General features: G+C 70.4%; 49 protein-coding genes and 2 pseudogenes (1 of these 51 only partly in view). 25 read left to right on the top strand and 26 right to left on the bottom strand.

Annotated elements, in window-relative coordinates:
* On the top strand, nucleotides 1-487 hold the 3' portion of the coding sequence (locus ACWD4G_RS38865; protein ID WP_451302191.1) for a helix-turn-helix domain-containing protein. 368 nt of this gene lie to the left of the window's left edge; the window shows 487 of its 855 coding nt (coding positions 369-855); the start codon falls outside the window, past its left edge; it ends in the stop codon at nucleotides 485-487.
* Between the two features lie 270 nt (nucleotides 488-757).
* On the opposite strand, the gene ACWD4G_RS38860 is transcribed toward ACWD4G_RS38865, so the two are convergent.
* From ACWD4G_RS38860 to ACWD4G_RS38840, 5 genes are all read right to left on the bottom strand, one after another.
* The gene (locus ACWD4G_RS38860) at nucleotides 758-1,801 is read right to left on the bottom strand and encodes a formylglycine-generating enzyme family protein (RefSeq protein ID WP_451302189.1); all 1,044 of its coding nucleotides are present in this window, start codon (nucleotides 1,799-1,801) and stop codon (nucleotides 758-760) included.
* Nucleotides 1,798-2,523: a GTP cyclohydrolase II RibA gene (ribA, locus tag ACWD4G_RS38855; RefSeq protein WP_451302187.1), complete on the bottom strand. Its 726-nt coding sequence runs from the start codon at nucleotides 2,521-2,523 to the stop codon at nucleotides 1,798-1,800. Before ribA ends, ACWD4G_RS38860 begins: the two co-directional genes overlap by 4 nt.
* Nucleotides 2,520-4,397 (bottom strand): WD40 repeat domain-containing protein, encoded by a 1,878-nt coding sequence (locus ACWD4G_RS38850; protein ID WP_451302185.1) that lies wholly within the window; start codon nucleotides 4,395-4,397, stop codon nucleotides 2,520-2,522. Before ACWD4G_RS38850 ends, ribA begins: the two co-directional genes overlap by 4 nt.
* A gap of 126 nt (nucleotides 4,398-4,523) precedes the next feature.
* A complete protein-coding gene (locus ACWD4G_RS38845) occupies nucleotides 4,524-5,795 on the bottom strand; it encodes an MFS transporter (RefSeq protein WP_451302183.1) in 1,272 nt (423 codons plus the stop codon).
* A 12-nt stretch (nucleotides 5,796-5,807) separates the two neighbouring features.
* Nucleotides 5,808-7,685, bottom strand: a complete 1,878-nt coding sequence (locus ACWD4G_RS38840) for a WD40 repeat domain-containing protein (RefSeq protein WP_451302181.1) — start codon at nucleotides 7,683-7,685, stop codon at nucleotides 5,808-5,810.
* Nucleotides 7,686-8,164: 479 nt separating this feature from the next.
* Between ACWD4G_RS38840 and ACWD4G_RS38835 the strand changes: the two genes are divergently transcribed.
* Both ACWD4G_RS38835 and ACWD4G_RS38830 read left to right on the top strand, forming a co-directional pair.
* Nucleotides 8,165-8,953, top strand: coding sequence for a flavin reductase family protein (locus ACWD4G_RS38835; RefSeq protein WP_451302179.1), 789 nt, complete (start codon nucleotides 8,165-8,167; stop codon nucleotides 8,951-8,953).
* A pseudogene (locus ACWD4G_RS38830) lies at nucleotides 8,950-9,720 on the top strand (carbon-nitrogen hydrolase family protein); the annotation flags it as partial. The gene ACWD4G_RS38835 and the pseudogene ACWD4G_RS38830, both read left to right, overlap by 4 nt.
* Here ACWD4G_RS38830 and ACWD4G_RS38825 read toward each other — a convergent pair.
* Nucleotides 9,615-11,057 (bottom strand): RNA-guided endonuclease InsQ/TnpB family protein, encoded by a 1,443-nt coding sequence (locus ACWD4G_RS38825; protein WP_451302177.1) that lies wholly within the window; start codon nucleotides 11,055-11,057, stop codon nucleotides 9,615-9,617. The pseudogene ACWD4G_RS38830 and the gene ACWD4G_RS38825 sit on opposite strands and share 106 nt — an antisense overlap.
* Nucleotides 11,058-11,232: 175 nt before the next feature.
* Nucleotides 11,233-11,889 carry a CGNR zinc finger domain-containing protein gene (locus ACWD4G_RS38820; RefSeq protein ID WP_451302175.1) on the bottom strand — a complete coding sequence of 219 codons (657 nt, stop codon included), beginning with the start codon at nucleotides 11,887-11,889 and terminating at the stop codon, nucleotides 11,233-11,235.
* A 66-nt stretch (nucleotides 11,890-11,955) separates the two neighbouring features.
* Here ACWD4G_RS38820 and ACWD4G_RS38815 point away from each other — a divergent pair, with 66 nt between their 5' ends.
* Nucleotides 11,956-12,414, top strand: a complete 459-nt coding sequence (locus tag ACWD4G_RS38815; protein ID WP_451302173.1) for a VOC family protein — start codon at nucleotides 11,956-11,958, stop codon at nucleotides 12,412-12,414.
* A gap of 14 nt (nucleotides 12,415-12,428) precedes the next feature.
* Here ACWD4G_RS38815 and ACWD4G_RS38810 read toward each other — a convergent pair whose 3' ends face one another.
* Both ACWD4G_RS38810 and ACWD4G_RS38805 read right to left on the bottom strand, forming a co-directional pair.
* Nucleotides 12,429-13,049 (bottom strand): TetR family transcriptional regulator, encoded by a 621-nt coding sequence (locus ACWD4G_RS38810; RefSeq protein WP_451302171.1) that lies wholly within the window; start codon nucleotides 13,047-13,049, stop codon nucleotides 12,429-12,431.
* A gap of 26 nt (nucleotides 13,050-13,075) precedes the next feature.
* Nucleotides 13,076-14,098 carry an aldo/keto reductase gene (locus ACWD4G_RS38805; protein WP_451302169.1) on the bottom strand — a complete coding sequence of 341 codons (1,023 nt, stop codon included), beginning with the start codon at nucleotides 14,096-14,098 and terminating at the stop codon, nucleotides 13,076-13,078.
* Nucleotides 14,099-14,210: 112 nt separating this feature from the next.
* On the opposite strand from ACWD4G_RS38805, the gene ACWD4G_RS38800 reads away from it, so the two are divergent.
* On the top strand, nucleotides 14,211-14,912 hold the full coding sequence (locus ACWD4G_RS38800; RefSeq protein ID WP_451302167.1) for a hypothetical protein: 702 nt from the start codon (nucleotides 14,211-14,213) through the stop codon (nucleotides 14,910-14,912).
* A gap of 74 nt (nucleotides 14,913-14,986) precedes the next feature.
* A complete protein-coding gene (locus tag ACWD4G_RS38795; protein ID WP_451302165.1) occupies nucleotides 14,987-15,301 on the top strand; it encodes a DUF6087 family protein in 315 nt (104 codons plus the stop codon).
* A 45-nt stretch (nucleotides 15,302-15,346) separates the two neighbouring features.
* On the opposite strand, the gene ACWD4G_RS38790 is transcribed toward ACWD4G_RS38795, so the two are convergent.
* On the bottom strand, nucleotides 15,347-16,300 hold the full coding sequence (locus tag ACWD4G_RS38790; RefSeq protein WP_451302163.1) for a DUF4394 domain-containing protein: 954 nt from the start codon (nucleotides 16,298-16,300) through the stop codon (nucleotides 15,347-15,349).
* Nucleotides 16,301-16,528: 228 nt separating this feature from the next.
* Between ACWD4G_RS38790 and ACWD4G_RS38785 the strand changes: the two genes are divergently transcribed.
* The gene (locus ACWD4G_RS38785) at nucleotides 16,529-17,638 is read left to right on the top strand and encodes an endonuclease/exonuclease/phosphatase family protein (RefSeq protein WP_451302161.1); all 1,110 of its coding nucleotides are present in this window, start codon (nucleotides 16,529-16,531) and stop codon (nucleotides 17,636-17,638) included.
* Nucleotides 17,639-17,760: 122 nt separating this feature from the next.
* Here the strand turns inward: ACWD4G_RS38785 and ACWD4G_RS38780 are convergent, their stop codons facing one another.
* Nucleotides 17,761-19,143 (bottom strand): glycine--tRNA ligase, encoded by a 1,383-nt coding sequence (locus ACWD4G_RS38780; protein ID WP_451302159.1) that lies wholly within the window; start codon nucleotides 19,141-19,143, stop codon nucleotides 17,761-17,763.
* Nucleotides 19,144-19,358: 215 nt separating this feature from the next.
* Between ACWD4G_RS38780 and ACWD4G_RS38775 the strand changes: the two genes are divergently transcribed.
* From ACWD4G_RS38775 to ACWD4G_RS38760, 4 genes are read left to right on the top strand one after another with little or no spacing between them, the layout of a single operon-like run.
* The gene (locus ACWD4G_RS38775) at nucleotides 19,359-20,321 is read left to right on the top strand and encodes a metal ABC transporter substrate-binding protein (RefSeq protein WP_451302157.1); all 963 of its coding nucleotides are present in this window, start codon (nucleotides 19,359-19,361) and stop codon (nucleotides 20,319-20,321) included.
* Between the two features lie 37 nt (nucleotides 20,322-20,358).
* A complete protein-coding gene (locus tag ACWD4G_RS38770; protein ID WP_451302155.1) occupies nucleotides 20,359-21,126 on the top strand; it encodes a metal ABC transporter ATP-binding protein in 768 nt (255 codons plus the stop codon).
* A 20-nt stretch (nucleotides 21,127-21,146) separates the two neighbouring features.
* Nucleotides 21,147-22,079: a metal ABC transporter permease gene (locus ACWD4G_RS38765; RefSeq protein WP_451302153.1), complete on the top strand. Its 933-nt coding sequence runs from the start codon at nucleotides 21,147-21,149 to the stop codon at nucleotides 22,077-22,079.
* Between the two features lie 59 nt (nucleotides 22,080-22,138).
* Complete coding sequence (locus ACWD4G_RS38760; protein WP_451302151.1) at nucleotides 22,139-22,549, top strand: Fur family transcriptional regulator; 411 nt, start codon at nucleotides 22,139-22,141, stop codon at nucleotides 22,547-22,549.
* Between the two features lie 89 nt (nucleotides 22,550-22,638).
* On the opposite strand, the gene ACWD4G_RS38755 is transcribed toward ACWD4G_RS38760, so the two are convergent.
* The 4 genes from ACWD4G_RS38755 to ACWD4G_RS38740 all read right to left on the bottom strand — a co-directional run bounded on the left by ACWD4G_RS38755 (nucleotide 22,639) and on the right by ACWD4G_RS38740 (nucleotide 25,486).
* On the bottom strand, nucleotides 22,639-23,460 hold the full coding sequence (locus ACWD4G_RS38755) for a glycosyltransferase family 2 protein (protein WP_451302150.1): 822 nt from the start codon (nucleotides 23,458-23,460) through the stop codon (nucleotides 22,639-22,641).
* A 92-nt stretch (nucleotides 23,461-23,552) separates the two neighbouring features.
* Nucleotides 23,553-24,404, bottom strand: coding sequence for an isoprenyl transferase (locus ACWD4G_RS38750; RefSeq protein WP_451302148.1), 852 nt, complete (start codon nucleotides 24,402-24,404; stop codon nucleotides 23,553-23,555).
* Nucleotides 24,405-24,438: 34 nt separating this feature from the next.
* Complete coding sequence (gene recO / locus ACWD4G_RS38745) at nucleotides 24,439-25,188, bottom strand: DNA repair protein RecO (protein WP_451302146.1); 750 nt, start codon at nucleotides 25,186-25,188, stop codon at nucleotides 24,439-24,441.
* A gap of 61 nt (nucleotides 25,189-25,249) precedes the next feature.
* Nucleotides 25,250-25,486, bottom strand: a complete 237-nt coding sequence (locus ACWD4G_RS38740) for a hypothetical protein (RefSeq protein ID WP_451302144.1) — start codon at nucleotides 25,484-25,486, stop codon at nucleotides 25,250-25,252.
* Nucleotides 25,487-26,145: 659 nt separating this feature from the next.
* Between ACWD4G_RS38740 and ACWD4G_RS38735 the strand changes: the two genes are divergently transcribed.
* Nucleotides 26,146-29,325: an AfsR/SARP family transcriptional regulator gene (locus ACWD4G_RS38735; RefSeq protein ID WP_451302142.1), complete on the top strand. Its 3,180-nt coding sequence runs from the start codon at nucleotides 26,146-26,148 to the stop codon at nucleotides 29,323-29,325.
* Here the strand turns inward: ACWD4G_RS38735 and ACWD4G_RS38730 are convergent.
* Complete coding sequence (locus tag ACWD4G_RS38730) at nucleotides 29,276-29,641, bottom strand: hypothetical protein (RefSeq protein WP_451302222.1); 366 nt, start codon at nucleotides 29,639-29,641, stop codon at nucleotides 29,276-29,278. The two genes, ACWD4G_RS38735 and ACWD4G_RS38730, sit on opposite strands and share 50 nt — an antisense overlap.
* Before the next feature lie 760 nt (nucleotides 29,642-30,401).
* Between ACWD4G_RS38730 and ACWD4G_RS38725 the strand changes: the two genes are divergently transcribed.
* Nucleotides 30,402-31,058: a M15 family metallopeptidase gene (locus tag ACWD4G_RS38725; RefSeq protein WP_451302140.1), complete on the top strand. Its 657-nt coding sequence runs from the start codon at nucleotides 30,402-30,404 to the stop codon at nucleotides 31,056-31,058.
* Nucleotides 31,059-31,263: 205 nt separating this feature from the next.
* On the opposite strand, the gene ACWD4G_RS38720 is transcribed toward ACWD4G_RS38725, so the two are convergent.
* Together ACWD4G_RS38720 and ACWD4G_RS38715 are read right to left on the bottom strand one after the other, a co-directional pair.
* Nucleotides 31,264-32,157, bottom strand: coding sequence for a hypothetical protein (locus ACWD4G_RS38720; protein ID WP_451302138.1), 894 nt, complete (start codon nucleotides 32,155-32,157; stop codon nucleotides 31,264-31,266).
* A gap of 66 nt (nucleotides 32,158-32,223) precedes the next feature.
* A complete protein-coding gene (locus tag ACWD4G_RS38715) occupies nucleotides 32,224-33,090 on the bottom strand; it encodes a helix-turn-helix domain-containing protein (RefSeq protein ID WP_451302136.1) in 867 nt (288 codons plus the stop codon).
* A 56-nt stretch (nucleotides 33,091-33,146) separates the two neighbouring features.
* Here ACWD4G_RS38715 and ACWD4G_RS38710 point away from each other — a divergent pair, with 56 nt between their 5' ends.
* A complete protein-coding gene (locus ACWD4G_RS38710) occupies nucleotides 33,147-33,719 on the top strand; it encodes a class I SAM-dependent methyltransferase (protein ID WP_451302134.1) in 573 nt (190 codons plus the stop codon).
* A gap of 26 nt (nucleotides 33,720-33,745) precedes the next feature.
* Here ACWD4G_RS38710 and ACWD4G_RS38705 read toward each other — a convergent pair whose 3' ends face one another.
* Entirely contained in the window at nucleotides 33,746-34,195 is a 450-nt protein-coding gene (locus ACWD4G_RS38705) for a protein-tyrosine phosphatase family protein (protein WP_451302132.1), read from the bottom strand.
* Nucleotides 34,196-34,242: 47 nt separating this feature from the next.
* A complete protein-coding gene (locus tag ACWD4G_RS38700) occupies nucleotides 34,243-34,983 on the bottom strand; it encodes a FadR/GntR family transcriptional regulator (protein ID WP_451302220.1) in 741 nt (246 codons plus the stop codon).
* A gap of 327 nt (nucleotides 34,984-35,310) precedes the next feature.
* Between ACWD4G_RS38700 and ACWD4G_RS38695 the strand changes: the two genes are divergently transcribed.
* From ACWD4G_RS38695 to ACWD4G_RS38675, 5 genes are all read left to right on the top strand, one after another.
* A complete protein-coding gene (locus ACWD4G_RS38695; RefSeq protein ID WP_451302218.1) occupies nucleotides 35,311-36,912 on the top strand; it encodes an ABC transporter substrate-binding protein in 1,602 nt (533 codons plus the stop codon).
* Nucleotides 36,913-37,041: 129 nt separating this feature from the next.
* Nucleotides 37,042-38,001, top strand: a complete 960-nt coding sequence (locus ACWD4G_RS38690; RefSeq protein ID WP_451302130.1) for an ABC transporter permease — start codon at nucleotides 37,042-37,044, stop codon at nucleotides 37,999-38,001.
* A gap of 70 nt (nucleotides 38,002-38,071) precedes the next feature.
* Entirely contained in the window at nucleotides 38,072-40,132 is a 2,061-nt protein-coding gene (locus ACWD4G_RS38685) for a dipeptide/oligopeptide/nickel ABC transporter permease/ATP-binding protein (RefSeq protein WP_451302216.1), read from the top strand.
* The gene (locus tag ACWD4G_RS38680; RefSeq protein WP_451302128.1) at nucleotides 40,129-41,259 is read left to right on the top strand and encodes an oligopeptide/dipeptide ABC transporter ATP-binding protein; all 1,131 of its coding nucleotides are present in this window, start codon (nucleotides 40,129-40,131) and stop codon (nucleotides 41,257-41,259) included. Before ACWD4G_RS38685 ends, ACWD4G_RS38680 begins: the two co-directional genes overlap by 4 nt.
* Before the next feature lie 43 nt (nucleotides 41,260-41,302).
* Nucleotides 41,303-42,244: a dihydrodipicolinate synthase family protein gene (locus tag ACWD4G_RS38675; protein WP_451302126.1), complete on the top strand. Its 942-nt coding sequence runs from the start codon at nucleotides 41,303-41,305 to the stop codon at nucleotides 42,242-42,244.
* Between the two features lie 24 nt (nucleotides 42,245-42,268).
* Here the strand turns inward: ACWD4G_RS38675 and ACWD4G_RS38670 are convergent, their stop codons facing one another.
* From ACWD4G_RS38670 to leuA, 4 genes are all read right to left on the bottom strand, one after another.
* Nucleotides 42,269-43,402, bottom strand: coding sequence for a sialidase family protein (locus tag ACWD4G_RS38670; protein WP_451302214.1), 1,134 nt, complete (start codon nucleotides 43,400-43,402; stop codon nucleotides 42,269-42,271).
* A 308-nt stretch (nucleotides 43,403-43,710) separates the two neighbouring features.
* Nucleotides 43,711-45,162 carry a cytochrome P450 gene (locus ACWD4G_RS38665; RefSeq protein WP_451302124.1) on the bottom strand — a complete coding sequence of 484 codons (1,452 nt, stop codon included), beginning with the start codon at nucleotides 45,160-45,162 and terminating at the stop codon, nucleotides 43,711-43,713.
* Nucleotides 45,163-45,409: 247 nt separating this feature from the next.
* A complete protein-coding gene (locus ACWD4G_RS38660; protein WP_451302122.1) occupies nucleotides 45,410-46,186 on the bottom strand; it encodes a TerB family tellurite resistance protein in 777 nt (258 codons plus the stop codon).
* Nucleotides 46,187-46,381: 195 nt separating this feature from the next.
* Entirely contained in the window at nucleotides 46,382-48,103 is a 1,722-nt protein-coding gene (leuA, locus tag ACWD4G_RS38655; protein WP_451302120.1) for a 2-isopropylmalate synthase, read from the bottom strand.
* A 408-nt stretch (nucleotides 48,104-48,511) separates the two neighbouring features.
* Here leuA and ACWD4G_RS38650 point away from each other — a divergent pair, with 408 nt between their 5' ends.
* The 4 genes from ACWD4G_RS38650 (at nucleotide 48,512) to ACWD4G_RS38635 (ending at nucleotide 53,556) form a co-directional block, all read left to right on the top strand.
* Nucleotides 48,512-49,582, top strand: coding sequence for a M4 family metallopeptidase (locus ACWD4G_RS38650; protein WP_451302118.1), 1,071 nt, complete (start codon nucleotides 48,512-48,514; stop codon nucleotides 49,580-49,582).
* A 20-nt stretch (nucleotides 49,583-49,602) separates the two neighbouring features.
* Nucleotides 49,603-49,869 carry a protealysin inhibitor emfourin gene (locus ACWD4G_RS38645; RefSeq protein ID WP_451302116.1) on the top strand — a complete coding sequence of 89 codons (267 nt, stop codon included), beginning with the start codon at nucleotides 49,603-49,605 and terminating at the stop codon, nucleotides 49,867-49,869.
* 212 nt (nucleotides 49,870-50,081) lie between these two features.
* Nucleotides 50,082-51,401 carry a GH1 family beta-glucosidase gene (locus ACWD4G_RS38640; RefSeq protein WP_451302114.1) on the top strand — a complete coding sequence of 440 codons (1,320 nt, stop codon included), beginning with the start codon at nucleotides 50,082-50,084 and terminating at the stop codon, nucleotides 51,399-51,401.
* A 199-nt stretch (nucleotides 51,402-51,600) separates the two neighbouring features.
* Nucleotides 51,601-53,556 carry a protein-arginine deiminase domain-containing protein gene (locus tag ACWD4G_RS38635; RefSeq protein WP_451302112.1) on the top strand — a complete coding sequence of 652 codons (1,956 nt, stop codon included), beginning with the start codon at nucleotides 51,601-51,603 and terminating at the stop codon, nucleotides 53,554-53,556.
* A gap of 20 nt (nucleotides 53,557-53,576) precedes the next feature.
* Here ACWD4G_RS38635 and ACWD4G_RS38630 read toward each other — a convergent pair.
* Both ACWD4G_RS38630 and era read right to left on the bottom strand, forming a co-directional pair.
* Nucleotides 53,577-53,975, bottom strand: a pseudogene (locus ACWD4G_RS38630) (hypothetical protein); the annotation flags it as partial.
* Nucleotides 53,976-54,072: 97 nt separating this feature from the next.
* Nucleotides 54,073-55,068 carry a GTPase Era gene (gene era / locus ACWD4G_RS38625; RefSeq protein WP_451302110.1) on the bottom strand — a complete coding sequence of 332 codons (996 nt, stop codon included), beginning with the start codon at nucleotides 55,066-55,068 and terminating at the stop codon, nucleotides 54,073-54,075.
* 163 nt (nucleotides 55,069-55,231) lie between these two features.
* On the opposite strand from era, the gene ACWD4G_RS38620 reads away from it, so the two are divergent.
* Together ACWD4G_RS38620 and ACWD4G_RS38615 are read left to right on the top strand one after the other, a co-directional pair.
* The gene (locus ACWD4G_RS38620) at nucleotides 55,232-56,545 is read left to right on the top strand and encodes an ammonium transporter (protein WP_451302108.1); all 1,314 of its coding nucleotides are present in this window, start codon (nucleotides 55,232-55,234) and stop codon (nucleotides 56,543-56,545) included.
* A 3-nt stretch (nucleotides 56,546-56,548) separates the two neighbouring features.
* Entirely contained in the window at nucleotides 56,549-56,887 is a 339-nt protein-coding gene (locus ACWD4G_RS38615; protein ID WP_451302106.1) for a P-II family nitrogen regulator, read from the top strand.
* Nucleotides 56,888-56,978 lie beyond the last annotated feature (91 nt).

The following is a 56,978-nucleotide window of genomic DNA, read 5'->3' as shown; positions in this document are numbered from 1 at the left end:
CCCCGGCTACCTGCAGACGCCCGGCTACGCGACCGCCCTCATGGGGACCATCGCGGCGTTCCGCGGCACTCCCGACGACGTGGGCGACGCGGTCGAGGCCCGCATGCGCCGCTCACGCGTCGTCCACGAAGGAGACCACCGCTTCGCGACGCTCATCGAGGAGGACGTGCTCCGCCACAGGGTCGGGGATACGGATGTGATGGCCGGCCAACTGGGCAGCCTGCTCGCCTCCATGGCGCTCCCGTCTATTTCGCTGGGGATCATTCCCGCTGCGGCCTCTCGGGAACAGATCATGTGGCCCCTGGAACAGTTCACGGTCTTCGATGACGTGCGGGTCCACGTGGAACTGCTCGCCGCGAAGGTGACGGTCACGGCGCCTGGAGAACTGGACCTCTACCTGCGGGCGTTCACGCGGCTCAGAGAACTCGCGGTGCACGGCGCCGAGGCGCGGACCCTGATCCTGAAGGCTATTGAGGCGCTGCACTGACCCCTCCGGGCATGACGAAGCGCCCCAGCCACGGCAGTGATGACCGTGACTGGGGGCGTTGTGGTGACGTTGTGGTGACTCAGATCGTGGCGTCGGGTAGCCGGGGCTCCACCCATGTGATCCGCTGCTCGGGGTCGTCGAGGCAGCCGTCGTGCTCGCCGAGGCGGCCCATCCCACCGGGCCCGGCCCGGCCGGGACCCCGGGGCGGGCCTCGGCACCCGCCGGCCCGGACGGCAAGCTGCCCTTGGGCATATCAGTCCTACCGGAGACTCATGATCCGCCGCGCGCGGGCCCCGGTCGTTCGCCCGTGGCCAGTCGGAAGCCCACGGGGTACAGCGGGCCGGGGAAGGCGCCGTGGCGGCGGCGGGTGCGGGTGAGGTCGCCGAAGCGGCAGAAGCTGCCGCCGCGGGCGACCCGGTAGGTGCCCATGGTCTGCACGAGATGGTCGTCCACGAAAGGGCCGCCGGGGTAGGGCACATAGCTGTCGGAGACGTACTCCTCGACGTTGCCGCCCATGTCATGGGCGCCGAACGGGGACCGGCCCTTCGGGAAGGCGCCCACCGGTGTGGTGGTGTGGACGCCGCTCTCACGGGTGTTGGCCGCGTCGGCGTCGAACTCCTCGCCCCAGGGGAACGCCAGCCCTTCGGGCCCCTTGGCGGCGTACTCCCACTCGGCCTCGGTGGGCAGCCGCCAGGGATGGCCGGTCACGGAGGTCAGCCAGGCGGCGTACCGGTCGGCCTCCTCGGCCCGGACCCCGGCGACCGGATGGTTCGCGCGGTCCCAGGGGCAGGCCCCCAGGTACCAGGTGGTGGGCCGGTGGTCATGGCCCGTCTCCCGCAGGAAGCGCGCGTACTCGCCGTTGGTCACCGGATACACGGCGAGCCAGAAGTCGGCGAGTTCGACGGTGTGCGGCGGGGTCTCCTTGGCGATCCACTCCTCCTCGACGCCCACGTGCGCCCAGGCGCGGGTGACCGGTCCCACCTCGCTCTCGGGCAGGCCGATCGGGGCGGTGGACGCCGGGACGTGGACGGTGTGCGGTACGAGGCCGATGCGGGGGTCGCCGATCAGACCGAGCAGGCTCCCGGCGGCCAGCCGGTCGGGCAGGGGGACGTCCGGGTCCTCCACCGTGGCGACGAGGCCCGCCGGGTCGGCGCCGTACGGGTTCGGGTCGGTGCCGTACGGGTTCTGCGCGCCGGGGCCGGACCCGGGCACGCGTCCGAACCGGCCCTCGCCGAGCCCGGGCACGCGTCGGGGCTCGGCGAGGTCGGCGTGCTCCTTGAAGTGGGGCGAATGGGGGACGTCGGCGAGCCTCACGCCTGGGTCTCCTTCGGGTCGGAGGGGGTGTCGGTGAAGTCGGCCGTCCGGTCGGGCAGCCCGGTCAGCCGATGGCCCCCGAGGCGCGCCTTCGCCTGCAGATAGCGGAGGTTCTCGTGGGTGACGTGCACACCGGTGGGGACGACCTTCTCCACATCGATGCCCAGGGTCCGCAGTTGATCCACCTTGTCGGGGTTGTTGGTGAGCAGCCGGATACGGGAGAGGCCGAGGGCGAGGAGCATGGCCGCGGCGTCGGCGTAGTCACGTTCGTCGGCGCCGCGCCCCAGACGCCGGTTGGCCTCGAAGGTATCGATGTTCTGGTCCTGGAGGAGATACGCGTCCAGCTTGTTGTAGAGGCCTATGCCGCGGCCCTCCTGCCGCAGGTAGACCACGGCGCCTCCCTCGGCGGCGACGCGTTCGAGGGCCTCGTCGAGTTGGGGGCCGCAGTCGCACCGGGCCGAGCCGAAGACGTCCCCGGTCAGGCACTCGCTGTGCAGACGTACGAGGGGGGCGGGGGCGGGGGCCATGGCGCGGGACGTCGTCGCACCGGGAGGCGGCGGTACGAGGCACACCACGTGTTCGGCGCCGTCGGAGAGTCCGTCGAAGGTCACCAGCTCGGCACGGCGTCCGGCGGCCCGGCCCAGGACGATGTCCACCCTGGCGCGGAGGGCCGCCTTGTTCGTCGCAACGCCCGTGCCACCGGACGTCGTCACGCCCGTCATACGGCCACCGTCAGGATCTCGTGGAGGCGGATCGAGGCGAGCACACCCACCGCGTCCACCGACCCGGGGGTGCGGCCGACCAGGGCGATCCGGCCGTCCCAGGCGGCGGCCACGACGCGGTCGCGGTCCCAGGCGAGCATGCAGGACAGTCCCTGTCCGAACTCGTCGACGACCCGGCCGGAGGCGAGTGTGGCGGCGCTGTCCGACCAGTCGATCTCCCAGGCGTACAGGCCGAAGTCGTAGGAGCCGGCCAGCACCACGGGATGGTCGGGGGTGCCCAGCAGGCCGACGCATTTGACGGACTCGTCCGGGCCTAGCAGGGTCTGGACGGCGATCGCGCGGTCCTGGCAGAGGGGGGCGCTGAGGTCGCCCTGCTGTCCGGTGAGCAGTCGGCCCACCTTCACGGTGTGGTCGCGTGAAGCGCTGGCGGCCACGGCCCCGTCGAGTTGGGCGACGGCGTTGACCAGGTTGCCGTGTTCCCAGAGGGTGACCCGGTCGCCGTACGCGCCGGAGGCCACCGTGCGGTCGGTGGCCGCGGACAGAAAGCCGGGGCGTCCGAGGGAGGTGAGGGACTTGACCGATCCGCCGTGGGCGTCCTGGGTGTCGATGACGTCGAGGGTGTCGGGGTCGAGTGCGACCAGTTCGCCGTTGTAGGTGCCGGCCACGAGGACGCCGCCGTCCAGGCAGAGGGACGGCACCGGCGCGCCCAGTGGCTCGCCCACCGTGCGTACGCCGTCGTGGGGTCCGCCCGTCCAGGCGATGACTCGTCCGTCGTAGGTCCCGGCGTAGATGACGTCGCCGCGTACCGCCAGGGAGAGAACGGGTCCGTCGGCCATCCGGCGCGTCTGCGGGGGCGCCGAGGGGTCGTCGGGGTCGAGGGCCACGACCGCGCCGGAGTCGCAGCCGACGAGGAGGTGACGGCCCTTGCGGGCGAGGGCGTTGGGGCCGTGGGTGGGTGTCGTCGGCGCGTGCAGTTCGGTGCCGTCCTCCAGTGCGAACAGGTGGGGTTCGCCCCAGAAGCTGCCTGCGGCGACGACGCCGTGGGCCGTGGCGACCGATCGCGGCCAGATCCGGGGGTCGGCGACCTGGCGGAGCCGTGTCCCGGAGCGGTCGTAGAAGTGGAGGCCCCCTTCGTAGGCGCCGATGACGAGGGTCCGGTCGTCGGCGGACCACTCCACGCCGCGCGCCGCCGACCGGGAGACCTGGAGGGAGGCGAGGGTCTTCAGCTCGGTGGAGAGCAGTTCGACCGTGCCGTCGTCCCGGGCGATCGCGAGGACCGTGCCGTCGTGCGACCAGGAGCAGCCCTCGATGGACGAGGCGTAGCGGCGGGTGACGGGCTCGGTGTCGTCGTCGGGGGCCGTCACGGAGACGAGGCCGTCCTCGCCGACGGTGGCGACCAGTCCCCGGGCGCTCACCGACGCCATCATGCAGTGCGCGGTGTGCGAGCCGATCTCGTAGAGGAAGGCCCCGGTGGCCGTGTCCCACACGGTGGCGCGGCCGTCCTCCGACACACAGATGAGCCTGCGCCCGTCGGGCATCCAGGCGACCGAGTTGATGTCGTCGGTGTGCCGTGCCAGGACGGTGACGAGGGTGCTGTCCCCGTCCTCGGCCACCCGCCAGACGGCGGCGGTCTTGTCGGCGGAGGCGGTGGCGAGGAGGGCGGGGTCGACCGGGTTCCACGCGGAGGAGTTGACGAGGCGTCGATGTCTGAGCCTGGTCAGGAGGACGGGACGGCGGGGTGTGCTGGTGTCCCAGACGATCACAGTGCCGTCGTACGAGGCACTCGCCAGGCGTAAGCCATCGGCGCGGAACGCCACATGGGTGAGGGGGGCGGCATGCCCCGACGGGTTCTCCGGCAGGTCGATCGTGCGCATAGTCGATCCCTTGGCCTTGGGAGCTGGGTCACTGGCTGGTGGCCACCGGCCGACCGGTGGCAGGCAGGTGGCCGGCCGCTCGCCATCTACGGGTCGGCGGCCGGCTCTACGGGCTGGTGGCCGGCTCTACGGGTTGGCGGCTTCGTATGTCGAGGACGTGGTGGCCGCCGGCGCGGGGTGGTCGGTCCATCGGGGCCAGAAGCGGGCCAGGCAGACGAGGGAGAGCGCCGCGGCCGAGCCGAGCATGACCAGGACCGCGGTGCTGCCCCCCGCCCGCTGCACCACCGGGATGAGCAGGGGGGCCAGCAGGACGGCCGCGCCGCCGATGAGGTTGAACAGGCCCTCGGCCCGCCCCACGAACTCGGGCGGCAGATACTTCACGATGATCATCGCCGAGACGGCCGTCATCGCCGAGCGCACGGTGAAGAACGCGACCATGCACGCCATGAAGCTCCACGGTGAGGGCAGCGCCATGACGAAGAGGGCGGCGGTCATCACCGTGGCGGACGCGGCCAGGACCGCCCGGGGACGCGTCCGCGCACGGGCGGCGATATAGACGCTGCCCGCCAACGCCCCCAGGTTGGCCAGCGCCTGTGCGGTGCTGACGCCGCCGGCGGAGATCTCCCAGTGGTCGCGCAGGTACCAGACCATGAAGGACAGCACTCCGATACCGCTGACGAAGTGCAGGGGCAGGGAGGTCAGTTGGACGTACCACACGCGTTTCTCGGCCCTGACGACGCGCCAGCCCTCGGCGATCGAGCGGGCCAGGCCCGGCCGCCGCTCCCTGGGCGTGGGCGCCTTGGCCGGGGGGTGCACGCCGATCAGCCAGACCACGATGGGCGCGAGGAACGTGGCGGCGTTGAACCACAGCAGGCCCAGATAGCCGATGAGTCCGACCCCGGCGGCGACCAGCAGCGGCCCGACGATGTTGGACGTCACGAACAGACTGCTGAGCACGGCCCGGGAGCGGGCCGCGTTGTCGGGGAACATGCTGGGCACGCCCGTGATCCAGCCCATCCGGTACATCTCGCCGCCGAGTTGGATCACCGCGGTGAAGGCGAACAGCAGCCAGGTGGCGGCGTGGTCCGCCAGCACCGCCAGGTTCAGGGAGACCGCGCCGACGAGTTGCACGAGCAGACCGGGGACGACGAACACCCTCGGGCCCCAGCGGTCGACGGCCGCCCCCAGCCAGGGGCTGATCAGCAGCATGGCGGGGGTGAGCGCCGCGAGCAGGGACATCGTGGTGAGCGAGCCGGTCAACTCGTAGACGAACAGGGGGAGCCCGACCTTGTACGCGGCCTCACCCAGGTTGTTGAGGAAGTTCCCCGAAGCGAAGACGACGAAGCGGCGGTCTCGCCAGGGGGCGGCCTCCACGTCGGCCGGAGTCGATGAAGTCATGTGCCCAGTCGATCAGTTGACGCCGATGTCGTGGTGGACGAGGGTGTACGCGGCGCGCCTGCGGGGCAGCCAGGTGTCCTCCAGTTTCGCGAACGTGCCGTCCTCCGGCGGCTTGTCCAACCGGTAGAGGGCCAGCAGGCCGGTGCGGCACCCGATGAGGAGGAGGGGTCGCCCGGCACCGTCGCGGACGATCCTCAGCGCCTTCGGGTAGTCGGGCATGTCCTCCATGAAGCCCACGAAGTCGTTGTCCTCGTAGGTGTACGCGGCGACCTGCATCCCGTAGGAACTGACGCAGACCAGGCCCTCGTTGACGACCGCGTTCTCGGGGGTGTTGGACAGCAGGTCCCGCCAGGTGCGGGTGACGCCCCTGCCGATCTCGATCTCCTTGAGACCGCCCTCCCCGACGACGTACACGAAACCGTCCTGCGCCCACATGCGCTTGGGGTACTGGCCCTGGTCCAGGCGCCACTTGGGTTCGGTCCGCCCGGGTTCGAAGACGGCGATGACGCCGTTGCGGGTGCCGAGGACGAGGTCGCCGTCCGGCAGATAGGTGCCGGTCCACACGGGCAGGTCGTCGACTTTCCGGGTCGCCAGGATCTCGCCGGTGGCGGTGCTCAGTTCCGTGGCGCGGGCGTTGCTCGCCACCACGGCCCGCGTACCGTCCGGGGAGACCTTGACGGTGTGCAGCAGGGCCTCCGGCAGTGGCGTGCGCCAGAGCTGTTCGCCGTTCCGGTCGCGGCGGAAGACCTGGCGGTCCCTGCTGATGCCGATCCATCCGCCTTCGACGGGGGCGATCCGGCGGGTGAAGCCGTGGCCGGTCACATGGTCGTCGAGGAGGTGGAGGGTGGGTCCGGTCGCGGACTGATGGACCTGGACGACCGCGACTCCCGAGTCGGTGGCGCAGTAGAGAACGGACGGGTCCTCCAGCGAGGGCTGGATGTCCCAGACGGCCTGCCGACGGAATCCCATGCCCTTGACGAAGGAACCGTCGGCGGTCAGCTTGACGATCTCGCCGTCCTGGCACAGCACGAAGACATCGCCGGCGGGAGTCACCGTGATATCGGAGAGCTGATGGGAGAAGCCGGTCACCGTACGCTCGATCCGCAACTCCCGCGAGGAATTGTCGAAGATATGCAGCTCGCCGTCGAAGCCACCGGAATACGCCCTTCCGAAGTCCGGTGAGAAGGCGACGAACTCCACATCGTCCCGGGCGAAGAGAACCTCGCCCTCCTTGGCGCCGTCCGGGGTGACGACGACAACGCCGTTGGCGATGTCGGTGTTCTCGCCCTCGCCGAAGTCCTGGGTGCACCAGAAGCGGTCGTGCCGGGCGTCGTAACGGACCCGGTGGATATTTCCTTCGTCCAGCTTCACATGGTCCGGGAAATTCAGGTCGGTGAAATCGCCGAAGCGCAGGCTTCCCTCTTTGTCCGACACCGCGTGGAGCGTCGGATGCTCGGTGCAGGCCCACTCCATGGGGCTGTGCCCGAACAGACCGGGACGGACCTCCAGTACGTCGAAGGTCTCCAGGTCGATCACCAGCATCTGGTGGTGGTAGCCGGCCGTGACGAAGACCCGGCCGTCCCACACACCGATCCCCCGGGCGCTGACCGGGGACGGCTCCTCCCCCTCGATCAGCGTGGCGGGGTCGCACACGGTCGCCGGGTCGAGGCGGTTCACCAGGTCCAGGGTGTCGAGGGACCAGCGGAACACGGCCCCCATCCTGTCCCGCCCGATCACCCATCCATCAGCCACCGTCAGGCCGTACAGCGGTCGCCCCTGCCGGACGCGGGGGGAGGAGCGCACCACCCTCAGTTCCTCGTCGAGGAGGTGGACCCGGCCGAAGGAGTCCGACGCCACCAGGCCCTCTCCCTCGACCCAGACGATTCTCATGACGCGATCCGTCAGCTCCACGACCGCCCTCTCCGGATTTCTCGCACAAGGAATACGGGGAATTCATATGCGCCGGCCCGGCCCGGGCCCATTCGAGGACGGGCCCGGGCCGGACGGTCGACTACTTGAGGTCGCGCACGTTGCGGCGAATCGGCTTCTTCATTTCGAGACACCCCCTCCCGCTTCCGACGACACGATCGATGCGCAATGAATGCATGCGCAGCGCATCGATGTTTCGACGATTCACCGGCGAACACAACCCCATGTCACGTGATGCACATCACAGCCGAACACGTTTAATGAAGGTGCGGGCGCGCGCATCTGCGAAGTCGAGGAGTGCCCTGGAGCACCACCGGAAAAGACGGCCGAAACGCAGCGCAATGGCCGGTATTCGTCGGCCGGATCGCCGAAACAATGACAGCCGCATACGCGTTAGACTGACTGGCAATTCCTTCCCACCGCATGACGGAGGCGGCGCCGTGCCCCAGGACATTCCCGCGCAACTGTGGAAAATGGCCACGACGACGGTCGGACTCGTATCGGTCCGGCACGACAGCGAAGTGAATGTCATGTCGGCGGAATGGGCCTACTTCGTCAACAAGGACCCGCTGTACGCGGCCGTCGTGCTCAGCCCCCGCTCCGCCTCGCGCGGACTCATCGAGAGCATCGGGGAGTTCAGCGTCACCCTCTGCTCGGAGGACCAGCCGGAGATCGCGGACTTCGCGGGCAGCTTCTCGGTGGAGACGATCGACAAGACCGCCAGCGAGCTGATCACCTTCGGTGAACCGCGCGCCGTGAAGAGCCCCTGGGTCGAGGGCGGTGTGGTCGGCCTGGAGTGCGTCCTGCGGGAGACCGTCCCGTTCCCCGTGCACACCATGTACGTCGGCGAAGTGGTGGCCGTCCACCTCCCCGAGGAGAACCGTCGCCCCCTGGTGAAGCACGGCGGGATGCACGCCCTGGGCGAACCGCTGCGACGCACCGCCGTCGTGGCGACCGCCCAACTCGTCGAGGACGAGGTGCTCCGGGTCGCCGCGACCGGCCCGGCGGCCGACGGGGCCGACGAGGCCGACGAGTGGCGCATCAGCCTGCTGACGCCCGACGGCGAGACGGTCGACCTCGGCCGCCACCCCTCCGCCGAGTACGGGGACTTCCTCGTCGACCTCCCCCTCCCCGTGGACCCGGCACGGCTCACCGGCGGCAGGATCAAGGTCGAACGCCCCGGCGCCCGGCCCGGTTACGCCCGCCTCGGCACGACCCTCCGCCGATGACCGGCGATCTCCCCTCAGCCCCTCTCCGGGTGGCCGTCCTGCAGGCCAGGGCGAAAGCCGGCGACATCGAGGGCAACGCCCGTCGCGCGGCGAGCCTCCTCGACACCGTCACCACACCCGGGGTGCGCCTGGCCGTATTACCCGAACTCCACCTGTGCGCCTACGACTTGGACGCCCTGACCGCCGACCGGGACGGCGGCACGATCGCGGCGGACGACGCGAAGCGCGTGGCCGACATACGGCTGGACCCCCTGGTGGACGCCGCCGCGCGCCTGGGCGTGACCGTACTGACGGGCGCGGCCGTCCGCAGACCCGACGGGACGCTGACCAACTCCGCCGTGCTGATCGACCCGTCCGCCACGGTCTCGGTGGTCTACGACAAGGAACACCTGTGGCAGTCGGACGAGGCCGCGCTGTTCACCCCGGGCCGGGGCGGCGACAGCGAGGGCGAGAGCGGCGGTCACGGTCACGGTCACGGCATGGTGCGGGTCGACGACTGGCGGCTCGGGCTGGGCATCTGTTACGACATGTCCTTCCCGGAGCACGCCAGGCATACGGCGCTGTCGGGGGCCCACGCCTACCTCTGCCCGAGCGCCTTCGCCGCCGGCGCCGAGCACCGCGCCGCCGTCTACCTGGCCGCCCGGGCACTGGAGAACACGATCTACAGCGTCTTCGCCAACCCCGTCGGCGGCCCGCCCAACCGCCCCACCGTCGGCGCCAGCGCGGTCTTCGCACCGGACGGGACCCTCATCGCCCGGGCCCAGCCCTCCGACAGCGAGCAGTCGATCGTGGTCGAACTCGACCCCGGCCGCATCCAGCGGGTCCGCGGCTTCCTGCACATGCTCGCCGAGGAGAAGTCCCGCCGACAGCCGCCCACTGCCTGACGCGGTACCTTCGACGACAGGATCGACGGGCCCTGTCCTGCCGCGACGTTGATACTCGCATTGGTGTCCGCGTTGCAGGTGAAGCCGCAGGAGGAACAGACGAACCCGGCTTGGCTCTTGCGCGAGTTCTTGTCGATCCATCCACACGCGCTGCACCGCAGACTGGTGTAGGGGGCGGGAACGTCCTGGACCCGGCCGGGGGCCTTGTGCTCTGTACGCTGCCGCAGCAGGCCCCAGCCCTGGGCGAGGATCGCCCGGTTCAGGCCGGACTTCTGCGCCACGTTCCTGCCGGGCCGCTCCACGGTTCCCTTCGCGGAGCGAGTCATGTTCCTGATGTTCAGCTTCTCGAACCGGATCAGGCCGTAGGAGCGGGCGAGCATGGTGCTGGCCTTCTCACACCAGTCCTTGCGCCGGTTCACCTCCCGCGCCTTGAGCTTGGCGGCCTTCGCGTACTCGGCCGCCTTCTCGGGACTGCCCTTCTTCGCCCGTGCCGCACGCCGCTGATGCTTGCGGACCTGGGCGCGCTCCTTCACGGTGAGCTGCGGGCAGTTCAGAGTGCGGCCATCCGACAGAGCCGCCGTGATCGTCACGCCCCGGTCGATACCGATGACCTCGCCCGTGCCGGGCGCGGGGGTCGGCTCGGGGATGACGGCGAAGGCGATGTGCCACTGCCCGTTGCGGAAGGTGACCCGGAACGTCTTCGCCTCGGGCGGTAGCGCGCCCTTGCCCTTGACGCTGAGGCGGAAGCGGACCCAGCCGCAGCCGGGCACCCTGACCTGCGCCCATCTGCGGTTGAGCTTCTGCACGACGACGAAGCGGCCCATGACCTGCTTGCCGGTCTTCGCGTTCAGCCTCGGCGACCCGTCCGCGTCGTACTCGGGTACGCGGTCGGTGCCGATGACCCGGAAGCCCTCATGACGGAACTTCCTGCGCCAGGTCGGCTCACCGAAGCCCGAGGTGAAGCGGGCCTTCCTGGCCTTGGCGAAGTCCTTGAGGGCCTGCTGCTGCACGTCGGCGTTCCCCGAGCCGAGCCACTCGTTGTCGCGCCGGGCCTCGGTGAGCTGGCGGCACTGCTCGACGAAACCGGGAGCGGACTTGCGCCACCCGCGCCAGTGCGCATGCTGCTCGACGGCGAGATTCCAGACGTACCGGGCGTGCGCACAGTGCGTGAGCATCTGCTCTTCCCGCGCGGGCGTCGGGTACATCCGGAAACGAGACATACCGCGAACCTAGCCACCCCGTTCCCCACCCGCGCACCCCTTCGACCACCATCACCCGCACGAGTGACCCCGATCTCCCAGCCGGCGTCCTTGGTGAGTCCGGTGGTTCGCGTGGTCATGGGGATCACTCCTTGTCCGTTGTCGATCGGCTCCGCCGTCGCGCGAGTGGGGCGCTCTACGGCTCCCCCGCCCGGCGGGCGCGGTGGGCGCGGACCTTGTTGCGGTTGCCGCAGTGCTCCATCGAGCACCAGCGGCGGCGGCCGGGGCGGGAGGTGTCGACGTAGAGGAGGTAGCAGCGCTCACCGGCGCACATGCGGAGGCGTTCGGCGTACGGGCCGGTGAGCAGGTCGATGGCGTCGCGGGCGACGGTGGATATGAGCTGGGCGCCGGTCGCCGTGCCCGGTGCCCAGCCCCGGCTGCCGTCCTCGTGGAGCGCGGGGGCGAGCGGCGGTGAGGCGGCGGTCTCGTTGACGATCCGGAGGTCGGCGGGTCCCGCCGCCTCGATGCCCAGCTCGGGCAGCCCGGCGCCATGGACACGGGAGACGAAGGTACGGGTCAGCGCGTCGCGCAGCCGCCGGGCCCGGGTGACGTCGTCGTCCGTGAGGTCGAGTGCCGTCGGCGTGGGTGAGAGGCGGGACTTCCCGGCCCAGTCCAGCAGATCGGCGGGGGTGTGCAGCACCTCGTGGCGGGCCAGGGCGCCGGGGCCGCCGGTGACGATCAGCTCCAGACAGAGGGCGCCGGGGTCGAACCGGTAGACGTTGCCGGAGTGGGCCCGCAGCGGGATGCCCGGCGCGGTGTCCGGCGCTCCGGGCACCGCCGACGCTTCCGACACTCCCGGAACGCCTTCCGGGGCCGGGGTTCTGGACGACGAGACCATGTAACCAATATAACCGGTTACATGACTGCCGCACTGCAATGGACACTCGTCATCGACACCCGGGACGCCCAGCCACTCGCCGATTTCTGGGCCACCGCCCTGGGCTATGTGGTGGAGGACCCCAGCGAGCTGATCAACCGTCTGCTCGCCGACGGCGACCTCCCCGAGGCCGCCGCGGGCGAACACGACGGCCACCGCGTCTTCCGCGGCTACGCCGCCGTCCGCCACCCCGACGACCCGTACGACCCCTTCACCGGTATCGGCAAGGGCCGCCGCCTCCTCTTCCAGGACGTCCCGGAGCCCAAGACCGTCAAGGACCGCCTCCACATCGACATCCACTCCGGTCCCGGCGGCCGGGACGAGCTGGTCGCCCGCCTGGAATCGCTGGGCGCCACCCGCGTCGAGGAGTTCGACAAAGGCCCGGCCGGCCATTGGTGGCTCATGCGCGACCCGGAGGGCAACGAGTTCTGCGTGGCGTAGCCCCAGCCAAAGGACTACGTCGCCGGCCAGGGACGCGGAGCTTCCAGCCCTCGGATCACCAGGTCCACGACCGCCGTGAACTGGGCCTCGATGTCGGGGCGCCGCCACTCGGGGGCGTAGCGGGGGTCGTGGAAGCGGGCGGTGGCGTGGAAGACGGCGAGGGCGACATCGTCGACAGTGGCGAGGTCGATGGCGCGGAAGTCGCCCTCGCGGATGCCGCGTTCGAGGATGAAGACCAACTGGCCGACGAGGTCGGCGATATGCCCGTCGACGACCGTGCTGGCCTCGCCCAGGAGCACCTGGTAGGTGGCGAACAGCTCGGGGTCGTCACCCGCCTTGTGCCGCTTGGCGGTGAACAGGGCGCCCAGCCAGTGCCGCAGCATCGTCGGAGGGGTCTCCTCCCGCAGCGTGGTGATGTCGAGGAGCATGCCCGTCGTACGGTCCAGCCACCGCTTGGTCACCGCCTCCCGCAGCGCCGCCTTCGTACGGAAGTGGCGGTAGACACTGCCATGGCTGACGCCGAGCGCGCGGGCCACGTCGACCACGGTGGCCTTGGCCGGGCCGTGGCGACGCAGCACCTCCTCGGTCGCTACGAGGATGCGCTCGGCGGTCAGGGTCTCGGAGGTCGCTGCCATGGGGGGAACCGTACCGGGAGAAAGGATCAGCGCTCACTGTCGAGGTGTGCCATCTGTGCCGCCGGGTAGCGGTCGCCCGCCGCCGCGCCGGCCGGGACGGCCTCCTCGATGGCCGCCAGGTCGTCCGCGTCCAGCGTCACGTCCAGCGCGCCGAGTGCCTCCGCGAGCCGGTCGCGGCGGCGGGCACCGATGAGCGGCACGACGGCCGCGCCCTGGCGGGCCGCCTGCGCCAGCACCCAGGCGATGGCGATCTGCGCGACCGAGGCCCCCTTCTCCTCGGCGATCTTCCGCAGCCGCTCGACCAGATCCAGGTTGTGCTGAAGGTTGTCGCCCTGGAAACGGGGCGAGAAGGACCGGAAGTCACCCGCCCCCAACTCCCGATCACGGGTGAAATGCCCGGAGATCAGCCCGCGCGAGAGCACCCCGTACGCGGTGATCGCGATACCCAGCTCACGGACGGTCGGCAGGATCTCGTCCTCGATCCCGCGCGAGATGAGCGAATACTCGATCTGAAGATCCACGATGGGCGCGGTGGCGGCGGCCCGCCGAACCGTCTCCGCCCCCACCTCACTCAGCCCGATATGCCGTACGTAGCCCCGCTCCACCAACTCCGCGATCGCACCGACCGTCTCCTCGATCGGCACATCCGGGTCGACCCGAGCGATCCGATAGACATCGATGTGATCCGTACCGAGCCGCTGCAGCGAGTACGCCACGAAGTTCTTCACCGCCTCGGGGCGCCCGTCATACCCGAGCCACTGCCCGTCCGGGCTACGCAACGCCCCGAACTTGACGCTGACCAACGCCTGCTCCCGCCGCGCGACCGGCGCCGCCCGCAGCGCCTCACCGATCAGCAACTCGTTGTGCCCCATGCCATAGAAGTCACCGGTGTCGAGCAGAGTCACCCCGGCTTCGAGCGCCGCATGGATCGTCGCGACGGACTCCGCCCGATCGGCTTCGCCGTACAACGCGGACATACCCATACAGCCGAGACCGAGAGCGGAGACGTGGGGGCCGGTGGTGCCGAGGGGGAGGGTTTGGATGGTCATGGGTCCACGATGGCATGACAGCTGACAGATTTCAATATCTGTCAGCTGTCACCTGTTATCTGTCAGCTGTTATCTGTTATCTGAAATCCGTCACCGCTCGACGGCACGGGTGATGTCGCGTCCACCGAACCGGCCCGAGGTTGTGCGGAAGTTCGCCGCCGCCGTCCCCGGCCCGATCGTCTGCAAGCCCGTGGCGTCCCCGATTCTCATCAAGGACGGCCGGCTCAAAGCCGTCGACACCCGACGCCTCACCCCGGATGACCTCGCCGATCTGCGCGGTGTCGAGACCACCGCCCACCCGTTCCAGGCATGGGTCGACAAGAGCCACGAGGACCGGCGATCCGACTACGGCTCCCTCAGGCACCATGCTCACCCATGGGCGGCTGATCCTGACCGCCGACAAACAGGAGGACGGCGGCGCTCAACGACTTGTACAGAGGTCCGCGACGGCGACGGCGACGAGGTCACCGCATCCCCGTTCCCGGTGCTCGACGTCATGCGTGCCTGGGAGGTGTGGTCGACGCTCACCCTCACCGCACCCGGCATCGAGCACCGCACCGGCACGGACGACGACGGCGGCCGGTTGGCCTGGATACTCCACGCCGACGGCTCGTGGGCCCGCGCCACCACCAGCCCCGGCACCCGTACCACGACCGTCCACCAAGGCGGTCCGCGCCGCCTCTACGCCCTGCTCGACGAGATCCGGTGGCGGTGGATCGAGCACGGCGAACTGCCCGTTCACGGGGCCCGGGTGACCATCGCTCCGGACGGTACGACCAACCTGACCCGAGGCGGCTGGACCATCACCCTCTGACCGGCAACGGTTTCGTCGGCGGCACGGGCACGGGCAGACTGGCATCGGCAGACGACGCAGGGGAGGGACAGCCCGTGGACGACGAGCCGTTGAACGAGTGGGCCGCACGCCGTGAGGGCCGCCGGCCCGCCCCTGGGGACCGCAAGGCCGTTCCCCTCGGCGATGGCCCCGAGCGGGGCGGGCACGTCGCCCCGGACGCCCCCCGCGGAATGCTGGAGTGGGACGGCCACCAGTGGGTCCCGAGCGGTGTGGCCGACGACCACGCCACGGCCTCGGAGGACGTGGACTCCCGGGGTGCGGCGGAGCGTGTACCCCTCCCACGCTTCACCGCCCTGCCACCCGCCCCCGAGCGGCCGTGGCGACCTACCGAGGTGTTCCGCCGCCCCTGATCCGAGCGGGGAGGCGGCCCTTCCATGCGCCACCTCCCCGCCGCCTCACCCCTGCCGCAGCGGCAGCGCCAGGTCCACCACCTGGCGGCCCTTCTTGAAGGTCCCCGTGAGCGTCGCCTTGCCCGTCAGCAGGTCGAGGGCGAGTACCCGGGAGCCGGTGACCGCGTAGGCGGTGTTCGCGCCGGTCCTGGTGGAGGTGTAGATGTCGAGGCCGGAGTTCGAGGGGGCGTCGAGGCCGAGTTTGCCGGTAGGGGCGAGGTTGCCGGCGTTGGCCGGGGACTGGATCGAGGTCTGGTCCTGGGTCGTGTCGAGGTCGAAGAGGGTGGTGGCCGTGGTGGGGACGAGGTCGTTGTTGGTGTAGGCGGCGCCCGTGACGCCCTGGGCGGTGGCGCCGGTGGTGGCGGGCGGGACCGGAGGGTTGGTCAGGGTGCCGTCGACGGCTGTGGTGCCGGCGGCCGGGGCGTCGGCGGGGTCGTCGAGGTTGTGGCGGAGGTTCTGCCCGGTGTCGCTGATCACCCGGAGGCGGTTGGCCGCCGGGTTGAAGTCGACGCCGTACGAGGTGCCCTGGAGGGCGACCGTGAGTTGCGAGACCTTGGTGGCCTTGGCGCCCACTTCGCGCAGGGTGTAGATGCCGCCCTTGTCGCCGACACCGTAGAGCTTGTTGTTCTGGACGCGGTAGTCGATGCCGACCAGCCTGGTGTCGCCCTTGAGGCCGCTGACCTTGCCGAGCGGTGCGGCGGCGCCGGGCTTGTCGACGCGGAAGAGGACGAGCCGCTGGTCGGCGGTGAGACCGATGGCCTTGAGGTTGCCGGAGACCTGGGTTCCGCGCCCCAGAACGCCGCCCTTCGCCTCGATGCCGGTCCCGGCACCGGAGGAATCGGACCCGGCCCCCACCCCGGACGGCGCCGACGATCCGCCGAACGCCCCCGCACCGACCGCCCCGACCGTTCCGATCGCCACCGCCATCGTGATGACGCCGATCACTGCCTGCTTACGCATGGTGTACCCCCGTGAAAGACACACGGCCCGCCCCCTGCGGGCCGTCTGCCCTGTCCTTCGGAGCCACGGGATGGGCGGATTGGTGGGTCGTGGAAGAAATTTCCGGGAACGGCGGATGTTCCCTCGGCGCTCCGTTGGACACCCTTCATCCCCTCTCGGAGAATTCGAGTTGTCGGCGCACAGTCACGCACGCGCCCGGCAGCGGGCGCCCGGCCCTCAGGAGGGCTCATGACCCTACGGATCGCCACCTTCAACGCCGAGAACCTCTTCCGTCGACCGAGCGTGTTCCGGCTCGACGACTCCGAGAAGCGCGAGGAGATCCTTGACGACTTCAACGAACTGGTCGGCCTCCTCGACAAGGAGGGCTACGACGCGGACGACAAGGCCCGGATCGCCGAGTTGATCGTGAAGCACGACGCGCACGACGCGGAGTCGGACGACCGTCCCTTCTCCGTCAACCAGCCCCGCGGCGGCGCCAAGCTCTACACGCTGGGCTCAGCGGGCGGCCCCGCCATCAAGGTCGTCGCCAACGGGCGCTCCACGTGGGCGGGTTGGGCCGAGATGACCCGTGAGGACCTCGGCTGGGAGGCCGTGGCGAACACCGCCCGGGTGATCGCCGAGGTGAACGCGGACATCGTCCTCACCGTCGAGGTCGAGGACCGGCTCACCCTGGACCGCTTCAACACCCAGGTGCTGGGCGGGGCCATGGGCCGCGAGCCGTACCCGTACAACCTGCTCGTCGACGGCAACGACAACCGGGGCATAGACGTCGGCATCCTCAGCCGCTTCCCGGTCGCCTCGGTCCGGTCGCACATCTTCGATCCAGGCGAGTCGGGGACGCGGGTGTTCAGCCGGGACTGCCCCGAGTTCGAGATCGAGGTCGGCGGCGAGCCCCTGTGGATACTCGGCAACCACTTCAAGAGCAAGGGCTTCGGCAACGCCGCCGAGAACGACAAACGCCGCAAGGCCCAGGCCAAGCGGGTGGGGGAGATCTACGAGGCCGCCCGCCGGCGCTCGCCCCGCGTCATCGTCGCCGGTGACCTCAACGACACCCTCGCCAGTCCCCCCGTCAAGCTCCTCCTCGACACCGGCCTCCGCGAGGCCATGACCCACGACACCTACGACGGCACCCCGGGCACCCACGGCACCGGCAAACGGGACGAACAGAAGCTGGACTACCTCCTGTTCAGCCCCGAGCTGTGGGAGAGGGTCCAGGCAGTGGCCGTGGAACGCCGAGGCATATGGGCCCCGAGGACGTTCCCGTCGTTCGACACGGTCACATCAAAAACCAACCAGGCGTCGGACCACGCGGCCCTCTTCGCCGACGTGGACATATAGACGTGGACATATACGTGGACCTGTAAACGCCGAGTCCCCCGGCCCCGTAAGGGGCGCGGGGAACTGCGCGACCAGCCACGAACAAACCCGCAGCCGCTCAATCACACAAACCAGGCAGACGCTCAGGCGCCCACAAGCCGCCCAGCAAGGTACCCCTCGATCTGGTCCAGCGACACGCGTTCCTGCTTCATCGAGTCCCGCTCACGAACAGTAACCGCATTGTCGTCCAGCGTGTCGAAGTCCACCGTCACGCAGTACGGCGTACCGATCTCGTCCTGACGGCGGTAACGCCGCCCGATCGCCCCGGCGTCGTCGAACTCGATGTTCCAGTGCTGACGCAGCGCCGCGGCGAGCCCCTTCGCCTTCGGCGACAGCTCGGCGTTGCGCGACAGCGGAAGAACCGCGGCCTTCACCGGAGCGATCCGGTGGTCGAGCCGCAGCACCGTCCGCTTCTCCAGCTTGCCCTTGGCGTTGGGCGCCTCGTCCTCGGTGTAGGCGTCGAGGAGGAAGGCGAGCATGGTGCGGCCGACACCGGCGGCGGGCTCGATGACGTACGGGGTGTACTTCTCACCGGCCTCCTGGTCGAAGAAGACCAGGTCCTGGCCGGAGGCCTTGGAGTGCGCGGTGAGGTCGTAGTCGGTGCGGTTGGCGACGCCCTCCAGCTCGCCCCACTCGCTGCCGCCGAACTGGAAGCGGTACTCGATGTCGGCGGTGCGCTTGGAGTAGTGGGAGAGCTTCTCCTGCGGGTGCTCGTACCAGCGCATGTTCTCTTCGCGCAGGCCCAGGCCGGTGTACCAGTTCCACCGCTCCTGCATCCAGTACTCCTGCCACTTCTCGTCCTCGCCCGGCTTGACGAAGAACTCCATCTCCATCTGCTCGAACTCGCGGGTGCGGAAGATGAAGTTGCCGGGCGTGATCTCGTTGCGGAAGGACTTGCCCATCTGGGCGATGCCGAACGGGGGCTTCTTGCGCGAAGCGGTCTGCACCTGGGCGAAGTTGGTGAAGATGCCCTGGGCGGTCTCGGGGCGCAGATAGGCGATGGAGCCGGTGTCCTGGGTGGGGCCGAGGTGGGTGGACAGGAGGCCCGAGAACTGCTTGGGCTCGGTGAACTGGCCCTTGGTGCCGCAGTTGGGGCAGTTGATGTCCGCGAGGCCGTTCTCCGGGAGGCGGCCCTTCTTCGCCTCGTAGGCCTCCTCCAGGTGGTCCGCGCGGAACCGCTTGTGGCAGGAGGTGCACTCGGTGAGCGGGTCGGAGAAGGTGGCGACGTGGCCGGAGGCGACCCAGACCTCGGAGGCCAGGATGACGGACGAGTCGATACCGACCACGTCCTCGCGCGACGTCACCATGTAGCGCCACCACTGGCGCTTGAGGTTCTCCTTGAGCTCGACACCCAGCGGTCCGTAGTCCCAGGCGGCGCGCTGGCCGCCGTAGATCTCGCTGCAGGGGAATACGAAGCCACGGCGCTTGCTCAGGCTGACGATGGTGTCGATCTTGTCGGCGGCCACGGTGCTCTCTTCATTACGACGACGGGCGACGAAGCGGTGCGCTCTGGGGGAAGCGGATGCGCTTCAGAGCGAATGCTTCAGGTTACCGGCGCGGGCTCCCCTCCAATCAAATCGGTATGCGTACGGAGACCGGCCAGAGGCGGACAAACGCCTTACCCAGGGCTTACCAACAGGCTTGTTGACAATCGTTTCCAGAAAATATGAAAATGACTGTCATGAACGTAGTACGACGACGACTCCTGATACCCGCGGCGGCGACCGCGGCCACCGCACTCGCCCTCACCACCCTCTCGGCCTGCTCCAGCGACAGCGCCGCGGCGGGCAACACGGACAAGTTCGACGTCGTCGCGTCGTTCTACCCGATGGCCTTCCTCGCCGAGCAGATCGGCGGCAAGCACGTCAACGTCACCAGTCTCACCGAACCCGGCCAGGAGCCGCACGACCTGGAGATCAGCGCCAAGCAGACCGCGCAGCTCCAGGAGTCGGACGCGGTCCTCTACCTCAAGGGTCTCCAGCCCTCCGTCGACGACGCCGTCGACCAGTCCGAGATCAAGACGAAGATCGACGCCGCCACGCTGACCTCCCTGGAGGAGCACGGCAACGAGGTCGGCGGCCACGCCGAGGAGCACGACGACGAGCACGGCGAGGAAGAGGGCGGCAAGGACCCGCACATCTGGCTCGACCCCGTGAAGTACGCCGAGGTCGCCAAGGGTGTGGGCGCCGCCCTGGAGAAGGCCGACCCGGACCACGCCTCCACGTACAAGACGAACACCGAGGCGCTGGTGGAGAAGCTCGGCGCGCTGAACGACCAGTTTGTCAACGGGCTGAAGAACACCAAGACCAAGGTGTTCATCACCACACACGCCGCGTTCGGCTATCTCGCCGAGCGGTACGGCCTCACCGAGGAGGCCATCTCCGGTCTCGACCCCGAGTCCGAGCCGAGTGCCGCGCGGGTCAAGGAACTTGAGAAGATGGCCAGGGCCGACGGTGTGACCACGGTGTTCTACGAGACACTCGTCAGCGACAAGACCGCGAAGACCATCGCCGCCGACGCGGGCCTCAAGACCGATGTCCTCGACCCGATCGAGGGCATCACCGAGAAGTCCCGCGGCAAGGACTACTTCTCGGTCCAGGAAGCCAACCTCAAGGCGCTCCAGCAGGCCCTGGGAGCCACATGACCTTGCCGATGAACGTGTCCATCCGGAGGAAGCAGGCATGACCGAGCCCGTCATCTCGTTGCGCGGGGTCCGCGCCGAACTGGGCTCGCGCACCGTCCTGCGCGGCATCGACCTCACCGTGCGCCGCGGTGAGGTCGTCGCGCTGCTCGGCGCCAACGGCTCCGGCAAGTCCACGGCCGTCCGCACGGTGATCGGCCAGGTGCCGGTGAGCGCCGGGGAGATCGAACTGTTCGGCACCGAGCGGCGCCGTTTCCGCGACTGGCGGCGCGTGGGCTACGTACCGCAGCGGACGACGGCCGCGGGCGGTGTGCCCGCGACGGTCACCGAGGTCGTCGCCTCCGGCCGGCTCTCCCGGACCCGGCTCGGCATCCTGCGCAAGGCCGACCACGAGGCGATCCGCCGGGCCATCGCCCTCGTCGGTCTGACCGATCGCGCCAAGGACTCGGTGAACGCCCTCTCCGGCGGCCAGCACCAGCGCGTCCTCATCGCCCGCGCCCTCGCCTCCGAGCCCGAACTGCTGATCATGGACGAGCCGATGGCGGGCGTCGACCTGGCCAGCCAGGAAGTGCTCGCCGAGACCCTCCGGGGCCAGGTGGAGCGCGGTACGACGGTGCTGCTGGTCCTGCATGAACTGGGCCCGCTGGAGCCGCTGATCGACCGCGCGGTCGTCCTCCGCGACGGCTGCGTCACCCACGACGGCCCGCCCCCGAAGGCCGTCGGCCAGCACGCCCTGCCCGGCCACGACCATGTCCACCCGCACGCGGCACCGGGCGCCGAGCCCGTCCGTACGGGCCTGCTGAGCTGAGAAGACGAAGGCACACGACCATGGAATTCCTCGACTACGCCTTCATGCAGCGGGCCCTGCTCGCCGCCGTGCTCGTCGGCATCACCGCCCCCTCGATCGGCATCTACCTCGTCCAGCGCCGCCAGGCCCTCATGGGCGACGGCATCGGGCATGTCGCCATGACCGGGGTCGGCCTCGGTTTCATGCTCTCCTGGTCGCCGGTGTGGATGGCCACGCTGGTCTCCGTCCTCGGCGCGGTCCTGATGGAGCTGATCCGCTGGTACGGCAGGACGCGCGGCGACATCGCGCTCGCCATGCTCTTCTACGGCGGTATGGCTGGCGGTGTGATGCTCATCAACCTCGCGCCCGGCGGCACCAACGCCAACCTGATGTCGTTCCTCTTCGGCTCCCTGTCGACCGTGTCGCAGGAGGACATCACCGCGATCTGCGTCCTGGCCGCGTTCGTGATCCTCATGACACTGGCGCTGCGCCGGCAGCTGTTCGCGGTCAGCCAGGACGAGGAGTTCGCGCGGGTCACCGGGCTGCCGGTGCGGGCGCTCAACCTGCTCACGGCGGTCACGGCGGCCGTCACGGTGACGGTCGCCATGCGCGTCGTCGGACTGCTGCTGGTCTCCGCGCTGATGGTGGTGCCGGTGGCCGCCGCACAGCAGCTGACCCGCGGTTTCGCGGCGACCTTCGCGATCGCCGTGGCCATCGGGGTCTCCGTCACCATCGGCGGCACGATCACCTCGTACTACCAGGACGTACCGCCCGGCGCGACGATCGTGCTGCTCGCCATCGCCGCGTTCATGCTGCTCACGGCGTTGGCGACACCGCTGGCCAGGAGGCGGGCGAGGGCCCTGGAGGCGGCGAACGGGGACCCGGCGGAGTGTGTGATCACCAAGGCTGGGGCGGGCGCGGCGGAGGAGAGGGTTCCGGCCAGTCGGGGGTCCTCCGACGGGGCCGGCGTCTGAACGGGGTCCGGGCGGGCTGGCACAATGGCCCGGCAAGACCGCGATCTGAGGAGGCAACGGTGACGACCGCAGGACCTGTGCGAGGTCGTTCCACCCGGCAGCGGGCGGCCGTGGCCGCCGCCCTCGACGAGGTCGACGAGTTCCGCAGCGCGCAGGATCTCCACGACATGCTCAAGCACCGGGGTGACTCCGTCGGGCTGACCACCGTGTACCGCACGTTGCAGTCCCTCGCGGACGCCGGTGAGGTCGATGTCCTGAGGACGTCGGACGGCGAGTCGGTGTACCGGCGGTGCTCCACCGGGGAGCACCACCATCACCTCGTCTGCCGGGTCTGCGGCAAGGCCGTCGAGGTCGAGGGGCCGGCGGTGGAGAAGTGGGCCGACGCCATCGCCGAAGAGCACGGGTACGTCAATGTGGCCCACACGGTGGAGATCTTCGGCACGTGCGCGGAGTGTGCCGGCGGGGCGTAGGGTGCCCGGCGGTTGTTCGGCACTCGGGGTTCGTGCGGGCCACCTGGGGGCTGCGCCCCCAGACCCCCCATCGGCCTGCGGCCTCGTCCTCAAACGCCGGACGGGCTGAATTCGCTGCTGCTCGGCATCGGGCGGCGTATCGCCGTGAACAGTCTCGCCAGTACTGCTGAGCGGCCGTGGTCGACCGTGTTCGGGGCCACCGCGTCGACTCCCCTCTCCAGCCACTCGTCCCAGTGCGGGCGGTCCGACGCGGCGAGGCGGCCGTGGGCCTCTGCCATGTCGAGGATTCTGCGGCCTATCGCGGTCGGCATCGCTCGGCCGTGGTAGCTGTACTGGCTGTCTATGACGCCGAGGTGGACGACATCGGCCTTGCCTCCCGCGAGGGCTACGGAGATGTTGAGGAACGCCTCGACGCCGAAGTCCGGCGGCAGCGGGGTGCGCAGATAGCGGGTGCGAAGGGCGCGGAAGCCCGTGAGGGAGTTCGCGCCGTGGCCGCCGACCTCCGGGAAGAATCGATCCGTCAGAGGCTCGTAGAGGGTGAACGTGGTCGCCAGTATGGCGCCGGGGTACGCGTACTCGAAGTCGCCCAGCACATGGTCGGCCGTGCCCTCGGCGGCCATCTCCCGCAGCCTCGCGGGGATGTTGCGCTCCGTCGAGGTGAGGTCGGAGTCGAGGAAGCACGTCCACTCGGTGTCCACCGTCGACACGGCGAACTCCATGGCCGCGCCCTTGCCGAGCGGGCCCTCCAGCACCTCCGCGCCGGCCTCGCGGGCCCGGCGGGCGGTGTCGTCGGTGGACGCGCTGTCCACCACCAGCACCCGGTCGCCGGGCTGTGCGGCCGCGAGGGCCTGGCCGACCATCGTGGCGACCGTGGTCTCTTCGTTGTGTGCAGGAATCACGAACGTGAACAAGCGAACCCCCGTTGAGTGGAACGATCGCTCATGATCCTAAGTCGTGACCCCAAGGCCAAGTTGCCTGGCCGGACGCCTTGTTCGAGTGGCGGCTACGAGATGGCCTGCTGGTCCGGAGTGTCACCCTTCATGGCCAGGAGTTCCTCATTGGGGATGGCTCCGCCGAAGCGGCGGTCGCGGGAGGCGAACTCGACGCACGCCCGCCACAGATCGCGGCGGTCGAAGTCCGGCCACAGCACGTCCTGGAAGACCATCTCGGCGTAGGCGCTCTGCCAGATCAGATAGTTGGAGGTGCGCTGCTCGCCGCTGGGGCGCAGGAAGAGGTCCACGTCCGGCATGTCCGGGTAGTACATGTATTTCTGGAGGGTCTTCTCGTTGACCTTCGACGGGTCGAGACGCCCCGCCTTCACGTCCTCGGCCATGGCCTGCGCGGCGTCGGCGATCTCGGCTCGGCCGCCGTAGTTCATGCAGAAGTAGAGGGTGAGCAGGTCGTTGCCCTTGGTCTGCTCCTGGGCGACCTGGAGTTCCTTGGCGACCGACTTCCACAGCTTGGGCATCCGGCCCACCCAGCGGACCCGGATGCCGAGTTCGTCGAGCACGTCGCGGGTCTTGCGGATGAAGTCGCGGTTGAAGTTCATCAGGAAGCGGACCTCGTCGGGCGAGCGCTTCCAGTTCTCGGTGGAGAAGGCGTACAGGGAGATGTTGCGGACGCCGATCTCGACGCCGCCCTGGAGGACGTCGAGGACGCGCTCGGCGCCGACCTTGTGGCCCTCGGTGCGGGGCAGCCCGCGCTCCTTGGCCCAGCGGCCGTTGCCGTCCATGACGATGGCCACATGCTCGGGGACCAGCTCGCCGGGGAGCTTGGGCGGGCGGGCGCCGGACGGGTGCGGCGTCGGCGTCCTGTACTCGCGGCGCTGGCGCCCCAGAATCCCGCGTACCACCATGAGCTTCTCGTCTCCTCGCGTTTGCCCGCGTTTGCTAGGACTTTTCCACGTACCGAAGGGAGCGCAGCCCGCGCTCCAGATGCCAGTGGAGGTACGCGGAGACCAGTCCGCTCCCCTCCCTGACATACCGCGGCTCGCACGCGTCCGCGGTCTCCCAGTCCCCCGTCAGCAGCGCGCCGAGGAGTTCCAGGGCCTGCGCAGAGGGTACGACGCTGCCGGGCACCCGGCAGTCCACGCAGATCGAGCCGCCGGCCGCGACCGAGAAGAAGCGGTTCGGTCCGGGCAGACCGCACTTGGCGCAGTCGCCGAAGCTGGGGGCGTAGCCGTTGACGGCGAGGGAGCGGAGCAGGAAGGCGTCGAGGACGAGATGCGGGGCGTGCTCGCCGCGCGCGAGGGTGCGCAGCCCGCCGACGAGCAGCAGATACTGCTGCACCGCGGGCTCGCCCTCGTGGTCCGTGAACCGCTCGGCCGTCTCCAGCATGGCCGTCCCGGCGGTGTAGCGGGCGTAGTCGCTGACGATGCCGCCGCCGTACGGGGCGATGGTCTCGCTCTGGGTGCACAGCGGCAGGCCCCGCCCGACCAGTTCGCCACCGCGCGCGAAGAACTGCACGTCCACATGGGAGAAGGGTTCGAGCCGGGCCCCGAACTTCGACTTGGTCCGCCGCACCCCCCGGGCCACGGCCCGTACCCGGCCGTGACCACGAGTGAGCAGGGTGATGATGCGGTCCGCTTCACCCAGCTTCTGGGTGCGCAGCACGATGCCGTCGTCGCGGAACAGGCTCATGGGAGCCATTCTCGCCTACGGCGACGCCCGCCCGGTCACACATGCGGTGTTCCGGACGCCTTCAAGGGACCTCCCCCCGGCTGCGGGCGTTCTCGTACGCCGTCGCCGCGCGCAGCCGCTCTATGGTCGTCGCCGGCCGCAGTGCCTCGGGGGCGCAGTCCCACTCCCTCCCCCCGCCGACCGGTCTCAGCTGGACATACGGTCCGACGTGCCCCATGACACGGCCGACCTTGCCGGTGCGGGTGTCGACCGCGTAGGTGCCGATCGCCGGCCCCTTCGTGTTTCCGTTACCGCTCACCGCGGGGCCGCCACCGCGATTCCGGCCCTCGTGACGCCCTCCTGCCGCACTTTCTCCACCGCTTCCTCCGCCTCTTCGGCGCCCCGCGCCGACCTTCGTCCCCCGAGCCTTCTCCACCTACCTCCACGGTGCTCCCCGCACCCGCCGAATTTCACGCTTCGCATCTCATTGGTGACCTTCTGTGCCTAGACTCGGCAGGAGTCTGTCGCTCGTCGAGCGGGGGCGGAACAAGGCCGCAGTCATGGCCAATGGCTCACGTTCCAGGCGGAGTTGAGGGTGCGTGTTTCGGCCCCGGGTTCGCCTCCGGCGGCCATGTATGGGAAACACGCTAAGGACCTGGCTGACGTCGCATCAATTGTCCCTTGGGTCAATACCGTTGCCCTGCGGTGCGCGGCGACACGCCCGGTCAGCCCCCTGCCGGTGCCCCGGCCGCCGCCCCCGGAGGGCCAGCCGGACGACCACACCGAATTCTCACGAATACCTCACGGGAGACACCCGAATCCCCGCGTAACGCCCCTAGGATGCCCACCGGTTCCCCCGCTTTCCGACGACTCTCCGGCGCATCACCCGTCCTGGGAAACCACTCGGCGTGCAGGAGCGTCGAACGTTGCGTGAGCATCCGCTGTCCCAGCGGACCGAAGGCACGGAAGATGGGTCCCGTGGAGCTGGAATTCCGACTGCTCGGCCCGGTCGAGGCATGGCACGCCGGCAGACCCGTGCGGCTCGGCGGGCCCAAGCCGCGCGCGCTGCTGGCCGTGCTGCTGCTCAGAGCCGGGCAGGTGGTGCCCGCCGACGCGCTGGTGGACGTCATCTGGGGCGACGAGCCACCGGACACCGCGCGGGCCCTCGTACAGACGTATGTGTCGGCGCTGCGGCGAGCCCTGCCCCACGAGGCGGCGGACGCGATCGAGACCCGCCCACCGGGGTACCGGCTGCGGCCCGGGGTCGCGCGGGTGGACCTGGACGAGTTCGAGTCACGCACGGCCGAGGGCCGGCGGGCCGCCGCGGCCGGGGACCACGACGCCGCCGCCCGGCTGCTGCGTACGGCGCTGGCCCTGTGGCGCGGTCCGGCGCTCGGCGGTGTCGGGGAGGCACTGAGGAGCGAGACCGTACGGCTGGAGGAGGCCCGGCAGGCCGCTCTGGAGGAACGTATCGCCGCCGAGTTGGAGGCCGGTGGGCGGGAGGCGGAGCTGGTCACCGAGCTGACCGCGCTGGTCGACGAGCATCCGACCCGGGAACGGCTGCGCGGCCAGCTGATGCTGGGGCTCTACCGGTGGGGACGCCAGGCGGACGCGCTGGCCGTGTACGCGGAGGGCCGGACCGTCCTCGCCGAGGAACTGGGCCTCGACCCCGGCCCCGAGCTGAACCGCCTATACGAGGCCATCCTGCGCGCCGACCCCGCCCTGCTGGCCGTCACCGCCGCGCCCGCCACCACCGCACCCACCGACAAGACCCGTACGGCCGTGGCCGCTCCCCGTACCGTCTCCCTCCTCCCGCCCGCCATCGGGGACTTCACCGGGCGTGAGGAGGAACTGGGGTCCGTCGTCGCCGGGTTGACCGGCGAGCGGGAGGCGATGCCCGTCGTGGTGGTCTCGGGCACCGCCGGGGTCGGGAAGTCGGCGCTCGCCGTGCAGGCCGCGCACCGGGTGGCCGCCGAGTATCCCGACGGCCAGCTCTACGCCGAACTCCACGGCTTCAGCGAGCCCGTACCGCCCGCCGAGGTGCTGGGCCGGCTGCTGCGGGCGCTCGGCGCGGACCCGCCGGAGGACACGGCCGAGCGCGGCGATCTGTTCCGGAGCCTGGTCGCCGGGCGGCGGATTCTGCTGGTCCTGGACGACGCGGGCGGCGAGGCCCAGGTGCGGCCCCTGCTGCCCGGCAGCGCGACCTGCGGGGTGCTGGTGACGTCACGGGCCCGGCTCGGCGGTCTGGTCGGGGCCCGGCGCACCGACCTCGACGTGCTGGACGAGGAGCGGGGCCTGGAGCTGCTGACCAGGGTCACCGGCCCGGAACGGACCCCGGACGACCCCCGCGAGGAGACCGCCGCCCGGCGCATCGTCGAGCTGTGCGGCGGGCTGCCGCTGGCCCTGCGGATCGCGGGCGCCCGCCTCGCCACCCGACGGCACTGGACGCCCAGCGTGCTCGCCGAGCGCCTCGCCGACGAACACCGCCGCCTCGACGAGCTGGCCGTGGGCGACCTGGAGGTCCGGGCGGGCCTCGGCCTCAGCTACCGGGCCCTCGACCCCTCGGCCCGCCGCGTACTGCGCCGTATCGCCACGCTCGGCTCCGCCGACGTCGCCGTATGGACGGTGGCCGCACTCGCCGACACCACGGAGGACGAGGCCGAGGAGACCCTCGAACGCCTCCTCGACGCCCAGCTCATCGACTGCCCCGGCACCGACCAGGTCGGCCAGCCCCGTTACCGCCTCCACGACCTCGTACGCGTCTACGCCGCAGAACGCGCGGAGAGGGAGGACCCGGCCATCGACCGCACGGCAGCGGTGGGCCGGGCATTGGCGGCCGGTTTGTGGCTGATGGACCGGGTGACGGAAGAAGCCCCATCAGGAGTGGTGATCCTCCGCCACGGCTTCGACAAGGCCCATAGGGAGGGCTCCACTTACAACGAGGGGGTGGCGCCCCATAAGGGGCGCGGGGCTGATACATATGCGGCTCCGCCGCGTGGGCGCGACCAGCCACACACAACCGACCGCCGCGAACAAACCCAACAACCCTCCCCAGTAGGCGCCCGAACAACAAACCGAGCCCTGCAAGACCCCTTCGCCTGGTTCGACACAGAGGCCGACACCCTCACCGCCGCCGTGGAACGGGCCGCAGCCATGGGCCTCCACACCCTGGCCTGCGAGGCAGCGGCAGCGCTCTGCTCCTCCTCCTTCGCCATCAAGAACCGCTTCGACGCCTGGTGGCGCAGCCACGACGCCGCGCTGGCGGCCGCCCGCCGCGCGGAGGACCGTTCCGGCGAGGCCCTGCTGATCATCGGCCTCGGCCAACTCCGCTACGAACAGGACCGCATAGCCGAGTCCCAGGAGTACTTCCGCACGGCCGAACGCATCTGCACCGAACTCGGCGATGTACGCGGCCGCAGCGCCGCGCTCGCCGGACTGGGCAGCGCCTGCCGCGAGGTGGGCGAACTCCGCGACGCGGAGCGGGCGTTGGCGGACGCCGCCAAGGGCTTCCGGGCGGTCGGCGACGACACCGGCATCGGCGTCGCCTGCCGCTACGGCGGCTCCGTACGGCTTGAACTCGGCGACCAGGAGGGCGCGTTCCCGCTCCTCGACGAATCCCTCGCCGCATACCGGAGGCTCGGCAGCCGGCGCGGAGAGGCGCTGGCGCTGCGCACGCTCAGCATGGTGCACCGCTCGCTCGGCGCCTACGAGGAGGCCGCGCGCCTGGCCGAGGAAGCGCTGGAGATCCTGCGGGAGATCGGCGACCCGCACATGGCGGCGTACGCGCTGCGGGCGCGGGCCAAGGCGCGGATGCGGCTGGGCCGTACGCGGGAGGCGGAGGCGGAGCTGCGGGAGGTCCTCGATGTGTGCCGGGTGCACGAGGACCGCTTCGGGGAGGCGCTGACGTTGTGGACGCTGGGCGAGTGCGCGTTCGCCGAGGGCCGGTTGGCGGACGCGGACCGGCTGCTGACCGCCTCCGCCGCGCTCTGGGGCGTCCTCGCCCTGCCGCTCCCCCGCGCCCGCGCCCTGCGCGTCCTCTCCGCCGTACGGGCCGCCCTCGACGACGCCGAGGGTGCCGCCGCGCTCCGCGCGGAGGCGATGGCGGTGTTCACGACCTGCGAGGCCCGAGAACGGCTCGAACCATGGCCGCGGGCGTGAGTCGCCCCCCGGCGGCTCGGGGGCGGCGGGAGCGGAGCTGTCGCCAAGTGGGCCTGGGACAGCGGCCCTTGGGCCGGAGATCGGTGAAGTCCGCGTAGGGCACGATCAGCGGCGGCAGGCCGATCTCGACCCAGTGGGGCTTGCCGGAGGTGAGGTCCCAGCCGTCGTTCGGGATGCGGATGTGGTCGGAGCGGCTGTCCTTGTTCTGGCTGGTGATCTTGAGGACCTCCGCATGGCGGAGACGGGTGCTCAGCACCACGCAGTAGCGTTCCTTCCCTCCCTGGGTCTCCCGGTACGGGACGCGCGCGTGCCAGATCTCGCCGGGAGCGGGGCAGCGCCAGCCCTGGTCGAAGCCGCCGTTGTCCCACCACAGGACGGCCCGACGGCACAGGAGCGCGGCGAGCCCGGTGGCTCCGCTGACCGCCGGCGCCCGCGGCGGGGAGGCCGTACAGGACGGCGTACCGCTCGAAGGTCTGCGGCCGCAGCGGGGTGTCCGTGCCGGTCAGCAGGTGGGCATCGGCGACCGGCAGCGCCAGGAGACAGCCGACGACGACCCAGACGTTCAGCAGCAGATTGCCCTTGACTGCCAGGCCGAGGCAGGAGGTGCTGGTACGACGGGCCACCGGCACCCCTTTCGCCATTCCGCCTGTCGCGGAACCCTTGTCCCGGATCACCGAACATGATCCACGGGCGAGGTCCGGCGCGGGGTCCGTGGAATCGCGTACGCGGCTACGCAATCCCGGCCGCCAACAGAGGCTGGAAACGGTTTGCTGCGGACTTGCAGAGAACTTCCAGCGGAGTGCGGCATTCTCGTGGTTCTCGGGGGAACAACGGATCGGCCGGGCGACCACCGCCCGGCCGGTCGACCCACCGGAGCGCACGGGGGACGGACCGGTGGGAACGTGACAACAGTGGGATCGGAACAGCAGGACGGACAGGGCGAACGCCCGGTGCCGGGCCACAGACCGCCACTCAAGGGGGGAAGCCCCCGGGGAGGGACATCAGGGGATCAGGTCCCTCCCCGGGGCGCTGCCACGCACCCCATCGCCACCGCCGCACCCTGTGGAAGACGACCGATGCCTCCGATCATCCTCATGAGCGACCCCGAGGTCGCGCGCATCCCGGTGCGGGAATGCGGTGAACCGCTCGTGGATCTGCGGGAGTTGCCGTTCGTGGTGATCGACTCCCGGCAGGCCGACCCGGAGGGTGCCTTCGCGCACATCCGCGAGGGTGTCGCCTGGCGATTGGCACGTGCCGCCCGGCTGCTGCCGGACGGGCTGCGCTTCCTGGTGACCGAGGGGTACCGTCCGCTGTCGCTGCAGATCCACTACTTCGAGCGGTACGCCGCCGAGTTGCGGGAGGCGAACCCCGACTGGTCCGAGGAGCACCTGCGGACCCAGACCAGCCGTTCCCTCTCCCCACCGGAGATCGGCCCGCATGTCGCCGGGGCGGCGATCGACCTCACCCTGTGCACGGCGTCCGGGGAGGAACTGGACATGGGGACGCGACTCGACGCGAGCCCCGAGGAGAGCGACAACGCCTGCTACACGGACGCGCCGAACCTCTCCGACACGGCCCGCCGCAACCGCCGCACCCTGGGCGCCGCCCTCACCACGGCCGGCCTGGTCAACTACCCCACCGAGTGGTGGCACTGGTCCTACGGCGACCGCTACTGGGCCCTGATGACGGGCGCCCCCACGGCCCTCTACGGCCCCAAGAACTCCCTCCCCTGAGCGCCCCGCCCGGCGCGACGAACGTTCGTTCCAAACGAACCTCCGTCCCCGTCGCCCCTACCCGTCCCATCCCCGAGGGCCGCACCTCATCCCCCGTTGTCGCCGAGCGACAAACCCCGTAGCGGGGGCCGGGGGCAGCACCCTGCGGATGGGGCGGGCAGGGGTGGCGGGGGCGGAGATGTTCCGTACCGGGTGCGGCGCGCGTTCACTGCGGGTGCGGGAGCGCGAAGGCCGTCAGGAGGGTGTCGACGCGGATGCGCAGATCCGCGGAGTCGGCGCCCGTGACGGTGACGATCACGCCGCTCCCGCGCGACGAGCGGAGGAGATCGACGCGCACGCTGTGGATCGGACCGGAGAGGGCGAGGCTGTAGGCGGCGACCGGAGGCCAATGGCCCTCGCCGCCTTCCTCGCCCTCGTCGTCCGTCGGCTCCAGGGCGGCGGCGATGGCGGCCCAGTCGATGTCCTCGACGGAGGAGTGGTTGCTGGTGGCGTAGTGGTTGAGGAGTTCGACGAGCGGGCGTACGGCGTCGGGCCGGACACGGCCCCACAGGTCGTCGGGGCCCCCGGCACTCGCATACCCGTCCGCGTCGTCCGGCGGGGTGTACCCCGGGAGGCCCTCGCTCACGGCCCGCCGATCGTCGCGGGTGACGTGCAGGCCCGCCCAGAGGTCCAGTTGACGGACGGCGAACTCGGGGTCGTAGGCCGCCGTGGGGAGTTGGGGGACGCGTTTACGGCCGGTGTCGTCGAGGCGGTACGGGACGTCGAACGCCTCGTTCCAGCGGGCGAGCGCCGGAGCGAAGCGGGCCTCCGCCTCGGCCGGGTCGATCTCCAGGTAATGGGCGATCTGCTCCCAGGTGGCGCCCCGCTCCCGTTCGTAGGCCACGGCCCGGGTCAGCACCCCGTCCGCGGCCTTCACCAGCCCGGCCGCCTGGCTCGCCCGCCCGCCGGGTCCGGTGTCCATGTCGTTGCGCGTGCTCACCAGGCCCATCGCGCAGCCGGCGGCATCGATGGCCGAGGAGGAGAGGACGAGACGGGCCAGGGCCTCGCGGGAGAAGACGGCGCGGTCGGCGTCGTACGGGGTGGTGTTCGGGAGCGTCACGCGGGTCAGGGTCACATGGGCGGGCGGGGTGCGTCGCCCGGTTTTCGGCGCCCTTGCCGGCGGTGATCACCGGTGTACCGGGAAGTACTCGCGTGGAGTCACGCCGACGATGCGTTTGAAGGCGGCCACGAACGAGCTCGCGGAGGCGTAACCGACCCGGCGGGCGATGGATTCGAGGGGAAGGCCCTGGGCGAGGAGGGGCATGGCGGCGCGCATACGGGTCTGTTCGCGCCACTGGCCGAAGGCGAGGCCGGTGTCGGCGACGAAGAGCCGGGCGAGCGTACGGGCGCTGGCACCGACCTGGGTGGCCCAGGCTTCGAGGGGGCGGGGGTCGGCAGGGTTCACGGCGAGGGCGCGGGCCACCTCGCGGGCCCTCGGATCACGGGGCTCGGGGGCGTCGACGCTGGTCACGGGGACGGGGTGCAGGACGTCGAGGAGTACGGCCTCGGCGCGTGAGCGCGCCTCGGCGGTCAGGTCGGTGCGCAGGAGGTGGTCGATGAGGGCGCTCAGCAGCGGGCCCGCCTCGACGACCGTGGGGTCCGCCCAGTCGATCTCCGGGCAGCTCTCCGGGGCGATGTACGGGGCCCGCATCACCGTGTCGCCCGCCGCCGACTCGGTGACATGGGGGACCCCGGCGGGAATCCACAGCGCGAGGGTCGGCGGCAGCAGCCAGGAGCCCTGCCGGGTGGTGATCCGCAGCAACCCCTTGGCGGACCAGGCGAGTTGATGCACCGGGTGCCAGTGCCGGGCGTAGGCGGTGCCGCGGGGCATCGTGAAGTGGCCGATGAAGATGGCGGTGGGGTGGCCGCGGAAGCAGCGGTGGAGGGTGGCGGCGGGGTCGCGTTCGTCGCCCCCGCCCGGGTTCCGGTCGGCGCCCCGGCCGATGCCCACTCCCGGCTGTCCGCCCCGTTCCCGCTGTCCGTCTGGCGACATGGGACGGCAGCCTAGCCCGTGGTGGACAGCCGAGGGGCGGGCCTAGCGTCGAGGGCATGCCGATGAATCTGATCCACCGCAAGTTGTGCGGCTCCGAGAAGTGGGCGCGGACGACGAAGGAACTGCTGCTGCCCTGGGCGCTCGACGGTGTCGAACTGGGCTCGGACGTCCTGGAGATCGGCGCGGGCTACGGCGCGAACCTGCGCGTTCTCGTCGAACAGGTGCCGCGTCTCACCGCCGTGGAGATCGACGCCGCCACCGCCCGGCTGCTGGACGTCACCTGGGGCGAGCGGGCCCGGATCGTACGGGCGGACGCGGCGGCGATGCCGTTGCCGGACGCGTCGTACGACTCGGTGGTCTGCTTCACCATGCTGCACCACGTGCCGACGGCCGAGCAGCAGGACCGGATCTTCGCGGAGGCGTTCCGGGTGCTGCGGCCCGGCGGTGTCTTCGCCGGCAGTGACAGCCAGTACAGCTTCCGCTTCCGGATGCTGCATCTCCGGGACACGATGAACATCGTGGAGGCGGCGACCCTGCCCGCACGCCTGCGGAAGGCGGGCTTCACCGACGTCTCCGTGGACCTGCACAAGCTGGGCGGCTCCCTCCGCTTCCGCGCCCGCCGCCCGTAGGACGGCAGCGGGGTGGGGGCCCACCATCAGGTCCCGAAGCGTCGTACGTACCGCCGCTGCCACGGCGTCTCCACCGCGTGACGGTCGTAGTGCCGGCGTACGTACGCCACGGCCTCCTGTGGTGGTACGCCGTCCAGGACCGCGAGGCAGGCCAGCGCGGTGCCGGTGCGGCCCCGGCCGCCGCCGCAGGCGAACTCGACCCGTTCGTCGGCCGCCCGGCGCCAGGCGTCCCGCAGGACCTCCGCGGCCTCGGCCCGATCGGCGGGCAACCGGAAGTCGGGCCACCGCAGCCAGCGGGACTCCCAGGGGACTTCGGGCGGCTCCTTGCCGAGCAGATGCACGGCGTACGTGGCGGCCGGGCCGTCGGGAAGCGGTCGCCGCAGCCCCCGCCCGCGCACCAGCCGCCCGGACGGCAGCCGCAGCACCCCGACGCCACCGGGCTCCCACGGCTCGACCACGGCCGGCGCGCCGCTCACTCCCATCGCCTCCCCCATCCCGCCCGGTCCTCCCTCGTCCTCCCCGCTCATCCCACACCCCGCGTAGCCTGCGCCGCCCTGGTCTCGATCCCCCTGAAGTGGTCGGTCATCGCCCGCTGCGCGCCCTCGATGTCGCGGGCGCGGAGGGCCGCGACTATGTCGCGGTGGCGCTGGATGGTGAGTTCGGGGGTGGGGTCGTCGGTCCAGCCGCGCGCTCCGGCGACGCGGAGGAAGACCGTCCAGAAGGCGCCGAGGAGTTGGGGGACGAGGGCGTTGCCGAGGGAGGCGTAGAGGAGTTCGTGGAAGTCGCGGTCGAGTTCGGCGACGGACTCGCCCGCCTTTCCGGCCGCCTCCATGCGGTCGACGAAGGCCGCGAGTTCGTCCAGCTCGGTGTCGGTGAGGGTGCCGACGACCCGTCGTACGAGGCCCTCCTCCAGTACCTCGCGGACCTGGAGGATCTCGGCGAGCGCGGCGGTGTCGCCGTCGTGGCTGGCCAGGGTGCGGAAGGTGAGGCCGTCGATGAGGGGGGTGAGGGAGGCCTGCCCGACGTAGGTGCCGTAGCCGTGTCTGATGTCGACTATGTCGAGGGCCTGGAGCGCCTTGAGGGCCTCGCGGACGGAGTTGCGGCTGACGCCGAGGTCCTCCATCAGCTCCGTCTCGGTGGGCAGGGGCGCTCCCGCCCGGAGTCTGCGGTCGAGGATCAGCTGCATCACCTCGCGCTGGATCTGGCTGCTCACCCGCCGCTCGGGCCGGCGCCGACTGCCGCTCTCCTGAGACATGCGCCGCATCGTACGCTCGCCGGACATCCGACGTCCCACCTCCGGAGGGAAACCGAGAAAACGGGCCGTGGAAACGCCAGGTTGACCGGCAGTGATCATTCTGGAGAAGTCGCTCCCAACGGAGCGTCAACTGTCCTTATTTCATACTGGTGTTGATCCGACATTGGTCGCACCTTTGGCAAGTACGCCATTCGTGTGCGATCTCTTGACCGGCCCCACGTGCGCTCTTATCGTCGCGCTGCTCCCTGTAGGACGTAGGACGTCGTATCTCCACCTCTCTCTGGAGGAACCGTGCGCGACGTGAGCCCTGACGCCCCCGATGCCCCTATCGCCCCGATGCCGGGCCGCCGGTCGTTCCTGAAGTACTCCGGCGCGCTGGGCGCCGCCGCCGCGGTCTCCTCGTCGCTCGCCGCGTGTTCGGCGGGGCCGGAGTCGACCAATGACACCGGCGGCGGAAGCGGCGGGAACAGCACCCTGACCGCCGTCATCGGCTACGGCAACGACGGCAGCTGGGACCCCACCCAGACGGCCTCCGCCTTCTGCATGGCCGCCAACAACCACATCTACGAGGGCCTCCTCGACACCGACCCCATCTCCCGCGAGCCGTACGCGGCGCTGGCGACGGCCGTGCCGAGCGATCTCAGCGGTACGTCGTGGAAGTTCGAGCTGCGGGCCGGCGCCACCTTCCACGACGGCAAGCCGGTGACCGCCGACGACGTCGTCTTCGTCTACGACCGCATTCTCGACCCCGACACCCAGACCCTCGCCAAGGGTTTCTTCGCGAGCTGGCTGCAAGAGGTCAAGAAGATCGACGCGCGGAATGTGGAGCTGGTGCTGAAATTCCCCTTCCCCGAAGGGATTTCACGGCTCACCCTCGCCAAGATCATGCCGAAGCACGTCTTCTCCCAGCCGGGCGCCTGGGAGGAGGCCATCAAGGGCAAGGCGGTCGGTTCGGGGCCGTACCGTCAGACCGCGCACCACCCGAAGTCCAATACGACGTTCGAGGCGTTCGGCGACTACAACGGGCCCCGTCCGCCCGCCTTCAAGAAGATGAACTGGCTGACCATCGTGGACGCGGCACCTCGCGTCGCGAAGATCTCCGGGTCCAATGCCGGCGCCCAGATCGCCGACAACATCCCGTACGCCAATATCGGCCAGCTGGAGAGCGGCGGAATGACCGTCCAGGGCGGCTCCGGGATGAACAACCTCTTCCTGATGTTCAACACCCAGCACAAGCCCTTCGACGACGTACGGGTGCGACAGGCGCTGCATTACGCCATCGACCGGGACAAGATGATCGAGGTGGCGCTGAAGGGGCATGGAAAACCGGCGAGTTCGTTCCTGAACGAGGGGAATCCCAGCTATCGGCCCGCCAAGGACGTGTACGGGTACGACCCGGAGAAGGCGAAGGCGCTGCTGAAGGAGGCCGGGGTCAGCGGGCTGAAGATCGAGATCCTGGCCGTGAACGTGAGCTGGATCGTCGACTGTCTGCCGACCATCAAGGCGTCATGGGACGCGATCGGCGTGGAGACCACGCTCTCCCCTCAGGAGACCACCGCCGTCTTCACCAAGATGGACCAGAAGCAGGACTACCAGGTCGTCGCCGCCGCCTCCAATCCCAATCAGTTCGGGCTGGACGCCGATCTGATCATGCATTACAACTACGGGCCGCAGAACCTGTGGATGCAGTATGCCCGTTGGGCCGACAACAGCGTGGCCAAGGGGCTGTTCAAGGATATGGAGCAGGCTACTCGGGAATCCGACGCCGACAAGAAGAAGACGATGGTGCAGGATTACATCGACGTCGTCGCCGAGCAGGTTGTGCTTTATCCGGTGGTGCATACCGAGTTGATGACCGCTTGGAATCCTAAGCGGCTCACCGGGATAAGGGCACAGCCGTATCCGGGGATCAACTTGCTTCAGGCCAAGTGGGTCTAGGCGCCGTGGGGGCTTTGGTTGTTGGCCGGCTGCGGCATCGTTGTGGCTGGTCGCGCCCCGCGGCGGAGCCGCAAATCAGCACAGCCCCGCGCCCCTTTGGGGCGCGGCTGATGTCGGCGGAGTGAAATCTTGATCGCTGTTCTTCGTATCCTTCTCCGGCGCCTCGCCCTGCTCGTTCCCCTGATGCTCGGGATCGTTCTCTTCGTCTTCATCGTCATGCGGTTCTCCGATGTCGATCCGGCCTCCGCGTTCTTCCAAGGGGCCAATCCGACGCCGGAGCAGTTGCATGAATTCCGTGAGGAGAACGGGCTGCTGGACCCCTTTCCCGTGCGCTATGTCGACTTCGTCGGCGATCTGCTGCACGGCGACATGGGGATCAGCGCGCTGACCCGGGCTCCGGTCGTCGACCAGGTGATGACGGCCCTGCCGCTCACCCTTCAGCTCACGTTCCTGGGGCTGGGGATCGCGGTCGTACTGTCGCTGGTGGGCGGCGTCACGGCGGCCATCTACCGGGACCGGCTGCCGGACCAGATCATCCGGGTCGTGTCGCTGACCGGTGTCGCGGCGCCCGGGTTCTGGCTGGCGCTGCTGATGATCCAGTATCTGGCCGTCGACCTCGGCTGGTTCCCGACGGGCGGTTACGTCAATCCGGCGGACTCCTTCACCGGCTGGCTGAAGACGATGACGCTGCCGGCGTTCGCGCTGTCGCTGCCGGTGGCCGCGCAGCTCACCCGGATCGTGCGGACGTCGGTCGTGGAGGAGCTGGACAAGGACTACGTACGGACGGCGATCGGCAGTGGACTGCCCCCGCGCGTGGTCGTCGGCCGCAATGTTCTGCGCAACGCGCTGATCAACCCGCTCACCGTGCTCGGGCTGCGCGTCGGCTATCTGCTCGGCGGCGCGGTCGTCATCGAGACGATCTTCTCGCTGCCGGGGATGGGCAAGCTGATGATCGACGCCGTGAAGAACGGCGACCCGGCGGTCGTCCAGGGCGTCGTCCTGACCACGGCCGCCGGATTCGTGGTGGTCAACCTCGCCATCGACATCCTCTATCTGCTGGTCAACCCGCGGTTGAGGGAGGCGAGTTGAGAACCACCACGATCGGGGTACTCGGCGACGACGATCCAGGATGCGAGCTGAGGCACTGATGTTCGGGCTGATGGTGACCACCCGCAAGCGGCTGACGGAGGCTCTGACCCGGCCCGGCGGTGTACGGCTGCGGTCCTGGCGGCGGCTGCCGGTGCTGTCGCGGATCGCGGTCTGCGTCCTCGCGGTCGTCGTGCTCACGGCGCTGCTCGCACCCGTACTCGCCCCCCACGACCCGCTCGACCAGCAGCCCCTGGTCGGCGGCACGGGCGCCCCCTCCGCCGAGCACTGGTTCGGCCAGGACAGCCTCGGCCGGGACATCCTGAGCCGGCTGATGTACGGCGCCCGCTGGTCGCTGGCGATCGGCCTCGGCGCCACCGGCCTCGCGCTGCTCGCGGGGGCGCTGATCGGAGCCGTGGCCGCGACCTCGCGCAAGGCGGTCGACGAGACCCTGATGCGCTGTCTGGACGTCGTCATGGCGTTCCCCGGCATCGCGCTCGCCGCCGTGCTCGTCGCCGTCTTCGGCGGTGGTATCGAGGTGCTGATCTGCGCGATCGCGTTCCTCTTCACCCCGCCCGTGGCCCGCGTCGTACGGGCGAACGTCCTCGACCAGTACGGGGAGGACTACGTCACCGCCGAACGGGTGATAGGAGCCCGCACCCCGCACATCGTCATCCGGCACGTCGCCATCAACTGTGCCGCGCCCGTACTGGTGTTCTGCACCGTCCAGGTCGCCGAGGCCATCGTCTTCGAGGCGTCCCTGTCCTTCATCGGCGCGGGCGTACGACCGCCGGACCCGTCCTGGGGCAGCGTCATCGCGGACGGCAAGAACATGGTGCTGACCGGGGGCTGGTGGGCGACCGTCTTCCCCGGACTGCTGATGCTGATCACCGTCCTGTCCCTCAACATCCTCTCCGAGGGCGTGTCGGACGCGTGGGCGGCACCGGCGGCGCGGGAGGTGGGGTCGCCGAAGGACGGAGGCAAGGCCCCGATGCGGGGCGAGCGCAAGGCCGACGACGAGCCGGAGGGGCGCGAATTCGAGACCCACGAGGTGGAGGGGCGCGCGCCCGAAGACCCCGCCCCCGGCAGCGGTACGGTCACCGCCCTGCCGGGGCTCTCCGAAGCGGCCCGGCGGCTGCGGTCCCGGGCCCGCCCCCTCCCCTCCGGGCAACCGGTGCTCTCCGTCGAGCGGCTGGCCATCGGCTTCGACGACCGGCACGGCGGCGTGGACATCGTCGACGGCATCAGCTTCGACGTCCGGCCCGGGGAAGTGCTGGGCCTGGTCGGCGAGTCGGGCTGCGGCAAGTCGCTGACCGCGCTGGCGGTGATGGGGCTGGAGCCGAAGGGCGCCCGGGTGCGCGGCCACGTCCGGTTCGACCAGCGGCAGTTGGTGGGCGAGCCGATGCGCGTACGGCGGCGGCTGCTCGGCCACGAGATGGCGATGATCTACCAGGACGCCCTGTCCTCCCTGAACCCGGCGATGACGATCCGCGCCCAGCTCAAGCAGGTCGTACGCCGGGGCGGCAAGCGGTCGTCCGCCGAACTGCTGGGCCTGGTCGGGCTGGACCCCGAGCGGACCCTGCGCAGCTACCCCCACGAACTCTCCGGCGGCCAGCGCCAACGCGTCCTCATCGCCATGGCCCTGTCCCGCGACCCCAAGCTGATCGTGGCCGACGAGCCCACCACCGCGTTGGACGTGACCGTCCAGGCCCAGATCATCGAACTGCTGCTCCGGCTGCGCGAGGAACTGGGCTTCGCACTGATCCTCGTCTCGCACGATCTGGCGCTGGTGGCGGACGTGACCGACCGGGTGGTGGTGATGTACGGCGGGCAGATCGTGGAGACGGGGGTGACGGCGGACCTCGTGGAGGCGCCGGCCCACCACTACACGCGGGGGCTGCTGGGCAGCGTGCTGTCGCTGGAGTCGGCCGCCGAGCGCATGACCCAGATCAGGGGCGTCGTCCCCTCCCCCGCCGACTTCCCGGCGGGCTGCCGCTTCGCCGACCGCTGCCCGCTGGCCGACGAGACCTGCCGTACGACCGCCCCGGCACTCCTGGGCCCACCGAACCACCGGGCCGCCTGCCACCACCCGGCGGTGGACCTGGTCACGACGGAACGGGAGGTGGCCCGGTGACCGAGCGACCGGATGCCCTCGTAGAACTCGCCGACGCCCATGTCGTCCACCGCGCCCGCAGCGGCGGACTGTTCAAGCGGGACCGTGTGTACGCCCTGACCGGCGCCGATCTGGTCATCGCGCCCGGCGAGACCGTGGGCGTCGTGGGCGAGTCGGGGTGCGGCAAGTCGACGTTGGCGAAGGTGATCGTCGGGATCGAACGGCCGGTGGCCGGGACCGTGGCGTTCCGGGGCCGGGACCTCTGGACGATGCCTCCGGCCGAGCGCCGGGGGATCGTGGGCAGCGGCACCGGCCTGATCTTCCAGGACCCGTCCACGGCCCTCAACCGCCGGCTGACGATCCGGCAGATCCTCCGCGACCCCCTGGATGTGCACCGGCGCGGCACGAGCGCCGAGCGGGAGGACCGGGTGCGGGAGCTGATGTCCCTGGTCGGGCTGCCCTCGGTGCTGGCCGGGGCGCTGCCGGGCCAGCTGTCGGGCGGTCAGCGTCAGCGCGTCGCCATCGCCCGGGCCCTGGCCCTCGACCCCGACCTGGTGGTGGCCGACGAACCGACGAGCGCCCTGGACGTGTCGGTTCGCGCCCAGATCCTGAACCTCCTCCTGGACCTCAAGGAGCGGCTGGGCCTCGCGCTGGTGTTCGTCTCGCACGACATCCAGACGGTACGGCGGATGAGCGACCGGGTGATCACCATGTATCTGGGCCGGATCGTGGAGGAGTCCCCGGCCGGCTCGGTCACGGACCGCGCCCGGCATCCGTACACCCGTGCGCTGTTCTCGGCCACGCCGGGTCTGCTGGACCCGATCGACGCGATCCCGCTGGTGGGCCCGGTCCCGTCGGCGACCCGGCCGCCGAGCGGCTGCCCCTTCCGTACTCGATGCTGGAAGGCGGACGAGGTCTGCGCGGTGGACATGCCGGACTTCACGGCCGCGTCGGAGCCCGGACATCGCTTCCGTTGCCACCATCCTGTGCGGGAGACGGAGTCGACCCACGACCTGGTCGCCGAGGCCACCGCCACGGCCACCCGACGCTCCACGCCCGCATCCCCGTCCCCCTCCACATCCATGTCGACCCCCGCCTCCACGGCCCCCGCCATGGCCGTGCAGGACCGGCCCGAACGAGATACGTAGTGGTGCCCGGCACGGACGGGTACCCCGCAGCAAGGGAGCCACGATGACCATCCCCACCCCGCTCACCGGTGTCGTCCCGCCCGTCTGTACCCCCCTGACGCCGGACCGCGAGGTCGACGTACCGTCACTGCTCCGCCTCGTCGACCATCTCGTGGGCGAGGGCGTGGCCGGGCTGTTCGTGCTGGGGTCGACATCGGAGGCGGCGTATCTCACGGACGCGCAGCGGCGGCTGGTGACGGAGTCGGTCGTCCGGCATGTGGCGGGACAAGTACCCGTACTCGCCGGGGTGATCGACATGACGACCCCGCGCGTCCTGGACCACGTACGCGCCGTCACGTCCGCCGGGGCGCGGGCCGTGGTGGCGACCGCCCCCTTCTACACCAGCACCCACCCCGCCGAGATCTCCCGTCACTACCGGCTGCTCGCGGCCCACTCCCCCGTCCCGGTCATCGCGTACGACATCCCGCCGGCCGTCCACACCAAGCTGCCCACCGAGGTCGTACTGGACCTGGCGGCGGACGGGACGATTGCCGGGCTCAAGGACTCCAGCGGCGATCTGGCCGGTTTCCGGGCGGTGCTGACGGGTGCCCGGTCCGCCGCCGTCCCGGCCGGCTTCGCCGTCCTCACCGGCTCCGAACTCTTCGTCGACTCGGCCCTCGCCCTGGGCGCCGACGGCTCGGTCCCCGGCCTCGCCAATGTCGACCCCGCCGGTTACGTCCGTCTCGACCGCCTGTGCCGCGCGGGCGACTGGGACCGGGCCCGCGCCGAACAGGAACGCCTCTGCCAGCTCTTCACCATGGTCGGCGTGGGCCGCGCCGAGGCCCCCCGCATGGGCGGCAGCGCCTCCGCCCTCGGCGCCTTCAAGGCGGCCCTCCACCTCCGCGGCATCATCGCCTGCGCGGCCACGGCCGAGCCCCAACTGCCGCTGTCGGAGGCCGAGGTGGAGCAGGTGGGCAAGTACCTGGCGGCGGCGGGCCTGCTGTAACAGCCACCGGCCGTACGGCTACGGCTACAACCCCGACACAGCCAGCCGGCGGAACTCGATCGTCTCGTACGGCCCACTCGTACCCGTCTCGTACAGCACCCCCACCCGCGTACTCCCCAGCGGGACGAGGTCGGAGTACGCGGCGGGGCGGGTGGACAGCGTCGCGGACCTGGCGAAGGAGGCGCCCGAGTCGCCGCTGCGCCAGACAGACAAGGACCGGCGCTCGGTGGGCACCGAGGGACCGGAGAAGAGAAGGGGACCGTTGTTCAGCTGGAGCACGGAGCCCTGGACGATCGGTACGTCGTTCAGGGTGGGCTGGACGGTGTAGGGGCGGTCCAGGGTTTCGCCGCCGTCGGTGGAGTAGGTGTCGAGGCGGTTGCCGACGCTGGTGCCGTGCTGGTCGCGGGTGCTGAAGTACAGCCGCCCGTCGGGGAGTTGGGTCGCGCTGTTCTCGTTGGCGTTGTCGAGGCCGTCGTAGGAGTCGTCGACGAAGCCGAGTTCCCAGGTCGTGCCGCCGTCGTCGGAGTAGATGGCGTGGGCGCCGTAGTACCTGGGTTCCTGGCCGGTGTCGGTGGAGTCGGCGGGCGGGGCGGCGGAGTGGTTCGAGGGGACGACCAGCCGGCCGGTGTGCGGGCCCCGGGTGAGGGCGACCGCGTGGCCCGGCCCGGTGGCGTACCAGCGCCAGCCGGGAAGCTTCACCTCCGCCGTGATCTCGCGTGGCGCGGTGAACCGCCGCCCGTCGTCCTTGCTCGTCTGCACGAACACCCGCCGGCTCTGCTCCTGAGTGACCTCGCCCCGCATGATCTGGCCCTCGGTGACCGCACCGCTGTTGTACGAGGTGACGAGGACGACGCGACCGGTCCTCGGGTCCACCACGGGCGCCGGATTGCCCCGCGTGTTCCCCTCGCCCGCCGCGACCACCTTGAGCGGCCCCCACGTGCAGCCCCCGTCGGCGGAACGCCTGAGCACGACATCGATGCTGCCGGTGTCCCCGGCCCCGTTCCGCCGCCCCTCGGCGAAGGCCAGCACCGCCCCCGCGCGCGTGGTGACGACGGCCGGGATGCGGTACGTGTCATAGCCGCCGGTGCCGGAGACGTACGGCACGGACGCCACACACCCCCGACTGGGAAGCGCCGCGACCGGGGGCACGGTGCCGATGCCGGAGGCGAGCGCGACACTGACGATGACGGCGGCGGTGAACAGCCCCTTGGCGGGAATGGGCACGACGAACCCTCCGGGCGGGCAAGCGAGGCAGGGGACGACCGATGTCCCGGCGAACGTAATCCCTCCCCTGGTGGCCGGCAATACCGTTGACCCACCCGAGTCACCTGAGCCGCACGCCTGGTGACGAAACGTCAGTCATCCGGCTGTCCCCCCGACCGGCTGCCTTCCGAACGTCCGCCCCCTGACCGTCCGCCCCGACTCCGGAGGCCAGGCCGAGCGGGGCTCCCCGGAGTCGGGAACGTTCAGCCTGCCCGGCGTTCCAGGACCAGCCGTACCCCCTGCGGCCACATCGTTGTCCTCGGCTTGGGCTTCGCCCTGCTGTTCGGGGCCGGGTGTACGTGCCACTCGCGGAGGATCACCGCGAGGGCCACCTGGGCCTCGGTGAGTCCGTAGACGTCGGCGACGCAGCGGCGGGCGCCCGCGCCGAACGGGACGTAGGCCTCCCGCTGGCGGCGTGAGACGCGGGTGTCGAGCCAGCGGTCGGGGAGGAAGCGGGTGGGCTCGGCGAACACCTCCGGGTCGCGGTGGAGGCTGTAGGGGCTGAAGAGGACCCCCGCGCCGGCGGGCAGCCGATGCCCGCCCAGGTCGGTGTCGACGAGGGTGACACGGCTGAGCACCCATCCCGGAGGATGCAGCCGCAGCGACTCGCTCAGCACCCGCTTCAGCCGGGGCAGCCGGGACAGGTCCTCGTAGGTGACGGGACCGTCGCCGAGGACCTCGTCCAGTTCGGCCTCCAGCCGTTCGTATTCGCCCGGGTGGTCGCACAGCAGGCTCAGCGTCCAGGAGAGCAGTGCGGCCATGGTCTCGACGCCGCCGATGAAGAACGTGATGACCTGGTCGTACACCTCCGACTCGGTGTGGCTCGTCGGGCGGTCCGGGGGAACGAGCACCGACAGCAGGTCCTGGTGGTCGGTGGGGTCGTCCATGCGGCGCCGGATCATGGCCCGGATGGCCTCGCGCGTCTCCCGGGACGCCTTCGCGTAGCGCAGGTTCCCGGGCGTGGGCAGCCGGCTGCTGCCGGGCACCATCATGTGGGTGGCCATGGTGTCGAGCAGGGTCGGCACATGGCGCTGGAGTACCTCGACGTACGGGCGGTCCTCGGGGGCGAGGAAGAGGCTCCGGGCCAGCACGGCGACCGTGTAGCGCTTCATCTCCGTGTAGGGGTCGATGATTTGTCCGGGCCGCCAGGTCGAGGACACCTCGCGTGCGCAGTCGTGGAACCGCTGGGTGTGGTGCGGCAGTCGGTGGCGGCTGAAGACGGGACGTAACAGGGTGCGCATCGGGCGGTGCGGTCCGGCCGGTGCGGTGGCGAGGCCGGTGCCCACGATCTGGGAGACCTGGTCGAAGTAGGGGCCGCCCTTGTCGAACTCCGCTCCATTGCCCGCGAGCAGGATGCGCTGGACCAGTTCGGGGGCGCTGACCACATACACCGGGGTGCGCCCCAGCCTGACGCGCACGACCGGGCCCAGCGCGCGCATGTCCTCCAGGAAGCCCAGGGGATCGCGGGCCAGCCGCCCGGCGTGACCGATGAGCGGGAGCGCGCCGGGAGCGGAGGGGGTGGTGCCGGTGTCGGTGCCGGTGTCGGTGCCGGTGCCGGTCTTGAGCCGGCTCTTTGCCTTGGGCCGCGTCTTGGTCTTGAGCTGGGTGTGGGGCTTGGGCTTGCGCTGAGTCTTGGGCTTGGTCTTGGTCGCCATGGGACCTCGCAGTGCCGTGGGGGGACGTCATTCGCCACCCTCCCCACGACCGCATGACCCATGCAAGCGCTCACTACGGCGCTTGAGGCACACGCGCGGCTACGAAGTGCGCACGTACGACTGGAGAGCGCGCGTACGAAACGCGTGAGCCTCCAGGGCCGCGTGTGAGCGAAGCCAAAGCCACGGGCCGCCGACACGAGGCGTACGGGCCGCCGTCAGGAAGGCGCACGAGGCGTACGGGCCGCCGTCAGGAAGGCGTACGGGCCTCCGCGAGCAATCGCGTCACATCGTCCGCGCAGATCATCAACGCCGCGCCCACCGTCGACAGGACCTCCCGCTCGGCGGGCGTGTACGACCCGTCCGCCAACGCGATGCGCGCGCCCTGGAGCAGGATCGCCTCCCGGCCCGCCGGGGCCAGATGCGGGGACAGCGGGTCCAGGGCCTCATGGAGCTCTATGGCGAGGCCCGCCCCGCAGGGCCGGCCGTAGAGGCGGCCGGTGTCGGCGGCGAGGGCCTCGACCAGGGCGGCCAGTTGGTCCTCGGTGCAGTCGTCGAAACCGGCGGCGCGGGCGGCGGTCGCGGCGGCCGTCAGGGAGGTGCGCGAGCAGCTTCCGTCGGCCGCCAGGACGGCGAGGGCGACGGTGTGCACGGCGTCGCGGAGCATCGCCGAGAAGCGGGTGGTGGTGGGGTGGTCCAGGACGTCGGTGGCGTGGTGGCGGCGGCAGGCGGCGCACTCGACGACCGGGCCGGTCTCGCCGCGCGGCAGCACCGGCACCCCGAGGAGGGTGAAGCGGCGGCGGCCGAGCAGGCGCTGGTAGTTGCGGTCGCCTCCGCAGCCGGGGCAGAAGAACTCGCCGTCGCCGACGCCGGTCCAGGCGGTGCGGGTGCCGACGATCCGGGAGAGCCCGGTGACCTGTCCGATCGACCTGAGTCGTGAGTGGCCGGTGGCGCGGCCGGTCGTTCCGGCGCGCGACGACCCGGTGACACGGCCGAGCGGTCCCCGTGGTCCCCGTCCTGGCTGCACGTCGCACCTCCGTAACCCCACGGCAACATCGCCGCGCTTGCGTGATGTTAGCCACATCGGCGAGAGGTAGTCAGTACTCCGGACGAGCCCTTCCCGGTACCCACACAGTGTTTGGCCGGTAAACGACGGGGCCCCCGCCCACCGATATGCGCGATATGCGGTGAACGGGGCCCTTCAAACCGCCGATTCGGCTGGTCAGCGCGTCGCGCGGTTGACGGCGGAGACGACCGCCTTCAGCGAGGCGCGCGTCGTGTTCGCGTCGATACCGATGCCCCACAGGACCTTGTCCTCGATGGCCACCTCGATGTAGGAGGCGGCCTGCGCGGAGGCGCCCTCGCTCATCGTGTGCTCCTGGTAGTCGAGCAGCCGGGCGTCGATGCCGATGCCCTGCAGCGCGTGGAAGAACGCGGAGATCGGGCCGTTGCCCGTGCCCACCAGGGTGGTCTCGGTGCCGTCGACCTCGGCCTCCACGGTCAGCGTGTCCACGCCGTCCTTGTCGGTGGTCGACTGGTTGTTCCTGACCTGGATACGGCCCCAGGGGTTCTCCGGGTTCGGCAGGTACTCGTCCTGGAAGACCGCCCAGATGTCGCCGCCGGTGACCTCGCCACCCTCGGCGTCGGTCTTCGCCTGGATGATCTTCGAGAACTCGATCTGCATCCGGCGCGGCAGGTCCAGCTTGTGGTCGTTCTTCAGGACGTACGCGATACCGCCCTTGCCGGACTGCGAGTTGACGCGGATGACCGCCTCGTACGACCGCCCGACGTCCTTCGGGTCGATCGGCAGATACGGCACGGCCCACTCGATGTCGTCGACCGTGACGCCCTTGGCCGCCGCGTCGGCCTCCATCGCGTCGAAGCCCTTCTTGATGGCGTCCTGGTGGGAGCCGGAGAAGGACGTGTAGACCAGGTCGCCCACGTACGGGTGGCGCGGGTGGACCTCCATCTGGTTGCAGTACTCCCAGACGCGACGGATCTCGTCGATGTCGGAGAAGTCGATCTGCGGGTCGACGCCCTGGGAGAACAGGTTCATGCCCAGGGTGACCAGGTCGACGTTGCCGGTGCGCTCGCCCTGCCCGAACAGACAGCCCTCGATGCGGTCGGCGCCCGCCATCAGCGCCAGCTCGGCGGCGGCGACGGCCGTACCGCGGTCGTTGTGGGGGTGGACGGACAGGCAGACGTGCTCGCGGCGGGACAGGTTGCGGCCCATCCACTCGAAGCGGTCCGCGTGGGTGGAGGGGGTCGAACGCTCCACGGTGGCGGGCAGGTTGAGGATGATCTCGCGACCGGGACCCGGCTGCCACACATCCATCACCGCCTCGCAGACCTCCAGCGCGAAGTCCAGCTCGGTGTCGGTGAAGATCTCGGGGCTGTACTGGTAGCCGAATTCCGTCTCGGGGCCCAGCAGCTTCTCGGCGTACTCCATCACCAGCCGCGTACCGTCCACGGCGATCTGCTTGATGTCGTCCCTGGAGCCGCGGAAGACGACCCGGCGGAAGACCGGCGCCGTGGCGTTGTACAGGTGGACGGTGGCCCGCTTGGCGCCCTTCAGGGACTCCACGGTCCGCTCGATCAGGTCCTCGCGGGCCTGGGTCAGTACGGAGATCGTGACGTCGTCCGGGATGGCGCCGGGCTCTTCGATGATCGACCGTACGAAGTCGAAGTCGGTCTGGCCGGAGGCCGGGAAGCCGACCTCGATCTCCTTGTAGCCCATCTTGACCAGCTGGTCGAACATCCGGCGCTTGCGCTCGGGGGACATCGGGTCGATCAGGGCCTGGTTGCCGTCACGCAGATCGGTGGAGAGCCAGCGAGGGGCGGCGGTGATCCGCTGGTTCGGCCAGGTGCGGTCCGGGATGTCGACCTGCTCGTAGCGGCCGTACTTGTGGATCGGCATGGAACTGGGCTGCTGGCGGTTCGCCATGATTGCGGGGCTCCTCTTGGGTGTCCGAATGGACGGCCGACACGCAACGCGAAGCTCCGCGGGGAGGGAGTCGACCTGGACTACAGGCCCTCGCCGCGGCAGCTAAGAAGAAGCAGCCCGAAACGCATGATGCGCAGCACAGTAACCGAGTCGAGCTCTACGCGGCGGGTCGTATCAGTATGCGGGACGGGGGCGGCAAGTGGGGCAAAAGGTGCACGAGGTCACACCGGACACGAGGGCGCCCCCATAAGGGGCGCGGGGAACTGCGCGACCAGCCACAACGGAGGCGCGGACCGAAACCCACCGGCGGTAACACGGCACTCACGAAACGCAACCCATACAGCCGCATTTCACCAATCAAGGTTGCCCCTAGTGACACACACCTAACGGAGTGCAATCGTGCGAGACATGACCACCAACGGGGGCCATGAGCCCATCTTCTGCACGGTCGTCCCGCCACACGTCCTCGACAAGCTCTCCCAGGCCGACGACTCGACGCTCGCCAACGCCGCCCGCCGCACCCTGGAGCGCGACGCGCTCGAACGCACCCGCCGCCGGCTGACCACGGTCATCGGCGCCCCCTCGGTCGCCGCGCCGGCCGGCGCCGAGGCCGGCACCCCGCACCGCACGATCTACGACGCCCGCCACGGCACGGACCTGCCGGGCGCCACCGTGCGCGAGGAGGGCGCCGAGCCCGGCAAGGACGCGACCGTCAACCGCGCGTACGCGGGCCTCGGCGCCACCTACGAGCTGTTCTGGAAGTCCTTCGAGCGGGACTCCATCGACGGCAACGGACTGCCGCTGGACGCGACCGTGCACTACGACCGCGACTACAACAACGCCTTCTGGAACGGCGAGCAGATGGTGTTCGGCGACGGCGACGGCGAGATCTTCCTCGACTTCACCATCCCCATCGACGTCATCGGCCACGAACTCAGCCACGGCGTCACCCAGTACACGGCCAACCTCACGTACTTCGGCCAGTCGGGCGCCCTCAACGAGTCCATGTCGGACGTCTTCGGCGCGCTCATCAAGCAGTACACCCTCGGCCAGACCGCCGCCGAGGCGGACTGGCTGATCGGCGCGGGGCTGCTGGCGCCGCGCGTCACGGGGGTCGCCCTGCGGTCGATGAAGGCACCGGGCACGGCATACGACGACGATGTCCTCGGCAAGGACCCGCAGCCCGCGACGATGGACGGCTATGTCCGCACCGGCCGCGACAACGGCGGCGTGCACATCAACTCCGGTATCCCCAACCACGCGTTCTATCTGTGCGCCACGGCCCTCGGCGGCCACGCCTGGGAGCGGGCCGGGCAGATCTGGTACGACGTCCTCACCGGCGGCGAGCTGCGCGAGCAGGCCATGTTCGTCGACTTCGCCACGCTCACGGTGAAGGCCGCCAGGGAGCGGTACGGGCAGGGGGACGTGCTGACGGCCGTGCAGAAGGCGTGGGAGCAGGTGGGCGTGCGGACGCTGTAGTTCCGTACTAGACATGAGCCATGCGGATTGAAGTGCGGCGCACGGGTGGGTTCGCGGGGATCGAGCGGCACGCGGTGGTGACCACCGCGGGGCGCGGCGACGCGGCGGAGTGGCGTGCTCTGGCCGAGCGGGTGTTGGCCGCCGGCCGGGGTGCGCGCCCGTTGGGGGTGCCGGACGGGTTCTCCTACGAGATCACGGTCGATGGGGAGACCGTGTACTGCGCGGACCCTCGGCTGAGTGAGGAGCAGCGGGAGTTGATTTCCCGGGTGCTCAAGGAAGGGGCGTGAGGGCTCCTAAGGGGGTGCCACGATCGGCCGTCTGGAGGCTGCGGCGCCGTCGTGGCTTGTCGCGCCCGCGCGGCGGAGCCGCAAATGTCACAGCCCCGCGCCCCTGAAAATGGGGCTGCGCCCCTATTTTCAAAGGCCTCAGCCCCCGGCCCCAAGAACCCGATCCTCCCGTGCCGTTGACTTCCGTTACCCGGGGTACGGATGATCCGCGCATGGCGACGAATCCCGTACCCCGGTTCCCCGACGGCTTTCTCTGGGGGGTTTCCACCTCCGCTCATCAGATCGAGGGGGCGGTGGGTGAGCGTGAGGCGTCCGTGTGGGATGTGTTCTCGGGCGAGGCGGGGCGGATCAAGGACGGGTCCACGGCGGCGGTGGCCTGTGATCACTTCCACCGTTACCCCGAGGACGTGGCCCTGCTGCGCGATCTCGGTGTCGGCGCGTACCGTTTCTCGATCTCCTGGCCGAGGGTGAACTCCCCGGGCGGTCTCGACTTCTACGACCGGCTGGTGGACGAGTTGGCGGGGGCGGGGGTACGGCCCGTGCCGACGCTCTTCCACTGGGATCTGCCGACGTCGCTCGACGAGGCCGGCGGCTGGCTCCACCGGGACACCGCCGAGCGTTTCGCCGAGTACGTCGCCGGTGTCGCCGCTCGGCTGGGTGACCGGGTCAGCAAGTGGATCACCGTCAACGAGCCCGCCGAACACACCCTGTTGGGCCATGCGCTCGGCACCCACGCACCGGGCAGGCAGCTGATGTTCGACGCGCTGCCCACCGCCCACCACCAGCTGCTGGGCCACGGTCTGGCCGTACGGGCGCTGCGGGCGGCCGGCGTCACCGACATCGGTATCGCCAACTCGCACGGGCCGACCTGGGCCGCGTCGCAGGCCCAACAGGACGTGGAGGCCGCCGAGTTCTACGATCTCCTGCTCAACCGGCTGTTCGCCGAGCCCGTGCTGCTGGGTGAATACCCGGACGGGATCGGCGAGTTGATGCCCGGCAACGACATCGCGGGCGATCTGAAGATCATCTCCGAGCCGATCGACTGGTACGGGATCAACTACTACGCGCCGACGCGGGTGGGCGCCCCCGAGGGTGAGGACATCGAGTTCGGCGGTGTCACCATCCCCGCCGAACTCCCCTTCACCGTGAAGGAGATCGAGGGCGTACCGACGACGGACTTCGGCTGGCCCGTGGTCCCCGAGGGGCTGACCGAGCTGCTGACCGGCTTCCGTGAGCGCTACGGGGACCGGCTGCCGCCCGTGGTCATCACCGAGAACGGCTGCTCGTACGAGGGCGTCGACGACCGCGAGCGGATCGCCTACCTGGACGGGCATGTCCGGGCGCTGCACCGGGCGGTGGAGGCCGGTGTGGACGTACGCGGGTACTTCGTGTGGTCGCTGCTCGACAACTTCGAGTGGGCGGAGGGGTTCGCGCGGCGGTTCGGGCTGGTGCACGTCGACTTCGAGACGCTGAAGCGGACCCCGAAGGCCTCGTACGGCTGGTATCAGGAGTTGCTCCGGGCCCAGAGGTGACGACCGCCCGCGCGGCACCGCTCGTCACCCGCCTCGGCGGACACCGGGCGCCACATCGAAATCACAGGGTTTCCACAGGCAACGCATTCGCCCTCTCGTCCCTCTTCAGTGCTGACCATCCGCACCGCTGAAGGGACGCACCGTGCCTACGCGTTCAGCCAGACCCTCTCGCATCCGACCCGCCCGGCAGGCGGTTGCCGTGCTGGCCGTCTCCGGGACCCTGCTCGCCACACCCTCGCTCGCGCTGCCCGCCGCGTTCGCCGCCGCGCCGGCGACGGATCTGCGGGCGGATGTGAACCGGGACGGAAAGGTCGATGTCACCGGCTCCACGGACTCCGGCTGGGAGGACAGCTGGTCCGTCGGGCGGGGTGCGCTGATGCTGCCCAACATCGACGACGACACCAAGCGCTGCCCGGCCACCGGCCCGAAGGGCAAGCCGCTCTCCGATGCCAGGCTGGCCGCCTGCAACGACGCCTCCGACACCAAGGTGAACGGCACCGCCGACGCCGCCGACCTGGCCCGAATACGGTCCGTGCCGATGCGGAGCCTGCCCGCCGGGGCGCAGGGCAGCGTGAAGGTCACGGCCGGTGCCAAGCAGAGCCGGGTCTTCGTCAAGCGCGGCAAGAAGTGGGAGCAGGTCACCGACAGGACCCGGCTGTCGCGGGCCGAGTTGCGCGCGGGCGTGGAGTTCGGGGTCGAGGCGCGGGACGTCATCCGGGACGCCGCCAAGTGGAACGGACAGGCCAAGGTCCGGCTGACCGTGAAGTCCTCGGCGGGCACCTCCTCCGACACGGTCACCCTGCGCGTCGCCCCGCTGCTCACCCACCACCATCTGCAGAACACCCAGCAGTTGATGGTCACCAAGATCTCCGGCGACGACGACTACGCCAAGCTCAACGGCACCTTCCGCAAGGGCCTGGACAAGGCCGCGCGCGCCGCCGGGGTCACCGAGCCGACGATCAACTTCACCAAGTACGGCGACATCTGGGCGCAGGACTTCGTGGAGCCCGCGTATGTGAGCATGACCGGCGCGAACGGCGGCCGGCACACCATGCGGGTGATGCTGCGCTCCGCCCAGATGGACCGTGAGGCGGGCCGGGAGCTGTTCGAGAAGGTGCGGGGCCGGAACATCGGCGTCGTCCAGGTCACGGGCGCCCTCGATTCGGAGGAGTGGACGCTCAACTCCATGGGCAATCTGGAGACCATTCCGCCGTACGCCCACGGCGGGCGTTCCTTCCCGGCGGGCCGGATCATCATGGGCCACCGGCCCGAGTTCAAGTCCAAGCCGGCGAAGGCGATGCGGACGCTGCTGAAGTCCCAGGGGCTTCAGGACCCGCTGCTGCTGGACACGTCCTGGCTGCATGTCGGCCATGTCGACGAGTTCGTGCAGTTCCTGCCCGCCGACACCCCGCGCGGCTGGAAGATCGCGATCGCCGACCCCGAGGCCGGTCTGAAGCTGCTGCGGGACGCCAAGAGCGCCGGGCACGGCTCGACGAGGATGTTCTCCCTGCCGAAGGACGCGCCGAACTCCATGCCGAACGAGACCGTCTCGACGGCGCTCGCCTCCAAGAACCTCGTCTCCGACAACAACCTCGCCACCCGCCGGATCGAGGCCAACCTCGCGATCCTCAAGCGGGAGACGGGTGTCACCGACGCCGAGATCGTCCGCGTGCCCGCGCTGTTCACGCAGGGCACGGAGATGGAGGGCGAGAGCCGGTCGGGCGCCGACGCGAAGACCCGCCTCCCCCGGCTGACCCGTCTCGGCGCGGGCACCGGCTCCGTACTGCCGGAGGCGGCGCGGGAGTACGGCCAGCAGCGGAGGCTGGACGACCGCTCGGGCGCCCTCTCGACGCCGTCCGCGACGGCCGGCGGCTCCGCCAAGGCTCCCGCGCGCCCGGTCATGACCAGCGCCTACATCCCCGGCGCCGTCAACGGCATCGTCCTCAGCCGCACCGACTACCTCGCCCCGCGTCAGTGGGGGCCGGTCATCGGCGGCAAGGACATCTTCACCCAGGCCGTGACCGCCGCGTACACGTCCGCCGGCATGAAGGTGTCGTACCTCGACGACTGGGAGACCTACCACCTGGGCATGGGCGAGATCCACTGCGGCACGAACACGTTGCGGAAGGTGTCGACGGCCTGGTGGAAGCGGTAGCGCTCCGCTGGGTTTGGCGGCTACTGGCGGTTGTTCGGCTGCGGCTCCGTGGGGGCTGGTCGCGCCCGCGCGGCGGTAGCCGCATATCCAGCGCAGCCCCGCGCCCCTTTGGGGCCCTCGGTGAGCGGGACGGCCGCCGCCCGGGCCAGTGCGGATGTCGCCGTCCGCTCGTCCCCGAGCCGGACGGCGACATCCGCGCGCAGCACGAGGAGTTGGAGGAGCAACACACCCGTCGGCGCACCCGCCTCACCCTCGGCCCGACCGCTCCCTTCGTCCTCCACCCGCCCGCGCAGCGCGTCCTCCGCCCGCCCCAGCACCCGGTCGACGACCTCCGCCGCGCCCGCCGGGTCGCCCTTCGAGTCCGCGAGGAGGGAGGCGTGGTGCAGGGCCCGCGCGAAGGTCTCCTCGGGTGGGTGGTGGGCACTCAGGTCATGACACCGACGACGCCGACACGAGGCGGTACCACGACCGCCGAGTCGGAAGCCGAATCGGAACTGGCGTAACCGTGCCCGGACTTCAGAACCCCAGCCGCCGCAACTGCTTCGGATCGCGCTGCCAGTCCTTGGCCACCTTCACGTGGAGGTCGAGGAAGACCGGGGTCCCGAGCAGGGCCTCGATCTGTTTGCGGGACTTGATGCCGACCTCCTTCAGGCGTTTGCCCTTGGGGCCGATGATGATGCCCTTCTGGCTGGGGCGTTCGATGTAGACGAAGGCGTGGATGTCGAGGAGGGGCTTGTCGGCGGGGCGGTCCTCGCGGGGGAGCATCTCCTCGACGACGACGGCGATGGAGTGCGGGAGTTCGTCCCGTACGCCTTCCAGGGCCGCCTCGCGGATCAGCTCGGCGATCATGACCTGCTCGGGCTCGTCGGTGAGGTCGCCCTCGGGGTAGAGCGCGGGCCCCTCCGGGAGGAGGGGGATCAGCAGGTCGGCCAGGAGGTCCACCTGCTTGTCGCCGACCGCCGAGACAGGGACGATCTCCGCCCACTCGAAGCCCAGCTCCGTGCCGAGCTGGTCGATGGCGATCAGCTGCTCGGCGAGCCGCTTGCCGTCCACGAGGTCGGTCTTCGTGACGATCGCGATCTTCGGCGTCTTCTTGATGGACGCCAGCTCCTTGGCGATGAAGCGGTCACCGGGGCCCAGCTTCTCGTTCGCCGGGAGGCAGAAACCGATCACGTCGACCTCGGCCCAGGTGGTGCGTACCACATCGTTCAGCCGTTCGCCCAGCAGGGTGCGCGGCTTGTGCAGACCCGGGGTGTCCACCAGGATCAGCTGGGCGTCGGGCCGGTGCACGATCCCCCGTACCGTGTGCCGCGTCGTCTGCGGCTGGTTCGCGGTGATCGCCACCTTCTGGCCGACCAGAGCGTTCGTGAGGGTGGACTTGCCCGCGTTGGGGCGGCCCACGAAGCAGGCGAAGCCGGCCCGGTGTTCCCCCACTGCCTTAACGGCGTGGGAGGGGCCCCCATCCTCGGCCGACTTCTCTGATGACTGGGTACGCACGCTCATGCGACCCATTCTCCCTGATCGACAAAGCGGCACCGCACCACCGGTCGCACTCACCGCCATCGGTGAGCTTTCGGTAACCCCCACGCAACGAAACCTCGCCGAAACACAGCCGTACGCGTCCGGAAACGCACGCCGGTGACCCTCTGACGGACCCCGCACCGTTGGAGACCCCATGTATCTCGCCGCTCCCCTGGCCGCGAAGGCCGCCGACACCGGCGACACCGCCTGGCTGCTCGCCGCCACCGCCCTCGTGCTGCTGATGACCCCGGGCCTGGCCCTGTTCTACGGCGGCATGGTCAGGACGAAGAGCGTGCTCAACATGCTGATGATGAGCTTCGTGTCGATCGCCCTGGTCACGGTGGTGTGGCTGGCCGCCGGCTACTCGCTCGCCTTCGGCGACGACATCGGCGGCGGCCTCCTCGGCGGCCTCGACCACCTCGGGATGAGCGGCCTCGGCCCGGACAGCGTCCAGGGCACGGTCCCCACCCTCCTCTTCGCCACCTTCCAGCTGACCTTCGCGATCATCACGGCCGCGCTGATCAGCGGCGCGATCGCGGACCGTGCGAAGTTCGCGGCCTGGCTGGTCTTCGTCCCGGTGTGGGCGCTGCTCGTATACGTTCCGATCACCCACTGGGTGTGGGGCCCGGGCGGCTGGATTCTCTCGAAGCTCGGCGCGCTCGACTTCGCGGGCGGCCTCCCGGTCGAGGTCACCTCCGGCGCCTCCGGTCTGGCCCTGTGCCTGGTCCTCGGCCCGCGCCTGGGCTTCAAGAAGGACGCGATGCGCCCGCACAACCTGCCCATGGTCGTGCTCGGCGCGGGTCTGCTCTGGTTCGGCTGGTTCGGCTTCAACGCCGGCTCGGCCCTCGGTGCGGGCGGCCTCGCCGCGGCGGCCTTCCTCAACACCCTCGCCGCCGGCTGCACCGGTCTCCTCGGCTGGCTCTTCGTCGAGCAGAAGCGCGACGGCCACCCGACGACCCTGGGCGCGGCCTCCGGCGCCGTCGCGGGCCTGGTCGCCATCACCCCGTCCTGCGGCTCGGTCTCCCTCCTCGGCGCCCTGGCCATCGGCCTCGCCGCCGGCGTCGTCTGCTCGTACGCCGTGAGCTGGAAGTTCAAACTCAACTACGACGACTCCCTCGACGTCGTCGGCGTCCACCTGGTCGGCGGGATCATCGGCACGGTCCTGATCGGCGTCTTCGCCGTCGAGTCGATGACCGGCGGGGCGGAAGGACTGCTCTACGGCGGCGGTCTCGGCCAGCTCGGCAAGCAGTTGGTGGCCGTGGCCGCCGTGGGGGCGTACGCCTTCCTCGTCACGTACGGCACGGCCAAGGTCATCGACAAGGTGATGGGCTTCCGCGCGGACGAGGAGCACGAGCACACCGGCCTCGACCTTACGGTCCACGCCGAGACCGCATACGATCACGGCGTCCTGGGCCACGGAGCCCCGGTCACCTCCTCCGTCCCCTCCTCGCAGAAGGCCAAGGCTTAAGACATGAAGCTCATCACCGCGATCGTCAAGCCGTACCGCCTCGACGAGGTCAAGACCGCCCTTCAGGAGATGGGGGTCCATGGTCTGACCGTCAGCGAGGCCAGCGGGTACGGTCGGCAGCGGGGTCACACCGAGGTGTACCGGGGCGCGGAGTACCAGGTCGATCTCGTGCCCAAGGTGCGGATCGAGGTCGTCGTGGACGACGCGGACTCCGACGCCGTGATCGACGCGATCGTCAGGGCCGCCCAGACCGGCAAGATCGGCGACGGCAAGGTGTGGGCGCTGCCGGTGGACACGGTGGTACGGGTCCGCACGGGCGAGCGGGGCCCGGACGCGCTCTGAATCCTCTGGAACGTGAGTGAGGGGTGGGGGGGGCCGCCGCCCGCGGGGCCCCCCCCACACAAAAGAAGCGCCCCCCCCGCCCAAACAAACC

The sequence above is a fragment of the Streptomyces sp. NPDC002643 genome, assembly GCF_053592555.1.
Note: the sequence above shows the minus strand (reverse complement) of the source record. Positions and strands in the feature narration are given on the sequence as shown.

Coding starts and splice junctions, on each gene's coding strand:
- ACWD4G_RS38675 (WP_451302126.1), top strand. CDS start 41,303: ATGACCATCCCCACCCCGCTCACCGGTGTCGTCCCGCCCGTCTGTACC.
- ACWD4G_RS38715 (WP_451302136.1), bottom strand. CDS start 33,090: ATGTCGCCAGACGGACAGCGGGAACGGGGCGGACAGCCGGGAGTGGGC.
- ACWD4G_RS38640 (WP_451302114.1), top strand. CDS start 50,082: ATGGCGACGAATCCCGTACCCCGGTTCCCCGACGGCTTTCTCTGGGGG.
- ACWD4G_RS38620 (WP_451302108.1), top strand. CDS start 55,232: ATGTATCTCGCCGCTCCCCTGGCCGCGAAGGCCGCCGACACCGGCGAC.
- ACWD4G_RS38785 (WP_451302161.1), top strand. CDS start 16,529: ATGACCCTACGGATCGCCACCTTCAACGCCGAGAACCTCTTCCGTCGA.
- ACWD4G_RS38650 (WP_451302118.1), top strand. CDS start 48,512: ATGACCACCAACGGGGGCCATGAGCCCATCTTCTGCACGGTCGTCCCG.
- ACWD4G_RS38845 (WP_451302183.1), bottom strand. CDS start 5,795: ATGACTTCATCGACTCCGGCCGACGTGGAGGCCGCCCCCTGGCGAGAC.
- ACWD4G_RS38725 (WP_451302140.1), top strand. CDS start 30,402: ATGCCTCCGATCATCCTCATGAGCGACCCCGAGGTCGCGCGCATCCCG.
- ACWD4G_RS38710 (WP_451302134.1), top strand. CDS start 33,147: ATGCCGATGAATCTGATCCACCGCAAGTTGTGCGGCTCCGAGAAGTGG.
- ACWD4G_RS38790 (WP_451302163.1), bottom strand. CDS start 16,300: ATGCGTAAGCAGGCAGTGATCGGCGTCATCACGATGGCGGTGGCGATC.
- ACWD4G_RS38840 (WP_451302181.1), bottom strand. CDS start 7,685: ATGAGAATCGTCTGGGTCGAGGGAGAGGGCCTGGTGGCGTCGGACTCC.
- ACWD4G_RS38685 (WP_451302216.1), top strand. CDS start 38,072: ATGGTGACCACCCGCAAGCGGCTGACGGAGGCTCTGACCCGGCCCGGC.
- ACWD4G_RS38695 (WP_451302218.1), top strand. CDS start 35,311: ATGCCGGGCCGCCGGTCGTTCCTGAAGTACTCCGGCGCGCTGGGCGCC.
- leuA (WP_451302120.1), bottom strand. CDS start 48,103: ATGGCGAACCGCCAGCAGCCCAGTTCCATGCCGATCCACAAGTACGGC.
- recO (WP_451302146.1), bottom strand. CDS start 25,188: ATGAGCCTGTTCCGCGACGACGGCATCGTGCTGCGCACCCAGAAGCTG.
- ACWD4G_RS38800 (WP_451302167.1), top strand. CDS start 14,211: ATGTCGCGTCCACCGAACCGGCCCGAGGTTGTGCGGAAGTTCGCCGCC.
- era (WP_451302110.1), bottom strand. CDS start 55,068: ATGGGTCGCATGAGCGTGCGTACCCAGTCATCAGAGAAGTCGGCCGAG.
- ACWD4G_RS38805 (WP_451302169.1), bottom strand. CDS start 14,098: ATGACCATCCAAACCCTCCCCCTCGGCACCACCGGCCCCCACGTCTCC.
- ACWD4G_RS38815 (WP_451302173.1), top strand. CDS start 11,956: ATGACTGCCGCACTGCAATGGACACTCGTCATCGACACCCGGGACGCC.
- ACWD4G_RS38750 (WP_451302148.1), bottom strand. CDS start 24,404: ATGGTGGTACGCGGGATTCTGGGGCGCCAGCGCCGCGAGTACAGGACG.
- ACWD4G_RS38775 (WP_451302157.1), top strand. CDS start 19,359: ATGAACGTAGTACGACGACGACTCCTGATACCCGCGGCGGCGACCGCG.
- ACWD4G_RS38825 (WP_451302177.1), bottom strand. CDS start 11,057: ATGTCTCGTTTCCGGATGTACCCGACGCCCGCGCGGGAAGAGCAGATG.
- ACWD4G_RS38615 (WP_451302106.1), top strand. CDS start 56,549: ATGAAGCTCATCACCGCGATCGTCAAGCCGTACCGCCTCGACGAGGTC.
- ACWD4G_RS38665 (WP_451302124.1), bottom strand. CDS start 45,162: ATGGCGACCAAGACCAAGCCCAAGACTCAGCGCAAGCCCAAGCCCCAC.
- ACWD4G_RS38850 (WP_451302185.1), bottom strand. CDS start 4,397: ATGCGCACGATCGACCTGCCGGAGAACCCGTCGGGGCATGCCGCCCCC.
- ACWD4G_RS38765 (WP_451302153.1), top strand. CDS start 21,147: ATGGAATTCCTCGACTACGCCTTCATGCAGCGGGCCCTGCTCGCCGCC.
- ACWD4G_RS38770 (WP_451302155.1), top strand. CDS start 20,359: ATGACCGAGCCCGTCATCTCGTTGCGCGGGGTCCGCGCCGAACTGGGC.
- ACWD4G_RS38700 (WP_451302220.1), bottom strand. CDS start 34,983: ATGCGGCGCATGTCTCAGGAGAGCGGCAGTCGGCGCCGGCCCGAGCGG.
- ribA (WP_451302187.1), bottom strand. CDS start 2,523: ATGACGGGCGTGACGACGTCCGGTGGCACGGGCGTTGCGACGAACAAG.
- ACWD4G_RS38810 (WP_451302171.1), bottom strand. CDS start 13,049: ATGGCAGCGACCTCCGAGACCCTGACCGCCGAGCGCATCCTCGTAGCG.
- ACWD4G_RS38645 (WP_451302116.1), top strand. CDS start 49,603: ATGCGGATTGAAGTGCGGCGCACGGGTGGGTTCGCGGGGATCGAGCGG.